This window comes from Umezawaea endophytica, from assembly GCF_025061645.1.
Taxonomy (GTDB): domain Bacteria; phylum Actinomycetota; class Actinomycetes; order Mycobacteriales; family Pseudonocardiaceae; genus Umezawaea; species Umezawaea endophytica.
Map to the genome: position 1 here is coordinate 286342 of NZ_JANYMP010000003.1, position 56981 is coordinate 343322.

General features: G+C 70.3%; 55 protein-coding genes and 4 pseudogenes (2 of these 59 only partly in view). 25 read left to right on the plus strand and 34 right to left on the minus strand.

The window, feature by feature from the left end; genetic code table 11:
• The 8 genes from NZH93_RS08675 to NZH93_RS08710 all read right to left on the minus strand — a co-directional run.
• On the minus strand, positions 1–99 hold the 5' portion of the coding sequence (locus NZH93_RS08675) for an SRPBCC family protein (protein ID WP_259622441.1). It extends 360 nt beyond the left edge of the window; 99 of the gene's 459 nt are visible here — the first part of the coding sequence; the start codon lies at positions 97–99; the stop codon falls past the left edge of the window.
• 1 nt (position 100) lies between these two features.
• Positions 101–343 (minus strand): acyl carrier protein, encoded by a 243-nt coding sequence (locus NZH93_RS08680; RefSeq protein WP_259622442.1) that lies wholly within the window; start codon positions 341–343, stop codon positions 101–103.
• A 2-nt stretch (positions 344–345) separates the two neighbouring features.
• Positions 346–1584, minus strand: a complete 1239-nt coding sequence (locus tag NZH93_RS08685; RefSeq protein WP_259622443.1) for a beta-ketoacyl synthase N-terminal-like domain-containing protein — start codon at positions 1582–1584, stop codon at positions 346–348.
• Entirely contained in the window at positions 1581–2837 is a 1257-nt protein-coding gene (locus NZH93_RS08690; protein WP_259622444.1) for a beta-ketoacyl-[acyl-carrier-protein] synthase family protein, read from the minus strand. Before NZH93_RS08690 ends, NZH93_RS08685 begins: the two co-directional genes overlap by 4 nt.
• Positions 2834–3223, minus strand: coding sequence for a cupin domain-containing protein (locus tag NZH93_RS08695; RefSeq protein ID WP_259622445.1), 390 nt, complete (start codon positions 3221–3223; stop codon positions 2834–2836). The genes NZH93_RS08690 and NZH93_RS08695 overlap by 4 nt, the downstream gene beginning before the upstream one ends.
• A complete protein-coding gene (locus NZH93_RS08700) occupies positions 3220–3813 on the minus strand; it encodes a SchA/CurD-like domain-containing protein (RefSeq protein WP_259622446.1) in 594 nt (197 codons plus the stop codon). The genes NZH93_RS08695 and NZH93_RS08700 overlap by 4 nt, the downstream gene beginning before the upstream one ends.
• Complete coding sequence (locus NZH93_RS08705; protein WP_259622447.1) at positions 3810–4202, minus strand: antibiotic biosynthesis monooxygenase family protein; 393 nt, start codon at positions 4200–4202, stop codon at positions 3810–3812. The genes NZH93_RS08700 and NZH93_RS08705 overlap by 4 nt, the downstream gene beginning before the upstream one ends.
• Positions 4203–4370: 168 nt before the next feature.
• Positions 4371–4652: a hypothetical protein gene (locus tag NZH93_RS08710; protein WP_259622448.1), complete on the minus strand. Its 282-nt coding sequence runs from the start codon at positions 4650–4652 to the stop codon at positions 4371–4373.
• Positions 4653–4949: 297 nt separating this feature from the next.
• On the opposite strand from NZH93_RS08710, the gene NZH93_RS08715 reads away from it, so the two are divergent.
• Both NZH93_RS08715 and NZH93_RS08720 read left to right on the plus strand, forming a co-directional pair.
• Positions 4950–5894: a LysR family transcriptional regulator gene (locus NZH93_RS08715; RefSeq protein ID WP_259622449.1), complete on the plus strand. Its 945-nt coding sequence runs from the start codon at positions 4950–4952 to the stop codon at positions 5892–5894.
• Between the two features lie 27 nt (positions 5895–5921).
• Positions 5922–6635, plus strand: a complete 714-nt coding sequence (locus NZH93_RS08720; RefSeq protein ID WP_259622450.1) for an SDR family oxidoreductase — start codon at positions 5922–5924, stop codon at positions 6633–6635.
• Between the two features lie 70 nt (positions 6636–6705).
• Here the strand turns inward: NZH93_RS08720 and NZH93_RS08725 are convergent, their stop codons facing one another.
• Positions 6706–7599 carry an endo-beta-N-acetylglucosaminidase H gene (locus NZH93_RS08725; protein WP_259622451.1) on the minus strand — a complete coding sequence of 298 codons (894 nt, stop codon included), beginning with the start codon at positions 7597–7599 and terminating at the stop codon, positions 6706–6708.
• A 158-nt stretch (positions 7600–7757) separates the two neighbouring features.
• Here NZH93_RS08725 and NZH93_RS50565 point away from each other — a divergent pair, with 158 nt between their 5' ends.
• The 3 genes from NZH93_RS50565 (at position 7758) to NZH93_RS08740 (ending at position 10751) form a co-directional block, all read left to right on the plus strand.
• Positions 7758–8897: a glycosyltransferase gene (locus NZH93_RS50565; protein ID WP_259622452.1), complete on the plus strand. Its 1140-nt coding sequence runs from the start codon at positions 7758–7760 to the stop codon at positions 8895–8897.
• Positions 8898–9147: 250 nt separating this feature from the next.
• Positions 9148–9981 (plus strand): alpha/beta fold hydrolase, encoded by an 834-nt coding sequence (locus NZH93_RS08735; protein ID WP_259622453.1) that lies wholly within the window; start codon positions 9148–9150, stop codon positions 9979–9981.
• A gap of 62 nt (positions 9982–10043) precedes the next feature.
• Positions 10044–10751 (plus strand): hypothetical protein, encoded by a 708-nt coding sequence (locus NZH93_RS08740; RefSeq protein WP_259622454.1) that lies wholly within the window; start codon positions 10044–10046, stop codon positions 10749–10751.
• Positions 10752–10755: 4 nt separating this feature from the next.
• Here NZH93_RS08740 and NZH93_RS08745 read toward each other — a convergent pair whose 3' ends face one another.
• Positions 10756–11946: an MFS transporter gene (locus NZH93_RS08745; RefSeq protein ID WP_259622455.1), complete on the minus strand. Its 1191-nt coding sequence runs from the start codon at positions 11944–11946 to the stop codon at positions 10756–10758.
• A 277-nt stretch (positions 11947–12223) separates the two neighbouring features.
• Positions 12224–14269: an ATP-binding protein gene (locus tag NZH93_RS08750; RefSeq protein ID WP_259622456.1), complete on the minus strand. Its 2046-nt coding sequence runs from the start codon at positions 14267–14269 to the stop codon at positions 12224–12226.
• Positions 14270–14535: 266 nt separating this feature from the next.
• On the opposite strand from NZH93_RS08750, the gene NZH93_RS08755 reads away from it, so the two are divergent.
• Positions 14536–15480 (plus strand): NADP-dependent oxidoreductase, encoded by a 945-nt coding sequence (locus tag NZH93_RS08755; RefSeq protein ID WP_259622457.1) that lies wholly within the window; start codon positions 14536–14538, stop codon positions 15478–15480.
• 26 nt (positions 15481–15506) lie between these two features.
• Here the strand turns inward: NZH93_RS08755 and NZH93_RS08760 are convergent, their stop codons facing one another.
• A complete protein-coding gene (locus tag NZH93_RS08760) occupies positions 15507–15989 on the minus strand; it encodes a MarR family winged helix-turn-helix transcriptional regulator (protein WP_259622458.1) in 483 nt (160 codons plus the stop codon).
• 152 nt (positions 15990–16141) lie between these two features.
• Here NZH93_RS08760 and NZH93_RS08765 point away from each other — a divergent pair, with 152 nt between their 5' ends.
• Complete coding sequence (locus tag NZH93_RS08765; protein ID WP_259622459.1) at positions 16142–17089, plus strand: NmrA/HSCARG family protein; 948 nt, start codon at positions 16142–16144, stop codon at positions 17087–17089.
• Positions 17086–17856 (plus strand): SDR family NAD(P)-dependent oxidoreductase, encoded by a 771-nt coding sequence (locus tag NZH93_RS08770; RefSeq protein WP_259622460.1) that lies wholly within the window; start codon positions 17086–17088, stop codon positions 17854–17856. The genes NZH93_RS08765 and NZH93_RS08770 overlap by 4 nt, the downstream gene beginning before the upstream one ends.
• 66 nt (positions 17857–17922) lie before the next feature.
• Here NZH93_RS08770 and NZH93_RS08775 read toward each other — a convergent pair whose 3' ends face one another.
• Entirely contained in the window at positions 17923–21057 is a 3135-nt protein-coding gene (locus tag NZH93_RS08775; RefSeq protein ID WP_259622461.1) for a LamG-like jellyroll fold domain-containing protein, read from the minus strand.
• A 217-nt stretch (positions 21058–21274) separates the two neighbouring features.
• Between NZH93_RS08775 and NZH93_RS08780 the strand changes: the two genes are divergently transcribed.
• Positions 21275–21502, plus strand: a complete 228-nt coding sequence (locus NZH93_RS08780; protein WP_259622462.1) for a hexameric tyrosine-coordinated heme protein — start codon at positions 21275–21277, stop codon at positions 21500–21502.
• A 56-nt stretch (positions 21503–21558) separates the two neighbouring features.
• A complete protein-coding gene (locus tag NZH93_RS08785) occupies positions 21559–21954 on the plus strand; it encodes a MarR family winged helix-turn-helix transcriptional regulator (RefSeq protein WP_259622463.1) in 396 nt (131 codons plus the stop codon).
• A 91-nt stretch (positions 21955–22045) separates the two neighbouring features.
• Here NZH93_RS08785 and NZH93_RS08790 read toward each other — a convergent pair whose 3' ends face one another.
• The 11 genes from NZH93_RS08790 to NZH93_RS08840 all read right to left on the minus strand — a co-directional run bounded on the left by NZH93_RS08790 (position 22046) and on the right by NZH93_RS08840 (position 31511).
• Positions 22046–22786, minus strand: coding sequence for a FadR/GntR family transcriptional regulator (locus tag NZH93_RS08790; RefSeq protein WP_259622464.1), 741 nt, complete (start codon positions 22784–22786; stop codon positions 22046–22048).
• 125 nt (positions 22787–22911) lie between these two features.
• On the minus strand, positions 22912–23592 hold the full coding sequence (locus NZH93_RS08795; RefSeq protein WP_259622465.1) for a type 1 glutamine amidotransferase: 681 nt from the start codon (positions 23590–23592) through the stop codon (positions 22912–22914).
• Complete coding sequence (locus NZH93_RS08800; protein WP_259622466.1) at positions 23585–24625, minus strand: carbon-nitrogen hydrolase family protein; 1041 nt, start codon at positions 24623–24625, stop codon at positions 23585–23587. Before NZH93_RS08800 ends, NZH93_RS08795 begins: the two co-directional genes overlap by 8 nt.
• 1 nt (position 24626) lies before the next feature.
• On the minus strand, positions 24627–26060 hold the full coding sequence (locus NZH93_RS08805) for a glutamine synthetase family protein (RefSeq protein ID WP_259622467.1): 1434 nt from the start codon (positions 26058–26060) through the stop codon (positions 24627–24629).
• A 50-nt stretch (positions 26061–26110) separates the two neighbouring features.
• Positions 26111–26581, minus strand: coding sequence for a DUF1097 domain-containing protein (locus tag NZH93_RS08810; RefSeq protein WP_259622468.1), 471 nt, complete (start codon positions 26579–26581; stop codon positions 26111–26113).
• Between the two features lie 217 nt (positions 26582–26798).
• The gene (locus NZH93_RS50570; RefSeq protein WP_259622469.1) at positions 26799–27701 is read right to left on the minus strand and encodes a pyridoxamine 5'-phosphate oxidase family protein; all 903 of its coding nucleotides are present in this window, start codon (positions 27699–27701) and stop codon (positions 26799–26801) included.
• 4 nt (positions 27702–27705) lie between these two features.
• On the minus strand, positions 27706–28086 hold the full coding sequence (locus NZH93_RS08820) for a DsrE family protein (protein ID WP_259622470.1): 381 nt from the start codon (positions 28084–28086) through the stop codon (positions 27706–27708).
• Between the two features lie 101 nt (positions 28087–28187).
• The gene (locus tag NZH93_RS08825) at positions 28188–28760 is read right to left on the minus strand and encodes a TetR/AcrR family transcriptional regulator (RefSeq protein WP_259622471.1); all 573 of its coding nucleotides are present in this window, start codon (positions 28758–28760) and stop codon (positions 28188–28190) included.
• 39 nt (positions 28761–28799) lie between these two features.
• Positions 28800–29525: a mycothiol-dependent nitroreductase Rv2466c family protein gene (locus tag NZH93_RS08830; protein WP_259622472.1), complete on the minus strand. Its 726-nt coding sequence runs from the start codon at positions 29523–29525 to the stop codon at positions 28800–28802.
• A gap of 88 nt (positions 29526–29613) precedes the next feature.
• A complete protein-coding gene (locus NZH93_RS08835; protein ID WP_259622473.1) occupies positions 29614–30483 on the minus strand; it encodes a dioxygenase family protein in 870 nt (289 codons plus the stop codon).
• Positions 30484–30521: 38 nt separating this feature from the next.
• Positions 30522–31511, minus strand: a complete 990-nt coding sequence (locus tag NZH93_RS08840) for an amidohydrolase family protein (protein WP_259622474.1) — start codon at positions 31509–31511, stop codon at positions 30522–30524.
• Positions 31512–31650: 139 nt separating this feature from the next.
• Here NZH93_RS08840 and NZH93_RS08845 point away from each other — a divergent pair, with 139 nt between their 5' ends.
• Together NZH93_RS08845 and NZH93_RS08850 are read left to right on the plus strand one after the other, a co-directional pair.
• Positions 31651–32178 (plus strand): MarR family winged helix-turn-helix transcriptional regulator, encoded by a 528-nt coding sequence (locus tag NZH93_RS08845; protein WP_259622475.1) that lies wholly within the window; start codon positions 31651–31653, stop codon positions 32176–32178.
• Between the two features lie 144 nt (positions 32179–32322).
• Positions 32323–32637, plus strand: a complete 315-nt coding sequence (locus NZH93_RS08850; protein ID WP_259622476.1) for a hypothetical protein — start codon at positions 32323–32325, stop codon at positions 32635–32637.
• 8 nt (positions 32638–32645) lie between these two features.
• Here NZH93_RS08850 and NZH93_RS08855 read toward each other — a convergent pair whose 3' ends face one another.
• Positions 32646–33599, minus strand: a complete 954-nt coding sequence (locus NZH93_RS08855) for a hypothetical protein (protein ID WP_259622477.1) — start codon at positions 33597–33599, stop codon at positions 32646–32648.
• Positions 33600–33854: 255 nt separating this feature from the next.
• Here NZH93_RS08855 and NZH93_RS08860 point away from each other — a divergent pair, with 255 nt between their 5' ends.
• The 3 genes from NZH93_RS08860 to NZH93_RS08870 all read left to right on the plus strand — a co-directional run bounded on the left by NZH93_RS08860 (position 33855) and on the right by NZH93_RS08870 (position 36217).
• Complete coding sequence (locus tag NZH93_RS08860) at positions 33855–34319, plus strand: hypothetical protein (protein WP_259622478.1); 465 nt, start codon at positions 33855–33857, stop codon at positions 34317–34319.
• Between the two features lie 98 nt (positions 34320–34417).
• Positions 34418–34984 (plus strand): TetR/AcrR family transcriptional regulator, encoded by a 567-nt coding sequence (locus NZH93_RS08865; RefSeq protein ID WP_259622479.1) that lies wholly within the window; start codon positions 34418–34420, stop codon positions 34982–34984.
• 114 nt (positions 34985–35098) lie between these two features.
• The gene (locus tag NZH93_RS08870; protein ID WP_259622480.1) at positions 35099–36217 is read left to right on the plus strand and encodes an alkene reductase; all 1119 of its coding nucleotides are present in this window, start codon (positions 35099–35101) and stop codon (positions 36215–36217) included.
• Positions 36218–36232: 15 nt separating this feature from the next.
• Here NZH93_RS08870 and NZH93_RS08875 read toward each other — a convergent pair whose 3' ends face one another.
• The 3 genes from NZH93_RS08875 to NZH93_RS08885 are packed head-to-tail and all read right to left on the minus strand — an operon-like array spanning position 36233 to position 40398.
• Positions 36233–37582: an NAD(P)/FAD-dependent oxidoreductase gene (locus tag NZH93_RS08875; RefSeq protein WP_259622481.1), complete on the minus strand. Its 1350-nt coding sequence runs from the start codon at positions 37580–37582 to the stop codon at positions 36233–36235.
• 8 nt (positions 37583–37590) lie between these two features.
• The gene (locus NZH93_RS08880; RefSeq protein WP_259622482.1) at positions 37591–39333 is read right to left on the minus strand and encodes a hydroxysqualene dehydroxylase; all 1743 of its coding nucleotides are present in this window, start codon (positions 39331–39333) and stop codon (positions 37591–37593) included.
• 3 nt (positions 39334–39336) lie between these two features.
• Complete coding sequence (locus NZH93_RS08885) at positions 39337–40398, minus strand: hypothetical protein (RefSeq protein WP_259622483.1); 1062 nt, start codon at positions 40396–40398, stop codon at positions 39337–39339.
• An 80-nt stretch (positions 40399–40478) separates the two neighbouring features.
• Here NZH93_RS08885 and NZH93_RS08890 point away from each other — a divergent pair, with 80 nt between their 5' ends.
• A complete protein-coding gene (locus tag NZH93_RS08890) occupies positions 40479–41093 on the plus strand; it encodes a TetR/AcrR family transcriptional regulator (protein ID WP_259622484.1) in 615 nt (204 codons plus the stop codon).
• An 82-nt stretch (positions 41094–41175) separates the two neighbouring features.
• On the opposite strand, the gene NZH93_RS08895 is transcribed toward NZH93_RS08890, so the two are convergent.
• Complete coding sequence (locus NZH93_RS08895) at positions 41176–44271, minus strand: AfsR/SARP family transcriptional regulator (protein ID WP_259622485.1); 3096 nt, start codon at positions 44269–44271, stop codon at positions 41176–41178.
• An 88-nt stretch (positions 44272–44359) separates the two neighbouring features.
• Here NZH93_RS08895 and NZH93_RS08900 point away from each other — a divergent pair, with 88 nt between their 5' ends.
• Together NZH93_RS08900 and NZH93_RS08905 are read left to right on the plus strand one after the other, a co-directional pair.
• Entirely contained in the window at positions 44360–45235 is an 876-nt protein-coding gene (locus tag NZH93_RS08900; protein ID WP_259622486.1) for an NAD(P)-dependent oxidoreductase, read from the plus strand.
• Positions 45228–46109, plus strand: coding sequence for an NAD(P)-dependent oxidoreductase (locus tag NZH93_RS08905; protein WP_259622487.1), 882 nt, complete (start codon positions 45228–45230; stop codon positions 46107–46109). The genes NZH93_RS08900 and NZH93_RS08905 overlap by 8 nt, the downstream gene beginning before the upstream one ends.
• 200 nt (positions 46110–46309) lie before the next feature.
• On the opposite strand, the gene NZH93_RS08910 is transcribed toward NZH93_RS08905, so the two are convergent.
• On the minus strand, positions 46310–47359 hold the full coding sequence (locus tag NZH93_RS08910; protein ID WP_259622488.1) for an IS110 family RNA-guided transposase: 1050 nt from the start codon (positions 47357–47359) through the stop codon (positions 46310–46312).
• 351 nt (positions 47360–47710) lie between these two features.
• On the opposite strand from NZH93_RS08910, the pseudogene NZH93_RS08915 reads away from it, so the two are divergent.
• The 4 pseudogenes from NZH93_RS08915 to NZH93_RS51180 all read left to right on the plus strand — a co-directional run.
• Positions 47711–47935 (plus strand): annotated as a pseudogene (locus NZH93_RS08915) (IS110 family transposase); the annotation flags it as partial.
• Positions 47936–48051: 116 nt separating this feature from the next.
• Positions 48052–48958: pseudogene (locus tag NZH93_RS08920) on the plus strand (IS5 family transposase).
• Positions 48959–49001: 43 nt separating this feature from the next.
• Positions 49002–49226: pseudogene (locus NZH93_RS08925) on the plus strand (IS110 family transposase); the annotation flags it as partial.
• 257 nt (positions 49227–49483) lie between these two features.
• Positions 49484–50261, plus strand: a pseudogene (locus tag NZH93_RS51180) (IS5 family transposase).
• Positions 50262–50410: 149 nt separating this feature from the next.
• Here the strand turns inward: NZH93_RS51180 and NZH93_RS08935 are convergent.
• The 3 genes from NZH93_RS08935 to NZH93_RS08945 form a co-directional block, all read right to left on the minus strand.
• The gene (locus tag NZH93_RS08935; RefSeq protein WP_259622489.1) at positions 50411–51097 is read right to left on the minus strand and encodes a hypothetical protein; all 687 of its coding nucleotides are present in this window, start codon (positions 51095–51097) and stop codon (positions 50411–50413) included.
• Positions 51098–51374: 277 nt separating this feature from the next.
• Positions 51375–51872, minus strand: a complete 498-nt coding sequence (locus NZH93_RS08940) for an SRPBCC family protein (protein ID WP_259622490.1) — start codon at positions 51870–51872, stop codon at positions 51375–51377.
• Between the two features lie 343 nt (positions 51873–52215).
• Entirely contained in the window at positions 52216–52545 is a 330-nt protein-coding gene (locus NZH93_RS08945) for a cupin domain-containing protein (RefSeq protein WP_259622491.1), read from the minus strand.
• Positions 52546–53041: 496 nt separating this feature from the next.
• Between NZH93_RS08945 and NZH93_RS08950 the strand changes: the two genes are divergently transcribed.
• Complete coding sequence (locus NZH93_RS08950) at positions 53042–54568, plus strand: non-reducing end alpha-L-arabinofuranosidase family hydrolase (RefSeq protein WP_259622492.1); 1527 nt, start codon at positions 53042–53044, stop codon at positions 54566–54568.
• A gap of 605 nt (positions 54569–55173) precedes the next feature.
• Positions 55174–55593 (plus strand): peptidase inhibitor family I36 protein, encoded by a 420-nt coding sequence (locus NZH93_RS08955; RefSeq protein WP_259622493.1) that lies wholly within the window; start codon positions 55174–55176, stop codon positions 55591–55593.
• A gap of 25 nt (positions 55594–55618) precedes the next feature.
• Here the strand turns inward: NZH93_RS08955 and NZH93_RS08960 are convergent, their stop codons facing one another.
• Complete coding sequence (locus NZH93_RS08960; RefSeq protein ID WP_259622494.1) at positions 55619–56179, minus strand: AAA family ATPase; 561 nt, start codon at positions 56177–56179, stop codon at positions 55619–55621.
• A 320-nt stretch (positions 56180–56499) separates the two neighbouring features.
• Between NZH93_RS08960 and NZH93_RS08965 the strand changes: the two genes are divergently transcribed.
• Positions 56500–56981 carry the 5' portion of a DUF4232 domain-containing protein gene (locus NZH93_RS08965; protein WP_259622495.1) on the plus strand. The gene runs 181 nt beyond the window's last position, so the window shows 482 of its 663 coding nt (coding positions 1–482); the start codon lies at positions 56500–56502; the stop codon falls past the right edge of the window.

Here is a 56981-nt window from a genome sequence, read left to right on the forward strand (position 1 = left end):
GCTGAACAGGTCGGGCCAGTTCTCGACGTCGTTCGTGCGCTCCCACACCAGGTCCATCGGCGCGTCGACGACGATCTCGTTCTCCGTGTGCCCGCTCACGTCACACCTTCCCGGTCAGCAGGGACAGCAGCTCGCGCGGCGACTGGTTCGGCGCCACGTCGACCCCGCGGGACATGCCGTGGTTGCGCTGCAACTCCGCCACGACGCCCATCAGGCCGAGGGAGTCCACGCCGAGTTCGTCGAAGCTCTGCTGGGAGAAGCACACCTGGTCGCTGGTGACCGCGACACCTGTGCACCGGTTGATCAACGCCGCCAGGTCGGTCGGGGAAAGAGTGGTGTCCACGGTCAGTTGCCTCCTTCGTTGGGTTCCGGACGTCGCAGGACCACCGCCGAGTTCCCGCCGTACAACCCTCGGGACAGGACCAGCGCGGTGTGGATGGCGCCCTCGCGGGCGGGGCCGGTGACGAGGTCCAGGTCGAACCGGCACTCGTCGACGTTGGGGGTGGGTGGGATCGCGCCGTGGTCCAGGGCGAGGACCGCCGCGACCACGTCGAGTGCCGCGGTGCCCGCGTAGCAGCGGCCGTAGCCGGTTTTCGGCGCTGTGACGGGGATCTGGTCGAGCCTGCCGCCGAACAGCGACCGCAGCGCCTCGAACTCGGCGAGGTCGGCTCGACCGTCGCCCAGCGCGTCGAGGAAGACCACGTCCACCTCCGCCAAGTCGACGCCCGCCTCGGCCACCGCGCTCCGCGCCGCCCGCTCCAGGCCTTCGGCCGACCGGTCGTACCGCTGCGGGCCGGTGAAGGTCGCGCCGTACCCCGCGACGACGGCGCGTGCCCGTGCGCCGCGCTCGCGAGCCGCGTCGGCGTTCTCGACCACCAGCATCGCGCCGCCCTCCCCCGGCGCGAACCCGGCGGCGCGAGAGGTGAAGGGCAGGTACGCGGTGGTCGAGTCGTCGCCGGGGCTGAGCAGTCCGTGCCCCAACTGGCAGCAGATCGCGTACGGGCAGAACGGGGCCTCGGTGCCGCCGACGAGCATGGCCGTGGCACCGCGCCGGAGTTCGGACCGCGCGCCCGCCAAGGCGTCCAACCCGCCCGCCTCGTCGGCGACCAGCACGCCGGACGGGCCGCGCAGGCCGTTGCCGATCGAGATCTGGCCGGTGCAGGCCGCGTAGAACCAGGCGATCGACTGGTACGGGCCGACGTGCTCGGGACCGTTGCGCCACAACCGTTCGATCTCCCGCTGACCGAACTCGACACCACCGGAGTAGCTCGCGGTGATCACGCCGAACCCGAACGGTGGCACGTCGACCGGATCGAGGTCCGCCTCCCGCAACGCCATCTTCGCCGCGGCCAGGGCGAAGTGGGTGAACCGGTCGGTCTGCACCGCGATCGGCCCGTCGACCCACTCGGACTGCTCGAACCCGTGCACCTCGCCGGCGACGACCACCGGGTACGGGTTGGGCTCGAACCGGGTCAACGGCCCCAGCGAACGCCGTCCGTCGCGGATCGCGGGCCAGAACGACTCCACCCCGATCCCGCTCGGCGCCACCACACCGAGCCCGGTGATGACCGCGGCCGGGCTCATGACCGCTCCGGGTGGCTGAGCACGACAGCGGACTGGAACCCGCCGAACCCACTGCCCACCGACAGCACCGTCCGCAGGTCCTCCTCCCGCGCGGTGTGCGGCACGTAGTCCAGGTCGCACTCGGGATCGGGGGTGTCCAGGTTCGCGGTCGGCGGGATGACGCCGTGCGCGAGGGCCAGGACGCACGCGGTCAACTCGATGGCGCCGATGGCACCGAGGGAGTGGCCGATCATGGACTTGATCGAGCTGACCGGCACGGCGTGCGCCCGCTCGCCGAACACCCGCTTGAACGCCGCGGTCTCGTGCCGGTCGTTCTGCCGGGTGCCGGAGCCGTGGGCGTTGATGTAGTCGATGTCGGCGGACGAGACCTCCGCCTGGTCCAGCGCCTGCCGCACGGCCTCGGCCATCTCGACGCCCTCGGTGGTCAACCCGGTCATGTGGTGGGCGTTGCTGCGGGTCGCGAAACCCGTCACCTCGGCCAGCACCAGCGCCCCGCGGCGGCGGGCGTGCTCCCAGTCCTCCAGCACCAGCACGGCGGCGCCCTCCCCGAGCACGAACCCGTCCCGGTCGCGGTCGAACGGTCGCGCGGCGTGCTCGGCGTCGTCGTTGCGCGCCGAGGTCGCGCGGATGGCGTCGAAGCAGGCCACCGTGATCGGCGAGATCGGCGACTCCGCCGCGCCCGCGACCACCACGTCGGCCCGCCCCTCCTCGATCAGGCGGGCGGCGTGGCCCACGGCGTCCAGCCCCGCCGTGCAGCCGGTGGACACCGTGCGCACCGGTCCGCAGGCCCCGACCGCGTCGGCCACCTCCGCGGCCAGCGACGCCGGGGACAGGGCGCGGTGCAGGAACGGCGAGGCGAGGTCCGCGTCGACCAGCCACCGCTCACCGTTGCCGGAGGTGGCCACGTAGTCGTGTTCCAGCAACGTCGTGCCGCCCACCGCGGACCCCATGCACACGCCCACCCGCCAGGGGTCGGCCACCTCGACCTGGGCCTGGTCCCACGCCTCGCGCGCGGCGACCACGGCGAACTGCACGTACCGGTCCATCCGGTCGATCTCGGCCGTGACGAGGCCCGCCTCCCGCGGGTCGAAGTCGCACTCCGCCGCGATCCTGGACCGGAAACCCTGTGCGGGGAAGGAGGTGATCGGCCGGGTGGTGGTGCGCCCGGAGGTCATCAACTCCCAGAACGCCTTCACGCCGAGGCCCCCCGGTGCGATCACCCCGAGGCCGGTCACGGCCACCCGGCGCGTCACAACGAACGCTCCGTGTCCACGTGCCCCAGAGCGGGTCGGGGCGCGAGCGGGCTGAGGTGGAACACCAGCCGCGCGGGGACGGTCCCGGTGTTGCGCACCCGGTGCCGCACCCCGATGGGCACCATGAGCGCCTGGCCCACGCCGATCGAGTGCGGCACGTCGTCGAGGTCCAGTTCCACGTCGCCCTCGACGACGTAGAGGAATTCCTCGGAGTACGGGTGGTAGTGCTCGTTGACCTGCTCACCGGGGAGCACGGTCACCACTCCCAGGAACCCGCTGGTCGCGCCGACGGTTGACGGACCGAGCAGGACCCGGATGTCGCCGCCCCTGGCCAGGTTCGCCTCGACGTCCTCCGGACCGATCGTCCGGTGCAGTTGGCTGGTCATGACACCCGCTCCACGACCCGGTCGGTGACCAGGGTCATCGGGAGTGCCGACCGGACGTGGGCGCTCACCGCGTCCGGTGCGGGCACGGAGCCCTCCACCAGGTGCACGACCAGGTCCCGACGGCGGAACACGGTGACACCGCAGTCGGTGTCCCGTCCTTGCTCGGCGAGCATCCGCGCCACGTCGGGCCCGGCACCGGGCGCGGCCTGGTACAGGACGGCCGTCCTGGCCGCGTGGTGGGCGGGGTCGCCGTGCTGGGCCACCACCCGCATCACCGCGGTGGACAGGAAACGCCGTCGACTGTCCTCATCGGACAGATCACGGTCCTCGACCAGGTGCGGTCGCAGCCGCTCCTCCACCGCCCGGATCTGCGGCTGGCCCGCCAGGTGCCGGATCGCCTCGTGCGGCGGGCAGGTGATGTCGACCACCCGCACCACGGTCGGCCCCGCCATGAACACCGAGGTCCGGTCCAGCAGGGGCCGCGCGGCCTGGGGACGACCTGGCGGCGGACCGCTGTACCCACCGAGGATCTCGGCCACCGCGGCCTCGGCCCCCGCTCGCACCGGGAACGTCAACGCATAGCGGTTCACGAGTCTCCTCCCACCAGTAGCTGGTCGACGTCGGCCCTCTGCCCCGCCACCGTGGCGAGGCGGACGTGGTAGCGCCGCGATTCCCGCGAGGTCACGCACCTCATCAGCGGGGCGGCGAGTTCGCGGTGGTCGGAGCCGGACTCCCACCGCTGGAAGTGCTCGGCGCTCTCCCACTCGCTGGTGATGACCCAGTCCCCGACGTCGGTGGTCGACTGGCACAACTGGTCGCCGAGATACCCGTCCACCCGCGCCACCTGGTGGCGGATCTGCTTGTAGGCGCTCAGGAACCGGTCTTCGGCGCCCTCCCGGACACGTAACCGGAAGATCACCCGCAGCCTGCGTTCACCCCGCTCGGACCCGGTCGCGCGATGATCGTTCGTCAGTGCCAAGACGCCTCCTCGGAACGCACCGGAAATGCCGATCACGTGTCCAGTCAGGGAACGATGGTCGATTCGCGACCCCGCATCCGCAACCGGTGGAGCACTCGATGGGTTTCATTCACCTGAAGGGGGCGTTTCCACGACAGGGATTCGCACCAAAGGGTGATGGGCGACCGGTCAGGACACCGGGTCCGGGTAGGACGCGATGCGGCACGCCTTCTGCGTGACCGCAGCGGGCACACCGCCCTCGGCCAGCATCCGACGGCACGTCCGCACGTCCTCCGCCCTGCCGGTCTTCGCGATCTTGCACGCCTTGATGACCGACTCGGTCGCGGGGAAACCCGATTCCATGACGTGGTCGATGCAGATGCCGGGATCGGCGTGGGCGGGGGCCGCGGCGAACGCCGAGAAGGCCGCCGCGGCCAGCACGGAGCAGGCCAACGCGGACACACGTGACATCACCGGTGATAGCGCACGCAACATCGGGTCGTCCCTTCATCGTCGCGCTCGGCTCGGTGCCGGGCGTAGGCCAAGGTTGTCCGTGCGTTCGGCCAGCGAAACGATTTCGGCCGCGAGTCCTTCTATGGTGTGCTTCTCCACTCGGTCGGGTCGAGTCGATCGCTGCGCTGCGTGCACCACAACGGCTTCCGGACCATCCGACCCACCACAGTGGAGTGTCGGACGTGATCAGCGCGGTCGATCGACTTCGGGGAAGCCCGCGCGGCCGTCCTGGCCGGTGGTGATTTGATAGCGGGCATGGGCGACCTGGACCTCCGACGACTGCGGTACTTCCTCGCGCTGGCCGGGGAGCTGAACTACGGCCGGGCCGCCGAGGCCCTGCACATCGCGCAGCCCGCGCTGAGCCGCTCGATCGCCACCCTGGAACAGGAACTCGGCGTCCCGCTGTTCGAGCGCTCGCGGTCGGGGACGCGCTTGGCGCCCGCCGGTGAACTCCTGCAAGAGGAAGCGCGGGAGTTGTTGCGGGCCGCCGCGGCGTTGCAGCGGCGCGTGCGCCTCCACGAGCGCGGCACCCGCAGGCTGAGCATCGGGTTCACCCCCGGCCTGATCGTCACGCCGGTGGTCCGCCACCTGCGGGAGAAGTGGCCGGAACTCCAGGTGGACCTGGTCCGCACGTCGTGGACCGACCAGGTCGACTCCCTGCGCGACGGCCGGATCGACGCGAGCTTCGCCCACCGGCCGTTCGACGACGACGGCCTGGCCGTGACGGACCTGTTCACCGAGCCCCGGCTCGTCGCCCTCCCGAGCGACCACGACCTGGCGGGCTCCGCCCGGCTCCTCCTCGCCGACCTCGCGGGCGAGGTCCTGCTGCAACCGACCGCCGCCGTACCCGAGTGGCCCGGCGCGACGACACCCCCGGTGGCACCCGCGAACGACGGGGACGAGACGTCCGCGTACTCGCCGTCGGTCGAGGTGAAGCTGGAACTCGTGGCCGCCGGACGCGGGATCGTGATCATGCCCGCGTCGACGACCCGCTACTACCACCGGCCGGACATCGCCTACGTCCCCGTGTCCGACCTGCCGGACACGGGGGTCTCGCTCGTGGTCGAGGCGCGGCGCCGCTCGGACCAACTCCGCGAACTGGTGGAGATCGCCCGGACCACCTTCGCCGCTGATGCCGGTCCGGCATCACCTGAGAACGAACCGGTCTTGGACCGCGGCACGACCGCACGCGCACGCTGAGGGACGTCCCCAGCGGAAGGAAGTCCCTTGTCCCCCACGTCCACCACCCGCGTCGTCGTCCTCGGTGGCACCAGCGGCATCGGCCTGGCCGTCGCCCACCTCGCGGCCGGTACCGGCGCGCGGGTCGTCGTCGGGTCGCGCACCGCCGAACGCGCGAGCGGCGGGCTGCCGTCCGGTGTCACCGCCAGGCCGGTCGACGTCACGTCCCCCGAGTCGCTCCGGGAGTTCTTCGACCACGTGGGCGAGTTCGACCACCTCGTCTACACGGCGGGCGACGACCTGGTCCGGGTCGCGGTCGCCGACTACGACCCGGACCAGGCCCGGCGGTTCTTCGACGTCCGCCTGTTCCACGCGCTGGACGGCGTGCGCGCGGCGCTGCCCACCCTGAGCCCCTCCGGCTCGATCACGCTGACCAGCGGCGCCGCCGCGTACCACGGCGGTCCAGGTCGCCTGCTCGGCGCCGCGGTGTCCGGCGCGATCATCTCCGCGGCGCGCTCGCTCGCGATCGAACTGGCACCGGTCCGCGTCAACGTGGTGGCGCCCGGCCTGGTGCGCACGCCGCTGTGGTCGGCCATGGCGGAGGACGACCGGCGGAAGATGTTCGAGTGGGCGGGGAAGGAGACCCTGCTGGGCCGGATCGCGGACCCCGACGACGTCGCGAAGGCCTACCTCCACCTGATGGACCAGGCCCACACGACGGGAACGGTGTCGTTGGTCGACGGAGGGTCCCGCCTGGCCTGACCGCGTCGACGGCCGGTGGTGGCACCGGGATCCGGGCAGGGAAAGTGTCGGATCCCGGTGCCACCGGCCGCTATCCGGTGTAGCGGGCGTCCGTGCCGTACAGCTCCCTGGTGAACGAGGAGATGTAGCTGGCAACGTTGGAAGCGCCGAGGTTGTAGGTCAGGTAGACGCCGTAGCCCTCGCTCACCGTTCGCCTCGCGAGGCTCGCGGCGGTGCTGGTGGGCGTCGAGCTGATCTGGACGGCCGCGGGCGAGAGCCTGGACTTGGGGAGGGCGATGGCGGGCACGCCCCACGTGCCGTAGTAGGGGTTCCAGGCGTAGTCGAACTTCGACGTGATGTCGACGCCCCCGTACGACAGGCGGGACGCCGCCGGGCCGATGTTGTACAGCGTGATGAGCTTGTTCGGCATCGCCGCGCGCAGCGCCGTGACCAGGTAGACGAACGAGCTGGCGTTCGGCTGGCCGGTGCCGTTCTTGCCGTACTCCGAGTACTCGTCGTCGAAGTCGATGCCGTCCAGGCCGTACCTGGTCACGGTGTCCGCCAGTTGCCTCGCGAACGCCTCGGCCGACTGCTTCGTCGGGAAGTTGGCGAACCCGGCGCCCTCGTGGTTGCCCAGGATCGACAGCGTGACCTTGATCCCCTTGGCCTGCAACGGGCGGACCTCGGTGGCCACGTTGTCCAGCACGCGCTGCACGTTCGGGTTGAAGTACAGGTAGGCCGACTTCGTCGTGACGTTGTAGTTGATGTTGGCGGCGAAGATGACGCCGATGTCGAAAACGTTCCCGCTGCCGTTGGCCAGCGCGTACTTGCCCACGTTCAGCATGCTGTTGTTGTTCACCTCGACGTACGCCACGGAGACCGGCCCGGTCTTCGCGAGCGCGCTCGCCGCCGTCGCCGTGGTCCCGCTGGTCATCAGCACGGCCGCCGCTACGAGCGCTCCTATTCGACGAACTCCGAACACCATCGATCAACTCCCGTCGACTGGGGTTGGCAGGGTCATCACGATCAGCGAACCAGCAGCGAAGTCCGACCGTCCACGTGTCCCGACACGTCTGTCCGGTGAGTTGTCCGTTCACCCCGGAGCGCCGTCGACCGGGGTGTGGCAGTCTGCGCGGTGTGCGCGTGGCCGTAGTCGCAGGTGCCGATCCCGGCCATGTCTTCCCGGCCATCGCGTTGTGCCTGAGGTTCGTCAAGGCGGGCGACGACCCGACCCTGTTCATCTCCGACCGCTGGGTCGACGCCGCCGCGGGCGCGGGAATCACGACGATCAGCCTGGCGGGCATGGCGCCCGGCCGGGAGCTGGACCTCGGTCGCGCGCTGTACGGACGGGCCGCCGTGCTGGCGCGGTCGCTCGCGCCGGAACTGGCGGCGTTGGCGCCGGACCTGGTGGTGTGCGACGTCCTCGCGCAGGGCGGTGTCATGGCCGCGGAACTGCTCGGGGTGCCGTGGGCGAAGCTGTCACCGCACCCGCTGTACGAGCCGTCGAGGGGCCTGCCGCCGCTCGGCAGCGGGCTCGCCGTCGGGGTCGGCGCGTCGGGCAGGCTGCGCGACGTAACGCTGCGGGCGGCCACCGCCAGGTCGATCCGCCAGGGGGACCGGCAGCGGGCCCGTGCGCGCCGGAGCATCGGGCTGAAGGCGCGTGACCGCGGGCCCGTGGCTCGGTTGATCGCGACGCTGCCCGCGCTGGAGGTGCCGCGCCCGGACTGGCCGGACAACGCGCGCGTGGTCGGACCGCTGCTGTGGGAACCGACCCGGCGGAGGCTGACCCCGCCGCCGGGTGACGCCCCGCTGGTGGTGGTCGCCCCGTCGACGGCGTCGTCGGGCGCGGTCGGCATGGCCGAGCTGGCGCTCACCGCGTTGCGCGGCACGGGAACGCGGGCGGTGGTGTCGACGTTCGGCGACGAGCCGGACGGTCTGCCGCCGTGGGCGCGGGCCGGTCTGGGCAGGCAGGACGAGATGCTCCGCGAGGCGTCGGTCGCGGTGTGCGGCGGCGGGCACGGCCTGCTCGTCAAGGCGTTGCTGGCCGGGGTGCCGGTCGTGGTGGTGCCCGGCGGCGGCGACCAGTGGGAGCTGGCGAACCGGGTGGCCCGCCAGGGCAGCGGGGTGGTCGTGCGCCCGTCCACGGCGGACGCCCTGCGCGCGGCGGTGGTGCGGGTGCTGGGCGATCCGCGTTTCGCGGCCGCCGCGACGACGGCCGCGGCGACCGCATCCGACGTCCACGACCCGGTCCAGGTGTGCCGCGCCGCGCTCGCCGGTCGCTGAACGCCCCACAGGAACCGTTACGCACAGCGATTACCGATGCGGACCGTCGGCGCGCGCGTCATGTCTCGACGGCCGAACCTGACCGCTTCAGCAACCCCGCACGACCAGCACGTCTCACTGGTGGTAGTTTTTTTGCTACCATGCGCACACGGGACAACGCGGGCACCACTTCCTGCCCATCACCGAGCCTGCCGCCCACCAGCGGACCGACGTCACCGACAGTGACCTCACGCGGGGCAGGCGGGGAGGCGTGACCACCGGCATCGCCGCGCGCGAGCAGGTCCACCGCCTGACCGTCGCGGGCTACGACTTCGCGTGCCGCGTGCGCACCGCCTCACGGCCTTCGCCGAGCACGCCGATCGTCCTGCTCGGCGGCGCCCTGATGGACATGCACGACTGGGGCCAGGTCGAGGCGCGCCTCCCCGCCGACGCCACGGTCCTCACCTTCGACCTGCCGGGCTTCGGCAGCGCGTCGCGGCTCGACGACGTCACCGCCACCGGCTACGAGATCCAGGCCGAGGCCGTGCTCGTGGCACTGGACCACCTGGGCATCGGCCGGGTCGATCTGCTGGGCTACTGCTACGGCGCCGGACTGGCCTGCCTGCTGGCGGACCGCCACGCCGACCGGGTCGCGCGGGTAGCACTGTCCAACGTGTGCGAGGAACTCCCGCCGGAAACGCTGGAACTGCTGACCCTGGCGGTGGACTTGGTGGAACAGGGCCGCATCGCCCACCTGTGCGAGGTGATCTGCGAGCGCACCCTGGGCCCGCGCGACCGGCGGGCCCTCGCCGAGGCGATCACCCCCGGAGTCCAGGACGCGCTCCGGCTGCCGCACACCGCCGCGACGCTGCGCCGAGGCCTCAACGCGCACTCCGCCGTGATGCGGAACGCCCGCCGGATCACCGCCCCGCTGCTGGTGGTCTGCGGGCAGCACGACGTGTTCACGCCCGCGCGAGCCGGGCTGGACCTCGCCGCGGGCCACGGGACGGCGCGGGCCGTGGTGCTCGACACCGGTCACACGCCGCTGCTCGAAGACCCCGAGGCCTTCGTCGCCCACGTCATGGGTCATTTCACCTCGCCCTGACACGAAGCAGTCGCCCGCGGGTCCGGGAACCGCCCTCACCCGATGACAGGAAGTCGATGCACATGGCAACACCAGTCGGTTCCCCGCACGCCACGGCCACCGATCACGTGGACCTCGTCGCGCGGCCGAGCCGTGACCGCGCGGAGGTCGTCGACATCCTCACCGCCGCGTTCGCCGACGACCCGGTCTACACCTGGGCGATCCCCCGCACCCTGACCGACCGCGAGCGCTTCCTGCGCGCCTACCTGCGTGCCGAGGTGGACCTGGCGCTGGACCACGGTGGCACCGCCGCGGTGTCCGCGGACCGCACCGGTGCCACCGTGTGGTACTCCCCCGACACCGCGCCGGGACCTGAGGCGTGCCAACGGTTCCGCGACCGGGTCACCGCGACCACCGGCCCGGCCAACGAGCGCTGCCTGCACCTGGCCCGGATCCAGCCCGCCGACCCCGCCACGCTGCCGCGCCACGTCTACAGCGCTTTCACCGGCGTCCTCCCCCAGGCACAGGGCAAGGGGACCAGCATCGGCCTGGCGCTGGCCGTGATCACCTCCTGCCTCGACCACGGCGCGGGCATGTTCGCGGTCGCCACCTCCGCCCGCAACGCGGCGCTGTGGAACCGGTACGGCGCCTACCAGTGCGCCGACACCATCCCGCTCCCCGACGACCGGACCGGCCTCATCCCGATCCTCATCGACCCGGACAGGATCGAGGACACCCTCACCCAACTGCACGACTTCGCCGCGCAACGGGATCGGCGCGCACGGACGTGACCCGTCACCGTCCCGGTGCCCGGTGCGGAGAAGCGTGCACCCACCAGGCGAGCGGGAGCGCGACCAGCACCACCGCCTGGATCGCGAGCAACGACGCGACGATGCCCCAGCGGTCCGCCACCAGACCGGCGCCCAGTGCGATGAGCGCGTAGAGCACGCTGCCGAGCAGCGACGCGAGCGATCCCATCGTCGCGCGTTCCCGGTCGGTGAACTCGCGCTGCAACAACGTCTGCTGGGCGATCGTCGACACGCCGTAGGCCGGTGACCCGAGCAGCACGGGCGAGAACACCGTGGGTTTGACCAGTGCCACGAAGTTCACCACGTTGTCGAACAGCTCACCGAACAGCAGGGTCCGGGCCGCTCCCACCCGGCCGATCACCCGACCGCTGACGCGGAAGCCGACGAAGGCCACGCCGTGGCCGAAGGTGCGCCACAGTCCCAGCGCCCAGAGCGACCACAGCCCCGCCACGAAAACGGGCGACAACTGGGCCGCGCTCTCGCCGCCGTGGCGAAGCGCCGACACCAGGGTCATCCGGCGCAGCACCGGATTGCGGCGGATGCCGCGCAGCGCCGATCCGAGGTGCACCAGCACGGTCGACTCCAGCGGGCCGTGCACCCGCGGTTCCCGCACCCGCAACGCGACGAGCACGCACAACACCTGCGGCACGACCGACAGCACGACCACCGCACGCAGCGACCACGCGCCGGCGACCACGCCACCCAGGGGCGCCGCCAGTGCGAGCGCGATCTGGAACATCGAGTTCACCCGGCCCGAGTGCCGGGGGAACTCCTCCTCCCGACCGGCTTCGAGCAGCGTGTCGTAGAGCAGGGACTCGTTGTTGCCGCTCCACAGCGAGGTGGCCAACCCCTCCAGCACGACAGCCGCCAGGAGCAGGCCGTAACCCGGAGCGCAGGCGTACCCGAGGTGAGCGGCCACCATGACGACGGCACCGGCGATCATCGTGCCGCGTCGGCCGAGGCGGTCGGAGACCACCCCGGTCGGGACTTCGAATGCCGCCGAGGACAGCATCTTCGCCGCCAGGAGGCTGGTCGCGGCGGTGAAGGAACCGGTGACCTGCGCGAAGTAGATGACCATGATCGGCCCGTACAGGCGGAAGTCGCCGAAGAAGTTGAACCAGCTCAGCAGGCGGACGTTCCGGTCGACGGCGCGACCGGTGGAATGACGAGCGGACACAGCAGAACTCCCGGAGGGCGAACGAAGACGCCGAAGAGCGCCAAGGGCCGGTGATGACGTGTCACCTCGCCCCCGGCGACCGGGATGTGCGCTGACTTCACTGCTGCGCGCGCGGCACTACCGGCCCGCGACCGCGGTCACCTGGGGCGAGCGGAAGCCCCGGTCATCGTGGTGGCCATCAGTTCTCCTCGATTCCCCAGCCGGACGGAATTCCGCGACTCTAGCGACCGGACGACCTCCGTGTCCGCTGGATTCACGGGCACGACGGACAGCCGCCTCACCCCGTGCCGGGTGCCGTGGACCTGTGGCGCAGCAGGTGTTCGACGAGTCGGTCCCTGGCCAGGGCGAGGTGGCGCCGGTACGTGCCGTAGGGCACTCCCAGCCGTCGGGCGGTCGCCTTGTGGGTGCGGGAAGCCGAGAGGTACGTCGCGGTCAGCACCTCGTGCGCCTTCACGCCCGCCGGATCGACCCGCATCGCGTCCAGGGCGGCCGTGAAGGTGGCGCGCAGGTCGGTCACGGGGTCGGTCGACTTCCGCGGCACGAGGCGTGAGCGCAGCAGGACGTTGGTCGCGAACTCGCGCGGAGTGCGCCACGTGCGCAGCGCCTCGACCACGCCCTCCTCGAACGCGACGCGCGACAAGCCGTCGGCGCGGTCGTCGGCCGGGCTGGACGGGGTTCCCGGCCATCCCGCAACGGGTTCGGCCAGTGCGCGGGCCCGGTGTTCCACCCACTCCTCCACCGGTTGCCGCCGCCAGTCCCTGCCGAAGACGTGCTGCTCCCGGCCGCCCACGTCCACCGTCACGACCTCGATCAGCCCGGCTTCGGCGAGGTACCGCCGCCACCGCTCGGCGTCCTCGAAGACGGTGAACGTGACCGCGCGCCCGCGGGTCCTCATCTCGGCCGCGATGGTGCGCCTGCTGATGAGGTCCATGAGGGGTGAGGGCCGCTGGTGCCTGCCGGGCTGCACGGCGAAGCGGCGGATGCCCAGGTGCTCGCCGCGCCCCAGCGGGGCGACCGCCTGCACGAAGTCCCACAGCGCCGCGATCAGCGGGTCCTCGGCCCGGTCCTCGGGCAGTGGCGCCTCCAGCCGCAGGATGGCCATGAACGCGACGGGCGTCGAGCGGCCCGAGTACCGGTAGACGCGGAAACCCTGCGGCTGGCGGCGAACCCAGTGCGCGACGGCCTGCGCGGACCCCTGCCCCTCCGCTTCCTCCGCCATGCGCAGGACGTCGGGCACGTCGTCCGGGCGCAAGGGGGTGTCCTCGACGTGGGGGTGCGCCCGCCAGTCGTACAGGTCGTCCACAGCGCTTTGGTCGCGGAACAGGAACATCCACTCCGCGACCCGCAGCAGCGCGTCGTCCTCCGAGGCGCCGCGAACGGCGTGCAGGCACGCGATCGAGATCCCCACGCGCACGTCCTCGTACCGCTCGGGGTCCCGCCAGCGCAGGTCGGCCGCGAGCGTGGTCCGCACCGCGTCGTGCGGGTGCAATCCTTCCGGGGTGGCCTCGATGTACGGGAGCTGGCGCAGCCAGGGGAACACCGTCGCGGTGTCCTCGTCACCGAGCACCGCGCGCAGCAACGACTCCCGCGTGACGTAGGCCTGCGCGACGACTTCGAGGGCACGTCGGTGAGCCGTGCTCGGCAGTTCACCCACCAGCCGTTCGACCAGGGTGGTCAGCACGTTGCCCGTCGGAGTCCACAGCGGACTCGCGCCCAACGTCTCGGCGGGCACGGAGGCGGCGAGCGAGAGCACGAGCGGGCTGCCCCCGGCGAAGGCGACGATGGCGCCACGCCGCTCGGCCGCGACACCGCGAGCAGCGAGCAGGGCGTCGGACTGCGTGACGTCGAGCGGTCGCACGGCGAGGTCGGCGAAGAGCCCCGCCCAGCCGGGGTCCACCGACCAGTCGGCTTCGGGGGCGGCCCTGCTCGCGAGGACGACGAGCGCCCCTTCGGCGAGCCGGAGCAGGAAGGTGTCGCGCAGCCACGGTTCGAGCGGCTGGCAGTGCTCGAAGGAGTCGATGAGGAGCACCGCGCCGGGCGCGGCGCACGCGGGCGCGGCGGTTTCCTCGATGCGGCGCGGATCCGCGTCGAGGAAGCGCGCGTCGATGTGCACGACGAGACGGCCTGCGGCCTCCGCCTGGCGGGCGGCGTAGCGCAGCAGCGAGGACTTGCCGATGCCGCCGGGACCGTGGAGGTACGCGACGAGCGGGGCGTTCGCCTCCCCCGTGAGCATCCGGTCGAGCACCGCCCGCTCCGACTCCCTGCCCACCAGCGCACCGGCCCGCGCCGCGGCCAGTCTGCTCGCCAGTCCCGTCGCACCCACTCCGCGCTCCTGTCGTCGGGTCCGTGTTCCGTGGAGTGGACGAACGTTAAGCCATCCGGATGATCCGGCGCGGGCAGGGCTGGGCACGGGTGAGCACCGCGGGACGTGGAGACCGGACAGCGGTGGGACGCAAGATCCGGGGGCACGAGGACGGCCCCGCCTCCGGTGACGGACACCACTTACTTCGAATTCTAAGCAAGTGGTAGCTTAACCCTCAGATGCTTCGAACTCGAAGCAAGCCCCACTCGAACGAAGGCAGGCCCCCGATGAAGGCAGTGCGTTTCCACGGTTTCGGCGACCCCGACGTCCTCCACTACGAAGACGTCGACATCCCCGCACCAGGCGCTGGACAGGTCCGCCTCCGCGTCGCCGCGACCTCGTTCAACCCCATCGACGCCGGCGTCCGCGCAGGCAACATGCAAGGCCCCATGCCGGTGGCACTGCCCCACACGCCCGGCCGCGATGTCGCCGGCACGGTCGACGCGCTCGGCGAGGGCGTTGACGGCCTGACGGTCGGTGACCAGGTCATCGGGTTCCTGCCGATGACCGACGACGGAGCCGCAGCCGAGTACATCCTGGTACCAGCCGACATCCTGACCCCGGCACCGACCAGCATCCCGCTCCCGGACGCCGCCGCACTCCCAGTGGTCGGCCTGACCGCGTGGCAGGCGCTCTTCGACCACGGCGGCTTGGCTGCCGGGCAGCGCGTGCTGATCAACGGCGCGGGCGGAGCGGTCGGCGGCTACGCCATCCAACTGGCCAGGTGGGCCGGAGCGCACGTGACCGCGACCGCCAGCCCGCGCACCGGCGAGCGCGCCAAGACCTACGGCGCCGACGAGATCGTCGACCACACCACCACCGCGCTGTCCACCGCCGTGACCGAACCGGTCGACGTCGTGCTCAACCTCGCCCCAGTCGCCCCCGAACAACTGGCCGCACTGACCACCCTCGTCCGCCCCGGCGGGGTCGTCGTCAACACCACGGTGTGGATGCCCGCACCCACCGACGAAGACCGCGGCGTACGCGGCATCAACCTCTTCGTCCGCAGCGACGCCGAACAGCTCTCCCGACTCGTGAAGCTGGTCGACAGCGGCGACCTGCACGTCGACATCGCCCAGCGGGTACCCCTGGCCGACCTGCCCGCACTCCACGCACAAGCCGCCACAGGCCCGCTACCGGGCAAAGTCGTCGTCCTCGTGCCCGGCGCCTAACGTCCTGCTCAAGTCGATCCGAACGGTCACGCGCGATCGGGCTTGGCGACCGCGGCCGACAGGTTGACCTCGACCGCGGCGAGCGCGTCCATCAGCGGGTTCAGCGTGGTCGAGGGCAGGTCGCCGACGGTCGAGGCCTCCAGGTCGTGCCACATCCGTTCGATCGCCGCCCGCATGGCGTCGCCAGCGGACGTGGAGGACACCAGGGTGGCCCGGCCGTCGGCGGGATCGGGTGCCCGCTCGACCAGGCCCGCCTTCTCCAGGCGCTGCACCATCCTGGTGATGGTCGCCGAGTCGGAGTCGAGCACGGCGATCAGTTCGGTCTGGCGCACCGGGCCGGAGTCCCACAGGTGCATGAGGAGCAGTTCCTGACCGCGGTGCAGGCCCAGGTCGCGCAGCAGGTGACCGGCCAGCATCCGGTGCAGCCGGACCACCCGGAACAGCGCATGGCTCACGGGCCCGCGCAGCGCCGCGTTCGGGAGCTTCCTCGTACCTCGTTCTCGGGACACGGGTCAATGCTCCCCGTCCATCCCGGACGGCCGCACGAGGCGCCCCAGCACCGTGGTCCAGCTCACAATCCCCCTCGGAATTCTCCGCCAACTTACCTGTTTAACTAGGCAAGTCGCCGCACAGGCGCGTCGACACCGCAGAGGGAGTTCTCGTGAGCGACAAGAAGATCATCGCGGTGCTGGGTTCGACAGGCGCTCAGGGCGGAGGCCTGGTCAGGGCCATCCTGGACGACCCCGACGGCCCGTTCACCGCGCGGGCCATCACCCGCGACGCGGGCACGGCGAAGGCCCGCGCGCTGGCCGAACGCGGCGCCGAGGTGGTGGAGGCGAGCCTGGAGGACGAGGACTCGCTGCGCCGGGCGTTCGAGGGCGCCCACGGCGTCTACGTGGTGACCAACTTCTGGGAGTCCTTCTCCGCGGACGTCGAACTGGCGCAGGCCGCGACGGCCGCGCGCGCCGTCAAGGCGGCCGGTGTCGCCCACGTCGTCTGGTCGACGCTGGAGGACACGCGCGACGTGATCCCGGTGTCCGACCCGCGGGTGCCGGTCCTGCAAGAGCGCTACACGGTCCCCCACTTCGACGCCAAGGCCGAGGCGGACGCGTTCTTCCGCGATTCCGGCGTCCCGACGACCTACCTGCGGACCACGTTCTACTGGGAGGGGTTCACCCAGGGCTCCGGGCCGACGCGGGGCGAGGACGGGCGGCTCGTGCTGACGCTGCCGATGGGCGAGGCCAGGCTGGCGGGTGTCGCGGCGGAGGACATCGGTCGCACCGCCTACGGCATCTTCGCCGCGGGCCAGGAGTACGTGGGCAAGACCGTGAGCATCGCGGGTGACCACCTGACCGGCGAGCAGTACGCCGCCGCGTTCGCCGACGCGCTGGGCGAGCCGGTCGACTACCGACCCCTCACCCACGACCAGCTCCGCTCGCTGGGAGTGCCCGCGGGCGAGGAACTCGGCAACATGTTCCAGTTCTACGTCGAGGGCGAGCAGGACTTCGTGGGCGCACGTGACCTGGACCGGGTCCGCGCCCTCAACCCGCGCTTGCAGTCCTTCCGCGGCTGGCTGGACGAGCACGTCGAGGCGGTCAAACCCGCATGACCAGCGTCGACAGTCGACAGGCGGAGAACCTCTACCTCACCGGACGGACGGCGCTGATCACCGGCGGATCGCGCGGGATCGGCGCGGCCGTCGCCCGCCGACTCGCGCACCACGGCGGCTCCGTCGCCATCACCTACTCCACGTCGTCCACCGCGGCCGACGAGGTGGTCGCCGACATCGTCGGCCGCGGTGGGCGCGCCCTCGCGCTCCAGGCGGACAACGCCGACCCCCAGCAGGTCCGGACGGCCGTGGCGCGCGTCGTCGAGGAGTTCGGCGGACTGGACGTCCTGGTCAACAACGCGGGTATCGGCGTGTTCGCCGCCACCGGGCAACTGGACCTGGACGACTTCGACCGCGTGGTCGCGGTCAACGTGCGCGGCACGTTCGTCACGGTGCAGGCCGCGCTGCCGCACCTGGGGCCGGGGTCCCGGATCATCACGACCGGCAGCGTGTTCGCCGACCGCAACCCGTTCCCGGAGATGGCGGTCTACGCCATGACCAAGGCGGCGCTCGCCGGGCTGAGCCGCGGACTGGCGAGGGAACTCGCGCCGAGGGACATCACGGTCAACATTGTCCAGCCGGGCGCGGTGGACACCGAGACCAACCCCGCCGACGGCCAGGCGTCGCGGACGATGCTGCCCGCGACACCGGTCGGCCGCTACGGGACGGCCGAGGAGATCGCGGGTCTCGTCGCCTACCTGGCGAGCCCGGAGGCCGCGTTCCTCACGGGTGCGACGATCAACGCCGACGGCGGCTTCTCCACCTGACCGAAAGCCGGTGCCCGGACGACTCGTCCGGACACCGGCTTTCGGTTCGGGTGGACCTGGAGTCGTCTACTCCGGCTGCGCCACCTCCGCGTCGGTCAGCGCACGGCCGACCACCTCGACGTCGTCGATCGCGCCCTGCCAGAAGTCGACGTTGCGGCCCTCGTACTTGGCCCGGCCGACCGTGAACGCGCCGGTGCTGACGAGCGCCGGTCCGGCAGGCGCGGTCGCGACCTTCACCCCGTCGACGTAGAGCCTGATCTCGTTGCCCGCGCGGACACCGGTCAACTCGTACCAGCGGCCTACCTCCGGCACGACCTCGAACCGCGCCCGGTTGCCGCCGGGCGTGCTGAACAGGAACCCGCCCTGCCCGTACTGCAAGTAGAACGGGTTCTCCCGCTCCCGGCCGTCCTGGCTCACCGCGGTCTGGTAGTTGTCGGGCACCGCGTCCAGCCGCACCCTCGCCGACACCGTGTAGTCACCGGTGGTGTCGACGACCGGGCCGTAGGTGTCCGCGGACCCGCCGGAGAACCGCACCGCGCCGTCCTCGAACACGGCGCCGGTGGGGGTGAGCGTCAGCGGGTTCTTGCCGCCACTGGAGTCCTTCGCCGTGACTCCCCTGCGCTCGTCGAGGTTCCACTCGCCGCGCCCGGCGTACGGGTAGGGCTTGCCCGCGTTGGCCCCGGCCTCGATCACCCGCCGGTTGATCTCACGGACGGGACCTGGATCGACCTTGATGCGCTTGCGGTCGTAGGTCCACAGGCCGTTCAGCTCGCCCTCCAGGTCGGTGACCTGCGTGTAGATCGACGCGGACAACTCCTGGTGGGCCTGGCCGAGGTAGAACGTGCGGGTGTTGTCGACGTACTTCGCCGTCAGCGCCGCCTTGTTCGCCGTGCCGCTGTAGATCGCGATCGGGTTGCCCGGCCACTGGTGGCCCGGCGTGCGCAGGGTGAAACCGCCGTGCTCACCGTCCATCACGACGCGCTTGCCGTCCGGACGGGCCGGGTCGGTGTTGTTGTAGTCGTGGTGGTCGATGACGTCGCCCCTGCCCGAGTCGCCCTTGGAGTCGCAGCAGTTCACCCCGCTGTGGGCGCTGACGATCCGGCTGGGGTCGGCGGCCTTGACGTCGTCGGCGATCTGCCCGGTGGCGGTGCGGTCCCACTCGCCCCAGCCCTCGTTGAACACGATCCAGGCGTAGATGGACGGGTGGTTCTGCATCTGCCGCATCATCTCGCGGCTCTCGGTGAGGAAAGCCTGCTGCGCCACGGGGTTGCTGCCGTTCTCGACGGACACGAAGTCCTGCCACACCAGCAGTCCCAGCCGGTCCGCGTGGTAGTACCAGCGGGCGGGCTCGATCTTGATGTGCTTGCGGACCGCGTTGAACCCGAGGTCCTTCTGCGCCTTGAGGTCGAACACCAGCGCGTCGTCGCTGGGCGCGGTGTTCAGGCCGTCCGGGTAGAAGCCCTGGTCCAGTTGCATCAGGTTGAAGATCGGCTGACCGTTGAGGGTGAGCTTCGGCGTGCCGCCGACGTTCGCGATGCCGGTGGAGCGCATGCCGAAGTAGCTCTTGACCCGGTCCCCGCCCAGCCTGACCTCCAACTGGTACAGGTACGGGTCGTCCGGCGTCCACAGGTGCGGGTTCGGCACCGGCAGCACCAGGGGCGAGTTCGCCGGTCCGGTGACCGTGCCGACCTGCCTGCCGCGCGCGTCCTTGGCGACCGCCGTGACGGTGGCGTTCCCGGCGGACTTGGCGGTGATGGCCAGCGTGCTCGTGGTGAGGTCCGGGGTGGTCTTGATCTCGTCGATCCCCTGGTCCGCCACGGGTTCCATCCACACCGTCTGCCAGATGCCCGACGACGGCGTGTAGAAGATGCCACTGGGGTTGCGCGACTGCTTGCCCTTGGGCTGGTACGGGCCGGTGGTGTCGGTGACCGCGACGACGATCTCCTGCTCGTTGCCCCGCTTGAGCGCGTCGGTGATGTCCGCGCTGAACGCCGTGTAGCCACCGGAGTGCTCGGCGACGAGCTTGCCGTTCACCCACACCTTGGCCTCGTGGTCGACCGCGCCGAAGTTGAGCTTGAGGCGCTGCCCGTCACCGACGCGCCAGTCGCGCGGGACGGAAACCGTGCGGCGGTAGAACATGTGGTCCTCGTGCCGCTCCAGCCCGGAGAGCTGCGACTCGATCGGGAACGGCACGATCACCTTCTCCGGCAGCTTCGCGCCGAACGTCGGCTGCTGGCCCGCCTTGGCGGCGGAGAACTCCCACGGCCCGTTGAGGTTGACCCACTTCTCGCGCTCCAACTGCGGCCTCGGGTACTCCGGCAGCGGGTTGCGCGTGTCGACCTTCTCGCCCCACGGCGTCCTGAGGCGTTCGACCGAGGTGTTCGTGACGGTGCGCGCGGTCTTCGCGACCTTCTTGCCGTCCACGGCCAACGCGCCCGCGCCGTCGTAGTAGATCCTGATCCGCTGGCTCTTCAGCACCTCCTCGGCCAACCGGACCGTGACCCGGCCGCGGTTCGCGGTGATCCGCGAGATCGGCATCGGCGTCGCGTCGACCTCGATCCGCAGGTGGTCCTTCAAGTCGCCGGTGCCCGAGACGCGGCCGTCGAAGTCCGCGGTGAGGGTGCGACCGTTCTCGGAAACGCTCGCCGTGCGCGGCACGACGTCGAAGTCCGACGGTGGTGTGAACGCGGACAGCGGCACGATCTGCTTCGGGGTGTTCGCGCTGGACCAGCGCAGGAACATGTTGGCGCCGCCGGTGTCCTGGAACATCTCCAGCTTGAAGTCGTACTGGCGTCCCGCGGTCAGCGTGACCGGCGCGCTGGTCTGCTCCCTGTCCCAGTCCGGGACCCAGTGGTCGATGACGGGTTGGCCGTCGATCAGCACGCGGAACCCGTTGTCACCGATGGCGTGGAACGTGTAGTCGCCGGTCTGCGGCACCGCGATCTGCCCGGTCCAGCGGGCGGTCGTGTGCTCGGTGCGCCCCGCGAGGAACCCGAACACCGACGTCAGGTCCGAGTGGTTGACCTCCCAGTCGAGCGTGGTGCCCGCGAGGGTCGCGAAGTCGCGCGCGCCCGGCGCGGACATGCTGAAGTACTCGCCTTTCAAGCCGTGCACGACCTCGGCGGCTCCCGCGGGTGGTGTACCGGGCGCGACGCCCAGCGCCAGCAGCAGGGCGACGAGTACGGGGGCGACTCTCCTCATCGGTGAGATTCCCTTCGAGTCTACAACGTTGTAAAAACCCTCCTCCCCATCAACGCACGTCGATCGGACTCCTATCTACTGCCGAATGGAGCATCGTCGTCGATCGCGAACGTCCACCGGGCCGATGGCACACCCCGCGCCGGCGTCACGCTTGACGCGAATCACTTCGTGCACTAATAATTCGTGGACAAATGAACTCGACCGAGGAGACCTCGCCATGACGACCACGGAACGCCTCTCACTCGTGACCCCCACCGTCGAGGAGGGCCGCGACCTCGCCATCAAGCTGGCCCGGAGCACCGTCAAGGCGACGCAGCCCGACGCCGAGGTGCGGGCCAGGCTGCGGCCCGTCTACGCCGAGGACCCGCTGGCGCTGGTCGCCATCGCCCACGTGGTCGCCGCGGAGTTCGCTACGATCGCGGCGGCCAACGACTACTGGCGCTAGGACCTCCCATCGCACACCGCCTGCACGACCAGCCCTGCTTCGACCTGTACACGACCGTGCAGGCGATCCAGCGCGCGTACCGGCCGATGCTGGAGCCGCTCGGCCTCACCTACCCGCAGTACGTGGTGATGCTGTCGCTGTGGGAGGCCGACGGCGTGAGCGTCGTGGAGTTGGGCCGTAGCACCCGGCTGGACTCGCCGACGCTGACGCCGCTGCTGAAGCGCCTCCAGGACAAGGGCGTGCTCACCCGCGAGCGGGACGCCTCCGACGAGCGCAGGCTCGTGGTCGCGCTCACCGACGCCGGTCGCGACCTCCAGCGCGCCGCGGCGGACGTCCCCGAGCGGATGGTGTGCGAGGTGGGTCTGTCCGAAGAGGACTTGACGCTGCTGCACCGCTTGTGCGCGGGCATGCGGTCATCGCTGGACCGGAACGGTCAGGCCTCGCGGCCCTGAGCGACCGGGCCCGACGTGCCGCGGACCGAGGAGTCCGTGACGACGGGCCCTTCCTGCCACCCCGGTGGTGTGACACCTGTACCGACCGGCGTCAGCGGGTGGGTCGCGGCTCCTTGACCTGGCCCTCCAGGACCAGCGAGTCGGTCGTGCTCACGAGGTGCGTGAGCATCGCGTCGGCGGCCGCCGCGGCGTCGCCCGCCCGGATCTCGTCGTTGATCCTGCGGTGGTCCTCCAGGGACGCGCCGGGCTGCCCCGTGCGCGTCAGCGACGTCGCGGACGTCCGGTCGAGGGCCTGCCGCATGCTCTCCAGCAGACTGATCAGGATCGGGTTGTGCGAGGCCTTCGCGACGCCCAGGTGGAAGCGCCGGTCGCCCACCAGGCCGGGCTCGCCGGACTCGATCTCCTTCGCCATCTCGTCGAGCGCGGCGTCCAGCTCCGCCAGGTCCTCGGTGGTGGCGTGGAGCGCCGCGAGCCGCGCGCACTGGGTTTCGAGCGCTTGGCGGGTCTCCCAGATCGCGGGGTGGTCGAGGTGGGTCTCGACGAGTTCGGCGGCCAGCAGCCGGATGACGTCCTCGGGGCGCCGCACGAGGTAGATGCCGTCGCCGTGGCGCACCTCGACCTCGCCCCGCGCCCGCAGCGAGGTGATCGCCTCACGGATCGAGGACCGGCCGACCGAGAGCTTGCGCGCGAGTTCCCGCTCCGTCATCAACCGGTCGCCGGGCTGCAACCGGTTGACGTCGATGAACTCCCGCAACCGGTCGGCGACCTGCTCGTAGAGCGGTCGGCGGTCGACGGGACGGATGGGCGCGCTGCCACGCGTCTCCTCGCTCATGACACCCCCACGGCGGCGGAACGACCTCCTCGATCACCAGGTGATCTGGTGGTCTGATCATACTCGCCCGCCGTGGTGCCCGGTGGCGTCCGCCGCCTGAGCGGGAGGGCGCCACCGGGGTTCCGTCAGCCGGTGCCGAAGAAGCGCGCGTACAGGCGACCCGCCGCCTCCGCGGCGTCGGGCAGGTGCGCGGCCGTGTCCGCGAGCAGCGTGGCGCGCTCGCCGCCCACCTCCTCGAGCAGCCGCAGCCGCCGGTCGCTGTCCATCCACCGCACGAGCTGGTCCGACGTGACCTCGGGGTGGAACTGCACCCCGAGGTGCGGCCCCTCGCGGAACGCCTGGACGCACGTTCCGCCCGCCAGGACCGTCGCCGTCGCGGGGGCGGTGATCTCGTCGCCGTGCCACTCGAACCAGGTCCCGCCGAGGACGTCCGCGTACTCCCCGCCGGACGCCTGGACCGGTATCCACCCGCGTTCGACCGTGGCGGCCCTGCGGACGTCACCGCCGAGCAGCCGCGCCAGCAACTGCGCGCCGAAGCAGATCCCGAGCACCGGGGTGCCCAGCGCGATCGACGCCCGCACGAACTCCCGTTCCGCCGCCAGCCACGGGACGCCGTCGTCGTAGGCGGCTTCGCGGCTGCCCAGCACGACGAGGGCGCGGTGCCGCCTCGGGGTCGGCAGGACCCCGGTCGACACGTCGACGACCTCCCACGGGAGACCGTTCGCGGTCAGCCAGGCCCCGAGGTTGCCGGGGCCCGCGTCGACCTGGTGCCGCAGGACGAGCACGACCTCGCGGTGGTCAGCCACGGGTACCTCCCTCGTCGAGGAACGACACCGCTTCGCGGCGGGTGCGGTCCACCGCGACGGAGAAGACGTCCGGCCTGCTGTAGTGGCCCGTCGGGTCGAACGTCAGCCGTTCCCGCCCGACGGCCCGCAGGTCCAGGTCCGCCACGACCAGCCCCTCCTCGCCGACGACGGGCTCCACCACCCACGTCCCGTCGGGTGCCGCGATGCCCGAACCGCCGTCGAACGGCATCTCCGACGAGTTGTCCCGCAGTTCGTCGAGCAGCGGGAAGTCGCTCGGGACGTCGTCGATCGTGAGGATCCCCGCCGCCGAGACGGCGAACACCCTGCCCTCCATCGCGGTGAAGCGGGTGATGTCGCGGCTCACGCCGCTCGCGCCCGGCCAGGTCCCGAAGTGGACCTGCTCACCGTCCGCGTAGAGGGCGTGCCTCGCCTGGGGCATCCAGTTCTCCCAGCAGTTCAGGCCGCCGACCCGCGCCGGGCCGACCACGTGCGTGCGCAGGCCCGCGCCGTCGCCCTGCGCCCACACCAGGCGCTCGTCGTAGGTGGGGACGAGCTTGCGGTGGTGCCCGACGAGGCCTTCTCGTGGGCTGATGGTGAGCAGGGCGCAGTACACCGAGCCGCTCGCCGGACCGCGCCCCCGTTCGGTGATCCCGACGAGCAGCGTCACCCCGAGGTCGCCCGCCAGTCCTTCGAGCTCGCGCCGCTCCGGGCCGTCGACCTCCACGGCGGAGTCGAGGTAGTACGCGTAGCAGTCCTTCTGCGAGTCGTCGTCGAAGTTGGCGCCGTGGGTGCGGGTGAGCCAGAACGGGTAGCCGGACAGGTACGTCTCCGGGAACGCGAGCACCCGCACCCCTTCCGCGGCGGCCAGGTGGACCGCTTCGGTGAGGCGCTCCATGCGTGCTCCGACGTCGAGCCACGGGCCGCCGAGCTGCGCGGCGGCCACCGTGGTGGTCGAGCGAGGGTCCGGGTCGGGGAGGCGGGAGGCGGCCAGGACCCGCAGTCCCGGCCGCCCCGCGCCCTCATCGTTGACCACGTCAGTAGACCTCGAAGTACTCGCGCTGCTCCCAGTCGGTCACCGCGGCGTTGAACCGGGAGACCTCGTGGCGCTTGATCGTCGAGAGGTAGTCGACGAAGGGGTCGCCGAGTTCGGCGCGCAGCACGCTGCTGGCGGCGAACAGCTCGACGGCTTCTTGCAGGCTCGCGGGCAGCGACCGGGCCTCGGTCTGGTACGGCTCGTCGGCCGACGGGCCGGGGTCGAGCTTGTCGCGCAGGCCGTCGCGGCCGCTGATGATCTGCGAGGCGAGGTACAGGTACGGGTTCGCGGCGGGTTCGCCGACCCTGTTCTCCAGGTGGGTGTTGGTGTCGCCCCGACTGCCCGCGACGCGCACGAGTGCGCCGCGGTTCTCCTCCGCCCACGCGACGCGGTCGGGTGCGAACGAGTCTGGCCGGTAGCGCTTGTACCCGTTCACGGTCGGGGTGGTGAGTACGGAACTGGCCCTGGCGTGCTCCAGCAGACCCGCCATCCAGTGCCTGCCCGTGTCGGACAGCAGGTCATCGCCGGTGCCCGCGAACGCGTTGTCCACCTCCGGGCTGCTCAGCGACTGGTGCAGGTGCCAGCCGCTGGAGAAGGCGTTGGGGAAGGCGGGCCGCGACATGAACGTGGCGTGGTAGCCGTTGCGCCTGCACAGTTGCTTGATCGCGCCGCGCAGCAGGATCGCCGAGTCGGCCGCGCGCAGGCCGGGCATCGGGTCGAAGGTGAACTCGGTCTGCCCCGGCCCCCACTCGTCCTCGACGGTGGCCAGCGGCAGGCCCAGCGCGACGACGTTGTCCCGCAGCACGTCCAGGATCCCGGTGATCTCGTCGCCGCGGTTCTCGGTCAGGTACTGGAAGCCGTGGGAGACGGCGCTGACCGAGGGCGGGTCCGGTGGGTAGCCGCACGACTCGAACTGGAGGCGCGGGTCGTCGAGGCGGGTGATGTAGAACTCCAGTTCGATCCCGGCGACGTAGTCCCACCCGTCCCCCGCGAGCTTGGCGAGCTGGGCTTGCAGCACGCCGCGCGTGTCGAACGGGACGACCTCGCCGGAGCGGTAGTGCAGGTTGCAGAGCACCCACCCGGTCTTGTCCAGCCACGGCAGGACGCGGAACGTCGACGGGTCCGGCACCAGGACGCCGTCCGGCAGCCCGGTGAGCCGGGGGTCGCCGAAGCCGTCGGCCGCGAACGGGGGCACCGCGGGGTTGTTCGTCGTGTCGAAGATCAGCGTCGCGGTCTGGAAGTCCTTGCCGTTGCGCAGCACCGACAGGAAGTGGCCGGTTTCGAGCGTCTTGCCGCGCAGGATGCCGTGCTGGTCACCCCAACTGACCCTGACCTGGCGCAGGCCGAGTTCCTCCACCCTGGCCGCGACGCGGTCGGCCTCTTCCTGCTGCTCGGCGCTCCAGAGCTCGTGGCGCTGGATGAACGGTGAACCCATCAACGTCTCCTCATAGGTCAGGTGGTCAGACCAATCTGGGCACAGCGAAATCAGGCTTGAGCGGAGGACCGGCCTGCTCCACGGCGGGCGATCTCCCCCGCCGACCACTCGGACACGACCCCGAGCACGATCCCGATCACGAACGCGATGGCCGTGGAAGCCACGTTCACGTCGTTGCCGAAGAGCGACGCCGCCCCGAGGAACGCCGCCGGGATGAACGACAGCGGCTGCCACCCCGCTTGCGCGCACATCGCGAAGGCGACGACGGCGACCGTGACCGGCAGCGCGCCGACCCACCCTCCCAACGCGCCCGCGCCGAGGACGGCCAGCCAGCCCCACACGACGCCGGACAGCCCCGCGGCGGCCGTCTTGACCACTCCGGTCATCTTGCCGCCCGCCGCGAAGAACGCGGCCCACGACACGACGGCCACCCACGTGGGCAGGCCGACCTGCCCGCTGACCCAGGTCCACGACCCGGCCAGCAGTCCCACGGTGATTCCGGTAGCGATGAGAGCACGCACGTCACATCATCCTCACGTCGTCGCGCTGGGGAGCCGAGATCCACCCGATCGAGAGGGCGGGTCATCTGGTGGTCTGACCAGTTTGGTCAGACCAACTCCGCCGTGTCAAGCGTCTCACCCGGACGGAACGGCGGTGGTGATCGACGTGTTCTTCGAGTTCAGAGCCCTGTTGGGTCGGGCGGGCCGCTGAGCTGACAGCCCGCCCGGCCATCGGTGTTCAGTTGAAGCGCGAGTACACCGGTTCCGACCACCCGGCGGGGAAGGCGCCTTCCGCCCAGACCGACTCCTCGATCGTGAACACCGTCTCCTGCCCGTTCCCCGGTCCGCGAGAGGAGCCCGCGGCGGACCGGCGGACCCGCGCGGTTCCGGTCACCTGCAAGGTCGCCCCGGATTCCCAGTCCGGGAACAGCAGGCCCGCCAAGGGGTTCAGGTCGATGTTGCCCGCGGTCATCATCATCGCGTTGCCCACGTAGTCCGGCCAGCGCAACTCCGTTGACGAGAGGACCTCGACGAAACCGGGGTTGCCGCCGCGGTGCGACACGTCCACGCCTCCCGCCGCCGCCGTCCCGATGAAGAACGTGTCCGCGGTCGACACGAGGACCGACTGGGCCGTGTCCAACTCCGCACCCCTTCGCACCACCGGGTGGGGGTCCGTGGGCCCCTCCCCCATGACTCGGGCCTGGATGTACTTGGGGCAGTTGCCGAACGCCTGGTGCACGTCCACCTCACCGCCCCCGGCCACCGGCCGCCACCGACCGTTGACGCGCAACCTCTTGCGCGCCACCAGGTCGATGACCAAGGTCCCGACGTCCACCTCGTCCCGCAGCACCTCGGCCAACGGGTCCGTGCCCACCACCTGGGCGCCCGCCCGCAGGGTGTGCTCGTCGACGACGGAGAGGAACCCCTCCGGACCGACCAGGGCCGTGGCCCACGGCCGTCCACCGCGGTCCTGGGCGCCCAGGACCAGCAGGCGTTGGCGTGCCACGAAGTCCGTCGCCCCGCGGGGGATGGTGTCGGAGATGATCGGCCGGACCCTCGCCGCCAACGCCGAGGTACCGGCCACCCGTTGCGCTGCCAGCTCGCCGGGGTGGAAGGCGAGCCGGTCGGTGAGGTCGGCCACGACGTCAGAAGGTCAGGACGTGGTAGCCGGACCGCACCAGTTCCCTGATGCTCCCGACACCGGTGGTGCCGGGGGCCAGGTTCTGGCTCACCTGGGTGACGTCCTCGCTCCGCAGGCCCTCGGTCGCGCCGAAGACGGTCGCGCAGCCGCCGGAGGCCACCGTGGCGACCTGCTTCCTCACGGCGGTGTACAGCTCGTGCGCGGGGTGGGCCGGGTCCGCCAGCACTGCGGGCCACCGGGTGCCCGCGCCCTGGAAGACCACCAAGGCCTCACCGCCCTGCGCGAACTCCCACGCGGTGGCCAGGGCGTTGAACACCCGGCCGACGGCCTCGTCGGTCCCGGTGGACGGGTCGGACAGCACCACGACCGCGGTCTTGTCACTCATGAACGTTCTCCTCGCGCTCGGAAACCCAACGAGGCCAACTTTACCGAACGATCGGTAAATATCAAGGTGGCACCGCTCACGACACCCGCCGGGGTCGGGGGCTAGCTCTCCCCCGACCCCGGCATCAGGATGCTCGGCATGAGCGCCACGGTCTCGGCGAAGACGTCCGCCTCCCCCAGCACGCGGGCCAGCACCAGGGACCCCTCGATGCGGAGGAACGCGTCCTTCGCGGCACGCATCGCCTCGTCGCGCGGACGCCCCGCGCGGTGGGACGCCTCGGCCATCACGTCGATCCACGTCTTCGCCAGCGACCGCGCGTGGTCCCGGACCTTCTCCGGCGTCCCGGCCAACGTCATGGTGTCCAGCACGCAGGACAACGCGCCGGCACCGTAGAAGTCACCGAGCCTGCGCGCGGTCTCGCCCATCCCCCTGACGAGGTCCTCGTCGGAGCGCATCGGCTCCAGGATCCACAGGAACCGCTCCCCGACCTTCGCCAGCACCGCGGCCGCCATCGCTTCCTTGCCGTCGGGGAACCGGTGGTAGAGGCTCGCGCGCTGGAGCCCGGAGGCGGCCGAGAGGTCGCCGATCGCGGTCCCGTCGAACCCCTTCTCCCGGAACACCGACACCAGCAGGTCCAGCAGGTCGGCTTCGTCGATGGAAGGTGGTCGCGCCATCCCCCGATGTTACCGAACCTTCGGTCAAATTGGTTCGGGCTACCTCTTCAGCCTGCGGCTCCCGGCGTGCCAGTCCTCGACCTCGCCCGTCTCCCGCGTCGTGACGCCGAACGACGGGAGCTGCGGACGTTCGCGCAGGCTCCGCTTGAGCTCGGCGAAACCGGGGAACCGCGCGAGGCCGATGACGTGGTCCCACAGCTCCGCGGCCTGCTCCTCGTCGGGCAGCCTGCTGATCACCGGCCCGAAGAAGGCGACGCCCTCCGGCGGCTGGAAGTGCACGATCGGCGTGCCGACGTCCTTGCCCGTCAACGACAGCGCCTCGTCCGACTCGGCCTGGATGCCGGCGTCACGGGACGTGTCGTCGAGGGCGTCGGCGAGCGACGTCGGCAGGCCCGCCTCGGCGAGCGCGGCGGCGGCTAGTTCGGGGGTGCCCTGCCAGCCGGGGACCCGCCCCTCGTCGGGTCCGGTCTCGAGGATCCGCGCGCCGAAGGCGGCGTAGAGCGGACCGACCGCCTCACGGCCGTGCTCCTCCCGCACCGCCGACGCCACCCGCAACAGCCGCAGACCCGCCGTGTGCTGCGCCTCGTACTCCGGGGGGAAGTGGCTGTCGTAGTCGAGGTGGGCGTTGATCAGGCGCAGTGAGATGAACCGCCAGTCGACGGCGTAGTCCCGCTGCGCCTGGACGAGCCGGATCCACTTGCTCGTCATCCACGCGAAGGGACAGATCGGGTCGAAGTAGAAGTTGATGTCCGCGCCGCTGCTCATGACCGTGCTCCTCGCTGCTCGGAAGGTCCGCGGCAGCCATGTTTACTGAACGATCGGTAAACAATAAGGTGACTGCCACCACGAGTCTTCACCGTGCGTGCGCCTCGTCGGCCGCCGTGCGCAGGACGAAGTCGTAGGCGAGGGCGCGGTAGGGCCCGTCGAGCCCGTGCCCACGACCGTCCTCGTGCCGGGTGGTCGACTTGACCGCCAGTGCGGGGATGGTGCCCTCGATGGTGCTCGTGACGAGCGGGTCGCCGTCGAAGTAGATCTGGGTGGTCAGCGGCAGGCACCCGTCGGCGGAGATGATCGCGTGGATGTGCAGCGGGCGCATGCCGTGCAGGTGCAGGGCGTCGACCAGGTCGGCCAGCGGGCTGTTCGGGGCCAGGCCGAAGGTCTCGGTGCCGGGCATCACCGTGCGGAACTCGTAGAACCCGTCGGCGTCCGTGACCACCTTCGCCCGGAGGTTGTGGGTGGGGATGCCGGTGGAGTCGTTGGGGATGTCCAGCGGCGCGAAGGCATCGGCGTCCACACCGGAGTAGACGTTGTTCGCGTCCATCTGCCAGATGTCGAGGACCGCGCCGGGCAGCGGGTCGCCCGCGGTGGTGCGCACGGTCCCGGACACGACGAGGGGCTCACCGGGCTCGTCCGGGCGCATGGGCAGCACCGCGGGACTGGGCAGGACAGGCGATCCGGGGGTTCGGGCGGGACCCTCCAGCTCCCAGTAGCTCGCGCCGTCCTTCTCCGGGTGGGCGTACGGGACGCCCGCCGTTCCTTTGAGGACGGTCTTGAAGAACAGGATGCTCGCGTACGGCAGTTGACCGGCGTCGGCGACCCGCTGCAACCACTCGAATACCCCGAGGTACTCGTCCTCGGTGACCTGGTGCTTGAGGATGACGTCGTCGACGGCGCGGCGCAGATCGGCGAACACGACCTGGAGACGGCTCTCGGACTTGATCACGTGCGTTCACTCCTTTGTGGATCGGATGGTGTTCTCGGTCAGCGCCGGATGCCCGCGACGAGCCTTTCCCAGTTCCGGAAGGCGATGCGCTCGCGGTCGGCCTCGCTGATCGGCGCGGTGTCCAGGAAGCGCCGCGCGGATCCGGCGCGCTCCCTGTTGAACGGGTAGTCGGAGGCGTACATGACCCGCTCGGCCCCCACCACCTCCAGCGTCCACCGCAGGTACCTGTGGCTGGAGATGCCGCCGGGGGTGATGAAGAGGTTGGAGCGGAAGTACTCCGCGACCGGGCGCCGCAACCCGGCGATGCCGTCCAGCGCGGCGACGCGGTCGAGGTAGAAGAGCACGACCTCGCCCCAGTGCCCCAGGACGACCGTCAGGTCGGGGAACCGGTCGAAGACGCCGGAGACGATCATCCGGAGGACGGTGAGCCCGGCGTCGTAGTGCCACCCGAACGCCCCGGTGGCCAGCATGCTGTCCACCGGATCGCCGAAACCGCGGTAGTAGGCGTCGGTGACGGTCGGGAACGGGGTGCTGGGGTGCAGGTAGACGGGTGCGCGCAGGTCCTCCGCCGCCTCGTAGACGTCCCAGAACTCGGGCGCGTCCAACGATTTCCCGCCGGAGTTCGCGTTCACCAGCGCCCCGTTGAACCCCAGCTCGGTGACCGCGCGCCGCAGTTCGTCCGCCGCGGCCGACGGCGCCGACGTGGCCAGTGCCGCGAACCCCTGGAACCGCTCGGGGTGGCGGCGCACGGCGGCGGCGACGGCGTCGTTGGTGGGCGCTTGCAGGGACACGGCCTGCGCGGCGTCGAGGTTCTGCAAACCCGGCGTCGTGAGGGACAGCACGGCCGTGTCGATCCCGGCGTCGTCCATGGCAGCGATGCGCAGGTCGTCGAGGTCCAGCAGCGCGGGCGTGATGTCGCTGGCCACGGCCCACTTCATCATCGGCGCGGCCAGCCGCGGGTCGTGCCGCTTCCACGCGTCGACCACGTCGTCGGTGACGAAGTGCTCTTCGAGCCCGAAGAGTTTCACGCGAGACCTCCCACCCCCGGTGACCGCACGACCGGCGCGAGAGCCGCGCCGATCGCCATGCTTGAACTTTCAAATATCACCGTAGCCACGCTGACATGAAAATTCAAGTCATCCCCGAAGGCGCCGCTACACTGCTCGCATGTCCGCTTCAGGGGAGTCCGACGCACCCGAGCCGCGCTGGCTCACCAGTGATCAACTGGCCGCGTGGCGCGGGTTCGTGAAGCTCGCGGGCACACTGCCCGCCGTGCTGGAGTCCCAGCTCCAACAGGACTCGAAGCTCAGCTTCATCGAGTACAACGTGCTGGCGCACCTGTCCGAACAGCCCGAGCGGCGCATCCGGATGAGCGAGCTGGCGGCACTGGCGAGCGCGGAACTCTCCCGCATGTCGCACATGGTCACCCGCCTGGAGAAACGCGGCTTCGCCCGCCGCGAACCCGACCCGCGAAACGGCCGGTACACGCAGGTGATCCTGACCGACGCCGGCTACACCCACTTGGCGGGCACAGCCCCGCGGCACGCCGCCCAGGTGCTCGACGTGTTCATCGACGTCCTCACGCCCGACGAACTGCGGACGCTGCGCCGGATCTCCGACAAGGTGCTCGCCCGCGTCGAGGGCGGGCAGCGGCAAGCCGAGGGTGCCCAACCGGCGGCGGTGCGAACCGCCTGACCACCCGGCTCCTCGACGGCGGCGGGGGCGGGGCGTCAGCCGAGGTCGATCACCGTGGACATCCGACCTGAATGGCGGATGCTGCGCGGAGGACCACGGGGGCACGCTTGACCCGCGAATCGCCACGACGGACGGGGTGAGCGGATGAGCAGGTCTGTCGCCCTGGTGGCCGCCCTGGTGACGCTGACGGTGACCGCGGGCACGTACTACCTGTGCTACCGGCTGATCGCCTGGGGCGTGGCCGGGGACTACCGCGACCTCTGGACCGGTGGCATCTACGCGTTGTTCCTGGGGTACCTGGGTCTGTTCCCGCTCGCCGCGGCGATCGGCGCGACGTACACCGCGGCAACAGGTCGGAAGGTCCCGCAGCCGCGCGAGAACGCCGGCACACCGAGGAGGGCCCGCGCCAACGGGTACGCCGCCGGGATCGACGACGGCGACGGCGACTCGGACGACTGACGTCGGCGCTACCCCGCCCAGGTCTCCGCGGCCATGGCCAGTGCGCCGGGCAGTCCCCCGGACCTGCTGATGATCTCCGCCAACGCGGGCGACACGGCCGGTCTGCCGAGCCGGGTCGCGAGCAACGCCGCCGCGTCGGTCCGGGTCAGTGGGCCGAGGAGCAGGGTGTGCGCGTCGGCCGCGGCGACCAGGCGGCTGAGCCGGTCGCGGCTCGTCACCACCGCCACGCTGCCGGGGGTGCCAGGCAGCAGCGGAAGCACCTGCTCGGTGTCGCGCGCGTCGTCGAGCACCACCAGCACCCGCCTGCCGGCCAGCGCGCTGCGGTAGCACGCCGACAGGGCGGCCAGGCCGTTCGGGACGGTCCTGGCCCCGAGGTCGGCGAGGAAACCGCGGAGCGTCTCGGCCGGGTCCGCCGGTCTCGCGCGGGTGGACCCGTGGAGGTCGGCGAAGAGCTGCCCGTCCGGGAACCGGTCCCGGATCCGGTGCGCCCAGCCGACGGCCAGCGCGGTCTTGCCCACCCCGGCGGCTCCTCGGACCACGACCGCGACGGCAGACCGCCTGCGGACGCTCGACAGCACGGCCAGTTCCCGCAGTTCGGTCGCCCGACCGCAGAGCCGCACCGCGGGCGGTAGCTGGCGCGGTGTCCGGTCCGGCACGGCCCGCGCGTGGCTGAACGCGTACTCCAGCACGGTGTGGCGCGGTTTCCAGAACTCGGACACCCCGGTGGGCACCGACAGGGTGGCGTCGTACTCCTCGGCGTAGGCGCGGAAGCTCTCGACCAGTCCGCGGACCGTGTCCCACGCGGGCGGTCGCCGGATGGTGCCGGTCAGGATCGCGCCGATCTGGCTCTTGCTCAGCCTCACCCGACCCGCCAGCGCCCGCAGGCTCGGCCCGCCCGCCTGCCGCCACATCAGCCGCAGGTCACCGCAAAGCTGGTCGAGGAGTTCACTCTCGGCACCCATCGATCGTCCTCCCCGTGCCACGTCCGCGAGAGCGATCGTCGCAAGCCGGAATGGACGACAACTGGATGCCTGTCCGGAGGTGTCCGGTGACCACGCCGATTCGGCCGCTCCCGACCTGCGCGAACGCGCCCGGTGTCCGGAGGTGTCCACGATCGACGCCCGCGCGGTGCCGCACCGGTCACGGTTGGGCGGTTGACTCCCCCTACCGGAAGGACAACTCCAGTGCGCCACCATGTTCGCAGGGTCGCGGCAATCATGATGACAACGTTGTTCTGCGTCGCGGGCCTCACGCTCACCGTGGGTCAAGCAGGAGCGGCGGCGGCGAAGCCGCTGAAGACCACCTTCGGAACAGTACTGACCAAGGTCGACAGGTCGATGGCCACGGCGGCGCTGCCGGACACCATCTACTGCGGCGGCTACGTCACCAACCCGTACCAGGCGGGCGGCGCGGTGCGCGTCGACATCCACGGCGAGTGCACCGCGGTGGTCGACAACATCTACCTGAGCCCGGCGATCTACTACAGCAACGGCGTCAACGTGGCCGAACGCCCCGCGAACTTCCCGTCCAGAGCGGCGGCCGACCACTTCGCGGTGACCAACTGCCTCGGCATCAACCTGGAGTACTTCGGCTACGGCGTGGCGATCTTCACGAAGGCGGGCTACGCCGGTTCGCCTCTGGTGCTGTCCGGCCAGACACCGAACGTCACGATCTTCTGCTGACCACGTCGCGGTGGCGGGCCGACCCCCGCCACCGCGACCTCGTGCGGCCCGGGCATCCGGTACGTTCGTACTCGGTACACGTGTGCGGAGGTGGAGCAGTGACCGGTTGCCGCGTTTTGACCACCCGTGGCGCTGCTCGCCGCACCGCGCTGCTGGACGCCGCCATCGCCGTCGTCGCGGAGTCCGGTTCCGGCAGCCTGACCCATCGGACCGTCGCCTCGACCGCGAAGGCGTCCCTGGCCTCGGTGAGCTACCACTTCAGCTCGATCGAGGACCTGCGCCGGTCCATGTTCGAGCGGGCGCTGGAGGTCGTCGACGGCCAGCTCACCGAGACCGCGGCGGCAGGGACCCCGAACGACCTGCCGAGGCTGATGGCCGACTACGTGGTCGCCCTGCTCACGCGGCACCGGAGCGCCGCGGCGGCCGTGCAGGAGATGATCGTCGCGGCGACCCACGACGCCGCCCTGCGGTCCACGTTCCACGAGTACCACGAGCGCCTCGCCGACCTGCTGGCGCCGTGCGTCGGCGGACGCGCCGCGGGCCTCGCCGTCGCCGCCTCCGTCCAGGGCCTGATCGTCACGGCCCTCACGTACCCCGGCTCTGACACCGACGGCTTCCACGCCGCCGTTGTCGACCTGATCGACCGCGTCAGCACGCTGCGATAACACCCCGTTCACCGCTCGAGGCCACGACCCGGCGCTTGAAACTGAACATCTGTATCTGATACATCTGTATCGGGTACTGACGTTCCGCGTGCTCCACGAGCGAGGGGTTCTCCCGTGACCAACAGCCTTTTCGACGACTTCGACCTGCGCGGCCTGAAGCTCCCCAACCGCGTCGTGATGGCCCCGATGACACGGGCCCGCGCGCTGGCGGAGGTTCCCGACGACCTCACGGCGCGCTACTACGAGCAGCGGGCGAGTGCGGGCCTGATCGTGACCGAGGGGTCGCCGATCTCCCGTGAGGGCACCGGTTACGTGTTCACGCCGGGCCTCTACACCGAAGACCAGGTGGCCGGGTGGCAGCGCGTCACCGACGCCGTGCGCGGTCGCGACGGCCGCGTCTTCGCCCAGCTCTGGCACGTCGGCCGGGCGTCGCACGTGTCCCTCCAGGCGGACGGGCAGCCGCCGGTCAGCTCCACCTCGAAGGCGTCGGGCGACTCGGCCTTCGCCTACCTGCCCGACGGAACCCCCGGCCGGGTGGACGCGTCGACACCTCGCGCCCTGCGCACCGACGAGGTCCCGCGGGTGGTCTCCGACTTCGCCACCGCGGCCACCAACGCCGACAACGCGGGCTTCCACGGCGTCGAACTGCACGCCGCCACCCAGTACCTGTTCGAGCAGTTCCTCAACTCGCAGGTCAACGACCGGACCGACCGGTACGGCGGGCACACCGTCGCGAACCGGATCCGGTTCACCCTCGACGTCGTCGACGCCGTCGTGGAACGGGTCGGCGCCGACCGCGTCGGGGTCCGGCTGTCACCGTTCAGCACCGTCGGCGGCATGCCCGCCGACGACCGGACCGAGGAGACCTACCTGGCCCTGGCCGACGAACTCTCGGCCCGCCGCGTCGCCTACGTCCACGTCCACGACACGTCCGGCTTCGGAGCCGACGCCAACTCGATCGGAGCCCGGTTGCGGGCACTCCTGCCGCACCTGCGCGGGGACGGCACCGCGATCATCCTGGCTGGCGGGCTGACGCGGCGGAGCGCGACCGACCTGATCGACAGCGGCCTGATCGACCTCGCGGCGTTCGGCCGTCCGTACATCAGCAACCCCGACCTCGTCGAACGCTTCCGCGACGACATCCCACTGGCCCCGGCGAACCCGGCGCACTTCTTCGGCGGCGACGCCGTCGGCTACGTCGACCACCCCGCGGCCACGAACCTGAGCGCCTGACACAGGGTGCGATGGTCAGCAGGAAGCCCGCACGGGCGGTGTCGGGGGTAGCGGGTGGCGGCGGACCGCTCGGCGTTCCAGCGCCTCGGTCACCATCGTGCGGGCCTGCCGGGAGAACGCCCTGAGCACGTCCTGACGGCCCTCCGCCCCACGGGCCAGCGCGCCTGCCGCGAGGGAGAGGCCGCGGACCGGGCCCGCCAGCGCGCCGGGGCGGAGGGTGCGGCTGTAGACGTCCAGCAGGCGCGTGGTCAGGCCGTCGCGGGCGCGGGCCTTGCGGAACAGCTCCAACTCCAGCGGCGTCATCGGCTCGCCCGCCGCGAGGCCGTTCGTCCACTGGTAGACCTCGAGGCAGTCCCGCTCCCGCCCGCGCTCCCACTCCAGCAGCGCCGCGTCCAGACCACCCGTGTCCAGCACCGGAGCCGCCGCCTCGCCGAGCAGCCTGCCATAGCGGAGCGCGTCCCGGATCCCCTGCGCCGTAACGGGGTCCTTGAAGTGCCCGGCGTCACCCGGCAGGGCCCAGCCGGGGCCGGACGAGCGCCGGAAGTACGACTCGATGCCCGTCGCCGAGCGGATCCCGCCGACCAGTTCACCGCCGCGAAGCCGTTCGGCCAAGCCGGGCATCGCCTTGATCGTCCGCAGGTACTCCGCGACCGTGTCGCCCTTGAAGTCCGACGCGCGGGACTCCGGCGGCTGCAACAGGCACAGCACCAGGTCGCCGTCGCACGGGAACGCCGTCCCCAGCTCGGCGTCGGTGCGCCACTGGACCGCGACGTCGCGCCAGTCCGGCCGCGACTCCGTCCAGTAGCCGAAGAAGCACGCGCGCCCGCTCGGCTTGCGCCGGTAGGGCTCCTGCACGCCCAGCAGCCTGGCCACCGTGCTGCGCCGACCGTCCGCGCCGACGACGAGCCGGGCCCGCAGCTCCTGCGACGTCCCGTCGCGATCGGCGTACCGCACGCCGACGACGCGCCCGGACTCGACGATCAGCCCGGTGACCTTGCTGCCTTCGCGCACGTCGGCGCCGGACTCCCGCGCGGTCGCCACCAGAGCGGCGTCCAACCCGCCGCGGCGGACGCACAGGCCGAAGTCGACGCCGTCCACGGTGGAGTAACGACCGCGGACGGTCACCCCGTCGCTGGTGGCCATCCCGATCGGGAGCCGGGGCGCGCCGACGGCTTCGACGCGCTCCAGCGCTCCGATCCGGCGCAGTTCGGCGACCCCGCCCGGCCACAGCAGGTGCGTGGAGATCGTGTCGGACGGGAAGCGCGCCCGGTCGAGCACGACGACGCGCCGCCCGGCGCGGGTCAGCGCGATGGCTGTCGCCGACCCGGCCGGGCGTGCGCCGACGATGATGACGTCGGTGTCCACGAATCCCCTCATCCGGGGAGGTCGAGGACGTTGGGCAGGCCGACCGCGTACCGCGCGGCGTCGACCGCCTTGGCGGGCACCAGTTCCGGCGGCTGGTGGAGCGTCCGGATCCGGACCCTGCCCGACGTCGAGCTCGCCGCGTCGAGCAGCGCGTTCACCGCCTGCCGCCCCGATTCGTTCGCGCCCTCCATGGTCGCCAGGTTGAGGTCGGTCCGCACGTAGTCACCGGCCATGAACAGGTTGGGGATGGACGTGGCCGACTCCGGGCGGTTCCGGTAGCTGCCGACGGTGTTGATGAACAGCGGCGTGTCGTTGACCAGGCCGCTGCCGGTCTCCCGGATCGCGGGGTCCAGGAACTGCGTGTACCGGATGCCGTCGGGAAGGAGGTCGCGCCCGGTGTCGTTGAGCGACGCCCGCACCTGCGCCCAGCACTCGGCGTAGACCTGCTCGATGGTGCACTCCCTGGCCGGCTTCCCGTACAGGATTCCGGGAGTGTCCCAATCAGACACGTCGAGCGACAGGATGTCGCGGGTGACGCCGTCGCCGTACTGCGCCGGGATGTTTCGGTCCCACAACGTGCTGTCGAGCACGGACGTGATCTCCCACGGCGTGTCGAGGAACAACTGCGTGCCCGCCTGGATCGACGGCGTTTCGCGCAGGTAGAACTGCACGCCGCTCATCCAGTCGGTCTGGAGCTTGCCGATGCCGCGCAGTTCCGGTGCCCGTGCCAGGACGTCCGCCGACAGCAGCCCCTGCGCCCGCTCGACCGGGACGGCGCAGATGAACCAGTCCGCCGTGACCTGGCTCGCGGACCCACTCGCGTCGGTGACGGTCGCCGACGCGATCCGGCCGCCGGAGAGCCCGAGGGAGCGGACGGTCTGCCCGATCCGGAACCGCACGCCCTTCCCGGTCAGGTAGGCGGCCCACGGGTCGATCCAGGTCTCCGACGTCGGCCCGTTGAGCATCCTGGCGGGCGACTGGCCGTCGGTGCCGCGACCGAGGAAGGAGAACACGAACGCTTCGAGCATCGAGCCGACCGTGCGGGTGTTCGCCACCCTCTCCTTGAGCGCCACCAGCCCGCGGGTCATGAAGCGCACCAGCGCGACCTGGTACTCCGTCGAACGGTTCTCCGCCCGCATGAAGTCCCAGAACGACACGTTCTCCCACTGGCCCGCCCGCCGGGCGTCGCTGCTGGTCATGAACACCAGCAGCCGGTCGACGAACAGCAGGACCTCCGTGACCGGCAGCGCGGCGAGCTGCTGGACCAGGCCGATGAGGCTGTCGCGCAGCGAAGCCGGGTCCAGCGGGCGGGCGATCGGGTTGGTCGGGATCGCCAGCTCGATGTCGGCCCGCCCGGTGCGGGAGACGAGCGCGCCGTTGAGCGAGACCAGGTTGTCGCTCACCGAGTTCCCGTTGCCGGGCAACGGAATCCGGGACATGGTGTCCGGCACGTTGTGGTAGAAGCCGGGGAAGAACCGGAACCCGTGCTCGCCGGGCAGGTCGGCCCGGCCCAGCGTGCCCGTGCCGGGCTTGGCGACGCTGCGTGCCTTCCCACCCAGCGCCGTGCTTTCGTACACCGTGACGTCGAAGCCGCGTTCGACGAGTTCGTGGGCCGCGGCCAGCCCGGCCATGCCGCCGCCGAGCACGGCCACCCGCTGCCCGGCCGCCGCCGCGTTCGCCGTGCCGCCGAGCGCCACCGCGGCACCGGTCAACGCCGTGCCGCGCAACAACGTCCGCCTGCTGAGGTTCACCGCTCACCCCCCGAGCCGCGGCGGGAGCGTGCGGATGTGCTCGATCAGCCCGATCGACCCCGGCACCGTCTCGCCGACGGACTCGGGCAGCGCCAGCAACCCGACGTCGAGGACGAACGGCTCGGTCACGTGGAACGTGTGGTTCAAACCGGGCAGTGGCGTCGGATCGAGGCCGCCGGGGACGAACCTCCGCGCCGCGCCGTCGGGGCACGAGGCGTTCTCGTACGCCGGGTAGGAGAACGTCCCGGCGACCTGCCAGTCGTAGAGGCGCATCGTGGCCATGCACCCGACGACGCCGTCGTCGTCGGCGTGCGCGATGACGCCCTGCCAGACGCCGTTGCCCTTCACCACACCGCCCAGCACCGTCGCACTGCCGTCGGGTTCGTGCGAGACGCCCCACTCCCAGCCGGAGTAGCGCTGGTCCAGGACGTTGAAGCTGCCCCAGTTGTGGTCGTGGTACCCGCGCCAGCCCGCCAGGTCCGTGGTCCGCCCGTCCGGCGTGCGGATGTGGCCGGTGGGGTGGCTGGTCGCGACCGGCGACGTCCAGTACATCTCCTGGCCGCCGTCGTAGCGGATGGGGCCGCCGGTGACGCCGGGCGTGGGCCGGGAGAGCCACGCGTCGATGTCGTAACCGTTGGCGTGGAAGACGAAGTGGTACTCGCCGCGGGCGCGGTCGTAGGTGATGCCGCCCGCGCTGTTGACCGCGGACGGGGTCGTGGTGCTCGCGATGGTCGGCGTCGCGACCACCGGCAGCACCAGCTTCTGGCCGTTGTCGGGGTAGTAGAACATCGTCGTCACCGGCAGGGGCGCGGTGAAGAACAGCGCGATGAACGTGCGGGCGGTGCCCGGCTCCATCAGGTGGACGTACCACCACTCGGTGGCCGAGCCGGGGTGCGCGACGTCGTCGAGCAGGGGTTGGGGAAGGTGGCCGGGCACCCAGGTGGTGTCCGAGCCGGTGATGTCGGTCGGTGGGGGGACGAGGTCCGCCTGGGCGGACGTCCAGGTGCTCAAACTCAGGGCAACGGCCGCGATCAGTGCAGCCACGGCTTTGTGACGCGATCTCATCCGAGCCTCCTCTGGGAGTTCATAGACACCGTGTCGACATACTGTCCATGAGTCAATACGGCACCTGTACCATTCGCTTCATGCCGTCCGTGACGAGACCGAGCCGGAATCGGCCCAAGCGCGAGGAGATCGTGCGCAGGCTCGTCGAAGCGGTGGAGAACGAGCTGGGCGCGGGCACGTCGTACACAGAACTGTCGGTGCTGCGCATCGCCGAGCAGGCCCAGATCGCGCGCTCGACGTTCTACCTGCACTTCCCCGACAAGAGCCGACTGCTGATCGCGGTGGCGGAAGAGGCGCTCCAGGGCCTGTTCGACGCGGCGGCGCAGTGGTGGGCGGCGGACCACTCGGACGGCCAGGCGGGCGTCGAGCAGGCCATGACGTCGATGCTGCGGGTCTACCGCGCCCACCCGCGGGTGCTCCGCGCGCTGGCGGAGGTCTCGTACTACGACGACGAGGTCTCGGCGTACTGGCTCGGCAAGCTCGGCGCGTTCGTGGCGACCGAGCAGCAGCGCCTGGAGCAGGAGCAGCGCGCGGGCACCGTCAGCGCGGAGATGGACTGCGCGAACACGGCCCGACTGCTGGCGAGCATGGTGGAGCGCACGATCTCGCTGCACTGCGCGGCCACGGGTCCGGAGGCGGATCCGCCGATGGCGAAGGCGCTGGCCCGCTCGATCTGGCTCACGGTCTACGGCTGAGGGCCTGTCAGGCCTGGAACACCGGGCGGGCCAGGCTATGCCGCGGCGGGTTGGCCCAGCACGCTCGCGGGGTGCGTCCCGATCACCCCACCGCCATCACCTCCTCGGCTCCCTCCAGCCCGTGCCCGAACTCCACCCGGAACACCTCGGCCCCCAGCGCCAGCTCCACCGCCGCGCTGATGCGATCGACGTCCCCTCGTTCCCCGCGGGGCAACGGCCTGCCACGGGCCTCCGCCGCCGCACCCAGCAACCTGGCCGCCCGCAGGTGGTCGCCCGCCAGCGCGTACGCCCCGGCCAACCCCTCCATCGACAGCGCCACCGCCCGCGGATCCCCGGTCGCCTTCGCCGCCCGGTGCCCCTCCGCCTGCCGGGCCAGCGCCAACTCCGCCTCCCCCCGCTGCTCCGCCACGAACCCGAGTTCGGCCATGATCAGCGCCACGCCCAGGTCGCCGTCGACCTCCCGACACCACCGCAACCACGCCGTCAGGTGCTCCTCTGCCTCGTCGAGCCTGCCCTGCCGTCGAGCGCCAAGACCCAGTCCGACCTCGGCGAACTGCGCTCCCCGCAGGTGTGACTGGGCCGAGGCCAGCCGCAGCGCCTGCCGGTGCAGCCCCTCGGCCCGCTCGTAGTCGCCCCGCAGCAGCGCGATCCGGCCCAGCCCCGAGAGTTCGTAGGACATCTCGATCCCCAGCCCCAGTTCCTCCGCGCCGCGCAACGCTTCCAGGTGCAGCCGTTCCGCCTCGCCGTAGTCGCCGTCGATCTCCGCCAGCGAGCTGAGCACGTCCGCCGCCTTCACCTGCCCCCACCGGTCACCGAGCGAGCGGAACACCTCCGCGCTCCGCTCCCCGTGCTGTCGCGCGTCCCCGAGCGAGCCCCGAGGCCGGGCCTGGGCGGCGAGGGTGCTCAACACGGCCGCTTCTCCCCAGCGGTCGCCGACGGCCGTGACGCCGACCAGCGCCCGACCCGCCAGGTCCGCCAGCGCGTCCAGGTCGCCCGACCCGATCAGCACGTGGCTGAGGAACCACTGGGCGCGCGCCAGCCCTGCCGGGTCGTCGACGCCCTCGAACCCGGCCAACGCTTTCTCGGCCCGCTCGGCCAGGCCACCGCCTTCGCCGATCAGCGCCTCGAACCCGGCCAGCCATGCCGTCGCCCGAGCCCGCTGCCGCTCGTCGCCCCCGACGACGGACAACGCCGTGGTCAACGACCGCTGCCCTTCGCGCAGCCTGCCGCGCAGGAACCAGTACCACGCCTGGGCATTGACCAGCCGCAGCGCGGCGTCCGCGGCACCGTCGCGCACGGCGTGGTCCAGCGCGCTCCGCAGGTTCGGCCCCTCCGCCGTCAACCGGCTCAGCCACGTCCGCTGCTCGCCGCCGCGCAACCGGCCGTCGGCCCGTTCCGCGAGGTCCGTGTAGTAGTCGAGGTGCGCGCGCCGCGACGCGTCGAGTTCCCCGCTCTCGCGCAGCCGTTCGAGGCAGTACGCGGTCACGGACTCGAGCAGCCGGTAGCGGGGACCGGGCAGCACGACCACCAGCGACCGGCCCACCAGCCGGACCACCTGGTCGACCACGTCCTCGCCCCCGCACACCCGCTCCGCGGCCTCCAGCGAGCAACTCTCGGCGTGCACGGCCAGCCCGCTCAACACCGCGCGCTCGGCCTCCGACAGCAACTCCCAGCTCCAGTCGATCACCGCGCGGAGCGTGCGCTGCCGGGCGGGCGCGTCGCGGTGCCCGGTCGCGAGCAGCCGGAACCGGTCATCGAGCCGGTCCAGCAGTTCGTGCACGCCCAGCGCGCGCACCCTGGTGGCAGCCATCTCCAGCGCCAGCGGAATCCCGTCCAGGCGGCGGCAGATCGCGGCGACCGCCTCCACGTTGTCGAACGTCAGCCTGAACCCCGGCGCCGCGGCGGCGGCCCGCGCGACGAACAACTGGACGGCGCTGAACTCCGGCGGGTGCTCGGTCTCGTCGGGCACCTCCAGCGGTGGCACGGGCCAGAGCAGTTCGCCCGCGAGTTCCAGCGGTTCCTGGCTGGTGGCGAGCACGCGCACGCCCGGCGCGGCCGCCAACAGCCGGGCGACGAACCTCGCGACCGAGCCGACCTGCCGCTCGCAGTTGTCCAGCACGAGCAGCATCTGCTTGCTCCGCAACGCCTCCACGGTCGTGCCGGTGTCCTCCCGAAGACCCAGCTCGGCCGCGACGACCTCGTCGACCGGAGCGTCGACCGGGCCCGCGAACTCGACCAGCCAGGTGCCGTCGCGCGCGGCGGTGCGCCGTGCCGTCTCCACCGCCAGCCGCGTCTTGCCGACCCCGCCGGGGCCGGTGAGCGTGACCAGCCGGTGCTTTCCGACGAGGTCGGCCACCTCGGCGACGGCCTCGTCCCGGCCGATCAGGTCGCTCACCGGGGCGGGCAGGTTGGACGACGGCCGGGCGGGCGCGGCTTCAAGGTTCTGCTCCAGGATCGCCTGGTGCACGGCCGCCAGCTCCGGGCCGGGTGCCACGCCCAGCTCGTCGGCCAGCCGCTCCCGCAGCGCGCGGAAACCCGCGAGCGCTTCGGTCTGCCTACCGGACCGGTAGAGCGCCCGCATCCGGGCGGCGTGCAACCGCTCACGCAACGGGTGCCGTTCGGTCAGGTCGGTCAGCTCGCCGATCACCGCGGCGTGCTCGCCCAGGTCGATCCGCGCCTCGACGTGACCCTCCAGTGCGCCGAGGCGTTCCTCCTCCCACTGCGCGACGACCGCCGTCGCGAACGGTTCGTCCGCGAAGTCCGCCAACGCGGGCCCGCGCCACAACGCGAGCGCTTCCGACCACAGCGCCACCCGCCGTCGAGGGTCGTCGACAGCCGCGGCCCGCGCCGCCAAGGCCCGGAACCGCGTCACGTCGACCTCATCCGGCTCGACCCGCAGCAGGTACCCCGGCGCCTGCCGGACCACGAGCCGCCGCGCGCCCGGCTCCCCGTCCTCCAACATCCTCCGGAGCTGCGAGACCTTGGTCTGCACCGAGTTCGACGGCGAGGCGGGCGGACGGTCGCCCCACAGGTCGTGGACGAGCCGGTCCACCGACACCGGCCTGCCCGCCTCGATCAGCAGGACGGCGAGCAGCGCGCGCACCTTGACCTCGGACACCCGCACCGGGTGCCCATCGGTGGTCCACGCGGCCAGCGGCCCCAGCACTCCGAATCGCACAGGGCGACGGTATCGGCGGCCACCGACAAAAACGGAACCGTGCGAAAACCACCAGAACCCCGTGCGAACCCCACCCCAGACTCGCCCCATGACCGAACAACTCCCCCCGACGACAGTGCTGGGCCTGGGCTCGATGGGCTCGGCGCTGGCCGAAGCCCTGATCACCGCAGGCCACCCGACCACCGTGTGGAACCGCTCCGCGACCAGGCCGGAACCGCGTGGCTCCACGCGTGCCGCCACGGTGCCGGACGCGGTGGCCGCCACCGACCTCGTGCTCATCTGCCTGCTGGACCACGGCTCCGTGCGCGACGTGCTGGGCACGGCAGGCCCGCTGAACGGCAAGACCATCGTCAACCTGACGAGCTGCACCCCGGCGCAGGCCCGCGACCTGGCCGCGTGGGCGACCGAACGCGGCGCCGCCTACCTCGACGGCGGGATCATGGCCGTACCCCCCATGATCGCGACCCCGGCGGCGTTCATCCTCTACAGCGGGTCGCAGGCGGCGTTCGACCAGGCAAGACCCGTGCTGGACCGCTTCGGCGAGAGCCACTACCTCGGCACCGATCCGGGGTCGGCGGCCCTGTACGACCTGTCGCTGCTCAGCGGCATGTACGGGCTGCTCGCGGGCATCCTGCACGCCTACGCGGTGGTCGGCTCGGAGGGCGTCGCGGCGGTGTCCTTCGCGCCGCTGCTGACCCGCTGGCTCACCACCATGGTCGGCTTCGCGGCGTCAGCCGCCGAGCAGATCGACCGCGGCGACTACTCGGTCGGTGTCGTTTCGAACCTGGCCATGCAGTCCGCGGGCTTCCCCGAACTGCTGGAACTGGCCGAGCACAGCGGAATCAGCCCCGAACTGATCGCACCCCTCGGCCCGCTGATGGCCCGCAGGGTCGCCGACGGGCACGGCCACGAAGACCTCACCGGCGTGATCGAACTGCTCAAGAAAGGCGCTGACCATGAATGACGCCCAAGGCGTGACCGTCATCGGCCTCGGCCCCATGGGACAAGCGATGGTCCGCACCTTCCTCGCCAACGACCGTCCCACGACCGTGTGGAACCGAACCCCGGCACGCGCCGCTCCCCTGGTCGCCGAGGGCGCGGTCCAGCCTGCGACGCTGGCGGAGGCACTGCACGCCAACGACCTGGTGATCCTCAGTCTCACCGACTACCAGGCCATGTACGACCTGCTCGACCCCGTCGGCGACGCGTTGGCGGGCAAGGTGGTCGTCAACCTCAGCTCCGACACCCCCCGCCGCAGCCGCGAGGCCGCCACCTGGCTGGCCGATCGCAAGGCCACCCTGCTGGTCGGCGGAATCATGGTGCCCGCACCACTGGTCGGCACAGACGCCGCGTACGTCTTCTACAGCGGCCCACGACCAACGTTCGACGTACACGAGCCAACCCTGCGCCTGATCGGCAAACCCGACTACCGCGGCGAGGACCACGCCTTGGCGCAGGTGTTCTACCAGGCGCAGTTGGACATCTTCCTGACCTCCCTCTCCGCCTACCTGCACGCCACCGCCCTGCTGAAATCGGCAGGGGTACCCGCCACCACCTTCCGCCCCTACGCAGCCGCCTTGTTCAACGACATGGCCTCCTACCTCGATCAGGCAGCCGAATCCGTGGACCAAGCCCACCACCCCGGCGACCTGGCCACCGTCCTCATGATGGGCGCCACAGCCGACCACGTGGCCACCGCCAGCAAGGACGCAGGCATCGACACCGCCCTACCCAACGCAGTGAAGTCCCACTACGACAACGCAATCGCCGCAGGCCACAGCACCAACTCCTGGACCAGCCTCTACGAGGTAATCAGCACCCCACCCTTCTCCCCTTAACCAACCTGCACCCACCAACCCGCCACAACCAACCAGCCCCACCAACCCCGCCCTCGTCAAGCCCTCACCCCACACCCCCGTCCCACCGACACGCTCACCCCCGCTACCTCTTCCAGGTCTCAGCAATGGGCCTCTGGTCCCCCTGGTCGCCGGATCCGGCATGACTTACGCCCCCAGTCGAAGGGCAGGTCTCGATGCCCCTATTGTTCGTCAAGCAGTCTGGTGTGCCGCTGCCTGTGGTCGGGTGAGGTGATGACCCGATAGAGCTCGCGGGCTATGTAGCGTTTGAGGCACCGGACGGCTTCACGTTTGGTCTTGCCCTCGCAGACGCGCCGGTCGATGTAGTCGCGGGTGCGTTGGTCCCAACGTAGGCGTACCAGCACGATGCTGCGCAGGGCGCAGTTGGCCTGGCGGTCGCCGCCGCGGTTGAGCCGGTGGCGTTGCGTCCTGCCCGAGGAGGCCTCCACCGGGCTGACTCCACACAGCGCGGCGAAGGACGCCTCGCTTCGCAGCCGTTCGGAGTTGTCACCGGCGGCGATGAGGAGGGTGGCCGCGGTGTCGGGGCCGACTCCGTAGGCGTCGAGTATGGCGGGGTTGTGGTCGGCCAGGACTGCGGCGATCTGGGCGTTGAGGTCGGTGATCTCCTGGCTGAGCCGGTCGATCCGGCACGCGAGCAGGCGCAGGGTGAACCGGGCGGCCGTAGCGCTGTCACAGGGTGTGGTGGGCGCCCATTCGATGCACCGCTGCACGAGCTTGGCGGTGCTGAGCTCGCGCAGTTCGTCGCGCAGCACGGGATCGGCCGAGACCAGGACGGCCTTGAGCTGGTTGATGGCCTGGGTTCGGGACTTGACGGCTGAGGTCTTGGCCACCTTGAACACGCGCAGCATCTCCACCGGCCCTTGGCCGCTCTTGGCCAGCGCGCTGGCCTGCCCGTTGAGCACGGAGCGGGCAGCGGACTCGGCGTCGATGGTGTCGTTCTTGCCGCGGCGTCGGCGGTTGGCCTTGTCGGGCTGGTTTACCTCGAACACGTCGATGTGGGCGGCGGCCAGGTGGCGGGCGAGCGCGGCTCCGTAGGAGCCTGTGCACTCCACGCCCGCACGCTGCACGACGCCGAACCCGCGCGCCCACTTCACCAGTGCCTGATACCCGGCTCGCGTGGTCGGAAATGTCTTGGTGGCCAGCAGCACGCCCAGCGCGGTGATGACGGCGGCGACGTGGAAGTCCTTGTGGGTATCGACTCCCACGATCACCTCCTGGCCGTCGAGGACCGGGGGCTGCGAGGAGGAATGAGGGGGGCGGGGCACGGTTCTGCGGGCTCCTGCTCTGATCGGAACGCCTACGGGCTGGCCGACGCCGGACCGATCAGGTGGTCAGGACTGTGAAGATGCGCAGTGCGGCAAAGCCCCTATCGGGACACGCCCCACCGGCCCGGCGGCAGCTGGCACCGCCACGGATCGAGGCCGACAGATCGAGACAAGGACACATCGGTCAGTCGTAACGCGGGTCAGACCACGGGCCGGGGCGGCACCCCTCGATCATCACAGTCGTAACGTGGCCGTCGGTACCTGATTGGCGACCAAGACACGCGAGGTAAGAACCGGTTGAGGGACAACGGCTACACCGTGTTCTTCGGACTGGACGTCGGCAAGGGCGGCCACCACGCCGTCGACCGGGACCCGACCGGGAAAGGACTGCGCGACACACCACTGCCCAACACCGAACCCAAACTGCGCACGCCGTTCGACAAGCTGACCGCCCACCGACAAGTCCTGGTGACGGACCAACCGAACACCATCGGCACCCTGCCCGTCGCGGTCGCACGGGCACGTGGTCTAGGTCGTGTTTCAAAGGCGTTGACCAGCGGTGTATCGGCGCCTGAAACGTGGCGAGGTCTCCGGTAGATGGGTTAGCGACCAAGCAAACCCGCACCACCGAAGACCTCGTGGCCAGCGTAGCGACGACGTGCCGGGCCAACTTGACCGACGCGCAGTGGGCACTGTTGCAACCGCTGCTGCCCGTCGGCGAGAAGCCCGGTCGCCCACCCAAGTGGAGCAAGCGACAGTTGATCGACGGCGTCCGATGGCGAGTACGCGTTGGTGCGCCATCGCAGGACGTCCCGCCCGAATACGGCCCATGGCAGACCGTGTACGGGTTGTTCCGACGCTGGCAGCGCGCCGGGGTCTGGACGGGATCCTGACCGGATTGCAGGCCCGTGCCGATGCCCGCCGGGGTGATCGTGTGGGACGTGAGCGTGGATTCCACGATCATGCGCGCGCACCAGCATGCCGCCGGAGCGCGGAAAAGGGGATTTGCAGGTCGAACCGGCCGACACCGGCGAGGGTGGGACGGAACCGGAGGATCACGGTTTGGGTCGGTCGCGGGACGGTTGGACCGTGAAGGTGTATCTGGCCTGTGAGCAGGGTCGGCGGCCGTTGTCGTTCCTGGTCACCGCCGGGCAACGCGGTGACAGTCCGCAGTTCACGCCGGTGATCGAGGCCATCCGGGTACCCCGGCCCGGCGGTGATCGACCGCGGACCCGCCCGGATCGGGTTCCGACCGATAAGGCCTACAGCTCCCAGGCCAACCACGCCTACCGGCGACGACGAAGGATCAAGGCCACCATCGACCAGCCTCTCGACCAGGCCGCCCACCGCAAGGCCAAGGGCTCCTCGGGTGGGCGGCCACCGATGATCGACAGGCAGGTCTACAAGCAGCGTCACGCGGTCGAGTGCGGTATCAACCTGCTCAAGCAGCACAGAGCGGTAGGCACTCGCTACGACAAACTCGCTGTTCGTTACAGGGCCACGGTTCAGGTCGCAGCGATCACCATCTGGCTGCGCCACATGTGAAACGCGCCCTGGTGACCTACCTGCCGGGCCTGGGCCATGCGACGCCGACCTCTACCCCGGCAATACCAAAACCAACCCCCGCGACGCCGCCCTGGCCGAACTGGACGTACTCATCGGGTTCGACGACGACCTGACCAGGGACGCCGCACGACTGCCCACCCGGATCCGCGACCTGTCCCCCGCTCCGAAGCACGTCCTCGGGCCAAAGATCGCCCACCCAGCGGTGCTGGAGATCCTGTCCCACTGCGGAAGACCCATACCAATCCGATGTTCGATGTTCACCCACTACCCGTCCACATCCCCCTTTCGGCGCCCTCCACAGTGGACAACCATCACCCCAGACCAAAACAATCCAACCTCGTAACACCGCTTTCACCCGTCACGCGTGACCTCGCGGCTGAGGTAGCAGGCCGACCCGACCGACACACAGGCTGGCAGCCATTGTCATCGCCAGCTCCTAACACAAAGGGGTGATCCTGCGACGAGGCTCTTGAGCGGTGAGGCCGCTGGTCCGATGTGGTGGACGTGTCGGAGCCCTGGCTGGTCGAGGACGAACTGTGGGACCTGCTCGAACCGCTGATCCCGGTGCCGCCACGCCGGGTCCGCAACCCCGGCCGGAAGCGATTACCGGACCGGCTGTGCCTGCAAGGGATCCTGTACGTCCTGCACACCGGTATCGGCTGGGAACACCTGCCCCAGGAACTCGGCTTCGGCTCCGGCATGACCTGCTGGCGACGGCTGCGGGACTGGAACTACGCCGGAGTCTGGTTGCGCCTGCACGAGGTGATGCTCGCCGAACTGCGGGAGGCCAATCGGATCGACTGGTCCCGCGCGGTCGTGGGCTCCTCACATGTCAGGGCGGTAAAGGGGACCGCGCCGGGCCGAGCCCAATCGACCGCCGCCAAGCGGGTTCCAAGCACCACCTGATCACCGACGGCAGCAGTCTCCCACTGGCGGTGATCCTGACCGCCGACGTCACCCAACCCCTGCCGCCGGTCCACCGGCAAGAGACAAATCAAGCCGTCCATGATCCCAGCCTGGAAAGAGTGTTCAACGACCACCGCAGTGCGTTGCGGTGACCTGGCCATTACCTCGGTCCTGGCAGGCAAAGGGCACGACCCACGGTTCCGGATTGGGCGTCCTGCACTGGGTCGCTAAACACAGCAGCTCCTACGTACGCCAATTCCGACACCTACGCATCCACTGGAAACGCCGCGTCGACCTCTGCGGAGCGTTCAAAACCCGACCCGCCACCAAAGTCTCTAACCATTTTGAGGTGAGCTTCAAGACGCCCCACCCTTAGGTGACCAACGCCAACTCGACCTTCGACCATCGCACCCGCGCCATGCACCACACCACAAGCAGTCTTGTGGCCCGGAGAATGCGCGTGCGCCATCTCCGGGCCACAGAACGGTTGGAAACGTGACCATCTCCTACCAGACCACGACGTCCTTATCCGGCCTTGCGACCACGAGTAGCGGTATTCCACCGCCGGGCCAGTGACTCGACCGACCACCAGTGCGGCCGGACGTCCGATGCCCCGTCCTGGTCGCGCAGGTAATCGGCCACCGAGCCCGGTGGCGCGAACTCCTCCACTACCAAGCGGGTCAGCCGCTCTGTGACCAGGCCGATCGGCTCGTCATCGAGCAGCAACGTCGCAGTGCACTGCAACGACATCGGCTCGCCGGTCTCATCCTCGTGGAACACGATCGACCGCACGGTCTGCTCGGCCCGCCGGAACCTGGGCCCGCAGGTAGTGGCCAGGGCGACGCCGAGCGGGACACGGGTGGCGTAAGCGACCTCGGGGTTGTCGGGGTGCGGGATGCCGCATTCCAGTCGTACCGACCTGGGAATTCGGTCCGGGATGATCAGGGCCCTGGTCAGTGCCAAGGTGCGACCACCGCGGGCACTGCTGAGCATTCCTGTGCGCTCATGTCCAGTGGTGTGCCGGTGGCCGCGCAGATCGACGTACTCCCGCGCGGACAGAACGTGTTTGCGCGACCCCAACACATGAATGGTCAGGGCTCCTCCACCGGTCCACCACGCCAATGCCTCGGAAAGACTGCGGGCACCCTCCACCAGTTCCTGCAACTGGGCCAAACGGCCGTCGAAGTCATGGTCGATCAAGTTGGTTCGCATCAGGTGGCCCATCCCCCGTGTCTCGAAAGGACTGATGACGATAATGCCGCTACCTGCGTAAATACTCCCCCGCAGGGAGTTGAGGCCCCATTCCGTTAGTCGGTATGTGAACTGCGCCTCACGCTACGACATTCCGGATGAGCTGTGACGACCAATTCCCGAACCACCCGAACGGCCGCCAAGGCAGTCGCTGTGCGCAAGATCGACACGTCGCGGCCCGGTCGACCCGGGCCATTCGGGCACCGGATACCGCATCCGTACTCCGTCGGCGTGAAGTCTACGGGGTCTCGACCTTGGTCTTCAGTGCCTGGAGCCACAGGTCCAGGCCTCCACCGAGCATGGCCGCCGCGGCGTCGTGGTCAGGGCCTTGCAGCGAGTCCAGCAGCGGCGCCGCCCAGGACTCCTCGGTGTGCACGCTGGTCTTCCCGTCCGCCTCACTGAAGGTCCACAGGTGAACACCCCTGTCGATGGTGATCGACTTGCCGACGGCAGGCCCCTCCCAGATCACGCACTTGCGGGGGTCCACCTGTTTGACGCTCGACGTGATCGTCAGGGTGTCGGCCGGGGAGAGCTGCGACTCGGGCACGGGGGTCGTCCACCGGAACTGCGCACCGGCGGAGAAGGGGCCCTGTTCGAGGCGCTCGATGGTCAGGACCGCTTGCTGCCACTGGTTCCAGCTCTCCACGGCGGTGTGCACGTCCCAGACTCGCTGGAGAGGAGCGTTGATCACGATGTCGGACGACCGGGTGATGGACGCCTGGTGATCGATGCTCACGCCGCCGCACTGCACGGGCTCAGCCGACGTAGAAGAGGAGGTGGTGCTGGAGGAGGTGGGCTGGTCGCTGCCGGTAGTGGTTTGGCCGGAGGCGCACCCGGTGACGACGAGTGCGATCCCGAAGGCGGTTGCCGCAAGCTTCGGGGCACGGTGGTGAGTCAGAGTGGAAGAGCGCATGGAAGTCGACCTCATCTTGGTGCCGTGGTGACGCTGACCTGGTGGTGAGATCACCGTCCCGCGAAAGGAGGCGTCATCGCGTCGGCGAGAACCACGTAGATCCGGTCAGCTCGGTGCCGCTGTCACGCACGTCGAGCAGCGCCGACTTCGCCGGTGAAGGGGACCGTCACGCCACAGGCAACGTGGGCGGCGCCTTGAACTCCAGCCACCTGCTGGTCTCCACCGCTTCCACCGAGTGCACGACGCCCTTCGGGTGCACGAGCGTCTGCCCTGGCAGGAGTTCGCACTGCTCGCCGGCCAGCGTTCCGCGCAGGTGGCCCGACAGCAGGTAGACGAAACTGTCGTGGTCATGCGAATGCTCGGGGGAAGCGACTCCTGCCGGGTACTCGATCTCCATCAGCAGTCCGCTGCCGGTCCGCGCCGGAACACGAAACCGGCCCGCCCCGCCCAGGAGCGGCAGCCCCTCCACCGAGGTCATCGTCTGCCACTCGCTCATCGACCGGCCCTCCCCCGCGTTTCCCTAAATCCTACGAAGCGAGGTCTGAAATAGCGCGGCCAACACGGAGGCGCGAGGCGAGGGGGAACCGCGCACGTCCGGCTCGATGCTGAGAGTCCTAGCAGCACGGCGGCCATCGGCGGTCCAGCAAGATCAATGTTAACGCTAAATATTTAGCACGCCGACCGGTCCGCCCAAACCTGAGCGCCTCAACGGCTATTACGTTCTACAAACACAGCACAGTTGCTCTATTCAGCCCACCGACACCCACAATCCAAGCGTTAGATTGTGATCGTTAACATCCTCCGTGCCGGCGTTGGGTGGACCGCAGGTAGCCCCTGCGTCAAAAGCGCTGCGCCCATCCGAGGGGATCGTCATGAGGCCTTCGTCCTTGCTCCAGCCGGGCCTGCTGTCGCGACCCACCCAAGAGCACGGAGATTGCCGCCCTGCACGCATCTCGGGCCTCGTGCGGCCCTGACGCCGAAGGAGAACCACCATGAAACCGATCGGCCAAGTCCCGCTGTCCGGGCCACCCCAGGCGGCACCGCGCCGTTCGGGTCGTCTCCGGCGCAGTCGATGGGGTCGCGCGCTGATCGCCCTGCTCGCGACCGCTCTCACGGTCACCTCGGCGGTCGCGCTCGACACCGGTGTGGCATCGGCGGCGACCGTCGACACCAGTGCGTGGTACGTGCTGGTGAACCGCAACAGCGGCAAGGCGATGGACGTTTCCGCTACCTCCACCGCTGATGGAGCGGTGGTCCAGCAGTGGTCACGTCATGATCTCGCCAACCAGCAGTGGCAGTTCGTGGACTCCGGCGGCGGCTACTACAAGCTGAAGTCGAAGAACTCCGGCAAGGTCCTCGACGTCGACAGCAAGTCGACCGCCGACGGCGCGAAGGTCCAGCAGTGGGCGGATCTCAACGGGACCAACCAGCAGTTCAGCCTTGTCGACACCGACAGCGGCTTCGTCAAGCTGATCAACCGCAACAGCGGCAAAGCGGTGGAGGTGTCGGGCTCGTCGACCGCGGACGGGGCGGCCGTCGTGCAGTACGGCGACCTGAACGGGGCCAATCAGCAGTGGTCGCTCGTCAAGCTCGACGCCCCGCCGACCGGCTCGTGCTCGCTCCCGTCGACGTACCGCTGGTCGTCGACGGGTTCGCTGGCGAACCCGAAGTCGGGCTGGCTCGCGCTCAAGGACTTCACCAGCGTCGTCCACAACGGCAAGCACCTCGTCTACGGATCGATGGTCAACTCGTCGGCATCCTACGGCTCGATGAACTTCACCTCCTTCACGAACTGGTCCGACATGGCCTCGGCAGGCCAGAACGGGATGAACTCCGGGACTGTGGCGCCCACGCTGTTCTACTTCGCCCCGAAGAACATCTGGGTGCTCGCCTACCAGTGGGGCGGGACCGCTTTCAGCTACCGGACGTCGAGCGACCCCACCAACGCGAACGGGTGGTCGGCGCAGCAGACCCTCTTCACCGGGAGCATCCCCAACTCCAGCACGGGACCCATCGACCAGACGCTCATCGCCGACGGCTCGACCATGTACCTGTTCTTCGCCGGTGACAACGGCAAGATCTACCGCGCCACGATGCCCATCGGGAACTTCCCCGGCAACTTCGGTTCGTCGTGGACGCAGATCATGAGCGACACGCAGGCCAACCTGTTCGAAGGGGTCGAGGTCTACAAGGTCAAGGACCAGAACCAGTACCTCATGATCGTCGAAGCGATGGGGAGCAACGGGCGGTACTTCCGCTCGTTCACCTCCAGCAGCCTGGGCGGCTCGTGGACGCCGCAGGCCGCCAGCGAGGGCAATCCCTTCGCAGGCAAGGCGAACAGCGGTGCTACCTGGACCAACGACATCAGCCACGGCGACCTGGTCCGCACCAACCCCGACCAGACCAAGACCATCGATCCCTGCAACTTGCAGCTCCTCTACCAGGGCAAGGACCCGAACGCGGGCGGCGACTACAACCGCCTCCCCTGGCGGCCGGGTGTGCTGACGCTCCAACGCTGATCACCTGTTGGGAGAGGAACCGTCTGTGCGGGTTGTGGCCGGTTTGTCGGCCACAACCCGCACGAGGACTCGCTGCCAGATCACCCCACGTGCAGGTGCACGCCGTCGTGGACGACACCGGCCTGCACCACCCCACCGGGAACGCTCAACACCGTGTTGCGCACACCGGGCAGCCTCGGCTCAGAGGTCATCAGCAGGGGTCACCTCCCCGCTCGGCGTGGTAGGGCTCAGCGTGACAACGGAGAACCGGTCGGCGTGACCGGAGTTCACCCCGACCGCCTCGACCAGCTCCGCGTGACCGGAACAAGATCGACGATCATTCGCCCGAAACAATCACCGTCGAACAGATCGGACGATCCACCCTCAATCAGGTGAAACCGCACGTGGGCGGCTAGACCGTTCGGGGGATGGCAGTTGTGGAAATATGACCCGTGCTGCACTGTCGCAAACACGGGATAGTTCGTGACACAGGTTTCTCGACGAAATGCGCACTGACGCCGGAGGGCGTGCGTTATTCGAGCGTCGTCGCCCAGGGGTACCACACGGGCGGTCGATCATCCGCAGGAGCAGGGTCACGCCAACAGGGGAGTGTTGTGAAATCCATCATGAAACGTGCGATCAGGACATCGGTAGCGCTCGGGGGAACCATCGCGCTGCTCATGTCGCTCGTTCCCGCCGCCAGTGCGGCGACGGCCCGGAACGGCATTTGCGACGACTACGAGTTCTGCCTCTACCACGGCCCCGATTTCACCGGGTCGATCTCGGACTTCGGCTACGGTTCGATCCCGACCTACGGGAAGTCCCAGCCGGACTGCTACGAGTTCAAGGGGTCGGGCACCGGCCAGTACCAATGTGTGAAGAACAACGCCAAATCGGCACGGAACCGGACCCACATCTACGTGGTGAAGGTCTTCTACAACAGCGACTACAAGGGCACCAACTTCACCTTCAACCCCGGCGGCGCGGCGAACCTGGGCTCGCTCAGCATGCAGAACGCCTCGCACCTGTTCGAGCTCGTCAGCTAGGGAACCGCGATCTCGCCGAACCAGGTCACCGGACCGGGTCGCGCAGGGCGTCCACCAGGAGGCCGTAGGTCTCCTCCACCGCCCCGGCCACGCTCGGCACCACGACCGCGTTCGGCCGCAGGCGCAGGACTTCCAGCAGGTCGTCGTACATGGTCCCGAGCACCACGGGGCCGCCGCCCAGCTCGATGAGGCGGTGGTGGTGGCGGATCCACGGGTCGTCGCTGTCGCGCGCCCGGTGGTTGAACCGCTCCACCGCCGCCTCCCGGTCGTCGAGCAGGACGACCTCGCGGAAGTCCGCCCCGTGCGAGCGCACGAACTCCTCGAACGACGTGATGTCCTCGACCCGAGCGAAAAATTGGGGCAGCACGACGTCGTGCCCGTTGCCCAGGTGGGTCGCCGCCATGGCACGGGCCAGGGACCACACGACCGGCCACGTGTCGGTTTCCTCGTCCTGCCACCCGCCGACGAGACGGTGCAGACCGTCGATGTCGAGGTGCAGCGTGTCGGGGTGCCGATCGATGTAGAACGCCGACAGGGTGGATTTGCCGATGCCCGGTGGTCCGTTCAGATGGATGAGTCGCGCCACCACCCCACCTTAGCCATGGGCAGGATCGCCGAGAACACGCCCCACACCGTGCCGCACAGTCGTGAAAGCACTGGAAAACGCACTGCCCGATCTGTTGTCGACATTCGATTCCGGCCACCACGAATTCGACACCGTCGACAATTACTGCAATTAGCCCTCAGGCACTCACCAGGAGAAATCGGTGCACGAAGACGATCGGCAGCACTCAAGGTTGCCAGCACGTGACCTGGTTCACACAAGAGCATCCTTTTCGGCCCCCGAACATCCTTACCTGTGCAAGACCCGAACAGCACAGCCCAATTCAGAGGGAGTCGGAAACAATGCGCGAGAACAACAGCCGAGTCGTCCGTGGTGCCGCTGCCATCGCCGTCCTCGCCGCGTTCGGCACGCTGACCGCCTGCTCCGCGGGCAGCACCGGGACGCCCACCGCGGGCGGCGCCACCACGCCGTCGTCGTCGAGCGCGAAGCAGGACCAGACCAGCGGCACCGCGAGCACCAGGGTCACCGGTGGTGCCGACGCCCTGCGTGCCAACGGGGACAAACCGGCCGGTGAGCAGCTCTGCGCCACCGCCAGGGTCGGGCTCGGCGTCGAGTTCCCGGTCCAGGGCGCGAACGACCAGTTCAGCGTCCCGATCCTGCTGGCGAACGACTCGTCCGCCCGCTGCACGATCCAGGGCTTCCCCGGCGTCCAGTTCCAGAAGGGCAACGGCGAGTCCTGGGACCTCGTGCGCGGCGACGACCCGATCAAGCCGGTCAGCCTCGCGCCCGGCGAGTCGACCAGCGCCACCCTGGTCTTCCTCAG

Coding starts and splice junctions, on each gene's coding strand:
- NZH93_RS08820 (WP_259622470.1), bottom strand. CDS start 28,086: ATGAGTGACAAGACCGCGGTCGTGGTGCTGTCCGACCCGTCCACCGGG.
- NZH93_RS08950 (WP_259622492.1), top strand. CDS start 53,042: ATGAAACCGATCGGCCAAGTCCCGCTGTCCGGGCCACCCCAGGCGGCA.
- NZH93_RS08890 (WP_259622484.1), top strand. CDS start 40,479: ATGCCGTCCGTGACGAGACCGAGCCGGAATCGGCCCAAGCGCGAGGAG.
- NZH93_RS08755 (WP_259622457.1), top strand. CDS start 14,536: ATGAAGGCAGTGCGTTTCCACGGTTTCGGCGACCCCGACGTCCTCCAC.
- NZH93_RS08855 (WP_259622477.1), bottom strand. CDS start 33,599: ATGGGTGCCGAGAGTGAACTCCTCGACCAGCTTTGCGGTGACCTGCGG.
- NZH93_RS08775 (WP_259622461.1), bottom strand. CDS start 21,057: ATGAGGAGAGTCGCCCCCGTACTCGTCGCCCTGCTGCTGGCGCTGGGC.
- NZH93_RS08845 (WP_259622475.1), top strand. CDS start 31,651: ATGTCCGCTTCAGGGGAGTCCGACGCACCCGAGCCGCGCTGGCTCACC.
- NZH93_RS08740 (WP_259622454.1), top strand. CDS start 10,044: ATGGCAACACCAGTCGGTTCCCCGCACGCCACGGCCACCGATCACGTG.
- NZH93_RS08825 (WP_259622471.1), bottom strand. CDS start 28,760: ATGGCGCGACCACCTTCCATCGACGAAGCCGACCTGCTGGACCTGCTG.
- NZH93_RS08780 (WP_259622462.1), top strand. CDS start 21,275: ATGACGACCACGGAACGCCTCTCACTCGTGACCCCCACCGTCGAGGAG.
- NZH93_RS08885 (WP_259622483.1), bottom strand. CDS start 40,398: ATGAGATCGCGTCACAAAGCCGTGGCTGCACTGATCGCGGCCGTTGCC.
- NZH93_RS08790 (WP_259622464.1), bottom strand. CDS start 22,786: ATGAGCGAGGAGACGCGTGGCAGCGCGCCCATCCGTCCCGTCGACCGC.
- NZH93_RS08685 (WP_259622443.1), bottom strand. CDS start 1,584: ATGAGCCCGGCCGCGGTCATCACCGGGCTCGGTGTGGTGGCGCCGAGC.
- NZH93_RS08935 (WP_259622489.1), bottom strand. CDS start 51,097: ATGCGAACCAACTTGATCGACCATGACTTCGACGGCCGTTTGGCCCAG.
- NZH93_RS08900 (WP_259622486.1), top strand. CDS start 44,360: ATGACCGAACAACTCCCCCCGACGACAGTGCTGGGCCTGGGCTCGATG.
- NZH93_RS08955 (WP_259622493.1), top strand. CDS start 55,174: ATGAAACGTGCGATCAGGACATCGGTAGCGCTCGGGGGAACCATCGCG.
- NZH93_RS08710 (WP_259622448.1), bottom strand. CDS start 4,652: ATGTCACGTGTGTCCGCGTTGGCCTGCTCCGTGCTGGCCGCGGCGGCC.
- NZH93_RS08830 (WP_259622472.1), bottom strand. CDS start 29,525: ATGAGCAGCGGCGCGGACATCAACTTCTACTTCGACCCGATCTGTCCC.
- NZH93_RS08860 (WP_259622478.1), top strand. CDS start 33,855: ATGATGACAACGTTGTTCTGCGTCGCGGGCCTCACGCTCACCGTGGGT.
- NZH93_RS08905 (WP_259622487.1), top strand. CDS start 45,228: ATGAATGACGCCCAAGGCGTGACCGTCATCGGCCTCGGCCCCATGGGA.
- NZH93_RS08850 (WP_259622476.1), top strand. CDS start 32,323: ATGAGCAGGTCTGTCGCCCTGGTGGCCGCCCTGGTGACGCTGACGGTG.
- NZH93_RS08695 (WP_259622445.1), bottom strand. CDS start 3,223: ATGACCAGCCAACTGCACCGGACGATCGGTCCGGAGGACGTCGAGGCG.
- NZH93_RS08770 (WP_259622460.1), top strand. CDS start 17,086: ATGACCAGCGTCGACAGTCGACAGGCGGAGAACCTCTACCTCACCGGA.
- NZH93_RS08715 (WP_259622449.1), top strand. CDS start 4,950: ATGGGCGACCTGGACCTCCGACGACTGCGGTACTTCCTCGCGCTGGCC.
- NZH93_RS08725 (WP_259622451.1), bottom strand. CDS start 7,599: ATGGTGTTCGGAGTTCGTCGAATAGGAGCGCTCGTAGCGGCGGCCGTG.
- NZH93_RS08945 (WP_259622491.1), bottom strand. CDS start 52,545: ATGAGCGAGTGGCAGACGATGACCTCGGTGGAGGGGCTGCCGCTCCTG.
- NZH93_RS08805 (WP_259622467.1), bottom strand. CDS start 26,060: ATGGGTTCACCGTTCATCCAGCGCCACGAGCTCTGGAGCGCCGAGCAG.